General features: G+C 69.8%; 45 protein-coding genes, 1 tRNA gene and 3 pseudogenes. 25 read left to right on the top strand and 24 right to left on the bottom strand.

Annotated features, from left to right (window positions below):
• Positions 1 to 198 precede the first annotated feature (198 nt).
• Positions 199 to 963: pseudogene (locus tag D7Y11_RS09620) on the top strand (carbohydrate-binding protein); the annotation flags it as partial.
• A 248-nt stretch (positions 964 to 1,211) separates the two neighbouring features.
• Positions 1,212 to 2,843 carry a Rieske 2Fe-2S domain-containing protein gene (locus D7Y11_RS09615; RefSeq protein WP_121754904.1) on the top strand — a complete coding sequence of 544 codons (1,632 nt, stop codon included), beginning with the start codon at positions 1,212 to 1,214 and terminating at the stop codon, positions 2,841 to 2,843.
• 20 nt (positions 2,844 to 2,863) lie between these two features.
• Here D7Y11_RS09615 and uraH read toward each other — a convergent pair whose 3' ends face one another.
• The 10 genes from uraH to D7Y11_RS09565 form a co-directional block, all read right to left on the bottom strand.
• Positions 2,864 to 3,205: a hydroxyisourate hydrolase gene (gene uraH / locus D7Y11_RS09610; RefSeq protein ID WP_014397447.1), complete on the bottom strand. Its 342-nt coding sequence runs from the start codon at positions 3,203 to 3,205 to the stop codon at positions 2,864 to 2,866.
• On the bottom strand, positions 3,202 to 3,714 hold the full coding sequence (uraD, locus tag D7Y11_RS09605) for a 2-oxo-4-hydroxy-4-carboxy-5-ureidoimidazoline decarboxylase (RefSeq protein ID WP_126933534.1): 513 nt from the start codon (positions 3,712 to 3,714) through the stop codon (positions 3,202 to 3,204). The genes uraH and uraD overlap by 4 nt, the downstream gene beginning before the upstream one ends.
• On the bottom strand, positions 3,711 to 4,733 hold the full coding sequence (alc, locus tag D7Y11_RS09600) for an allantoicase (protein WP_120578865.1): 1,023 nt from the start codon (positions 4,731 to 4,733) through the stop codon (positions 3,711 to 3,713). The genes uraD and alc overlap by 4 nt, the downstream gene beginning before the upstream one ends.
• 27 nt (positions 4,734 to 4,760) lie before the next feature.
• Positions 4,761 to 6,107 (bottom strand): allantoinase AllB, encoded by a 1,347-nt coding sequence (gene allB / locus D7Y11_RS09595; RefSeq protein ID WP_126933533.1) that lies wholly within the window; start codon positions 6,105 to 6,107, stop codon positions 4,761 to 4,763.
• The gene (locus D7Y11_RS09590) at positions 6,104 to 7,546 is read right to left on the bottom strand and encodes an FAD/NAD(P)-binding protein (RefSeq protein ID WP_121754908.1); all 1,443 of its coding nucleotides are present in this window, start codon (positions 7,544 to 7,546) and stop codon (positions 6,104 to 6,106) included. The genes allB and D7Y11_RS09590 overlap by 4 nt, the downstream gene beginning before the upstream one ends.
• 89 nt (positions 7,547 to 7,635) lie before the next feature.
• A complete protein-coding gene (locus D7Y11_RS09585) occupies positions 7,636 to 8,421 on the bottom strand; it encodes a hypothetical protein (protein WP_233605164.1) in 786 nt (261 codons plus the stop codon).
• The gene (locus tag D7Y11_RS09580; protein ID WP_121754909.1) at positions 8,418 to 9,545 is read right to left on the bottom strand and encodes a hypothetical protein; all 1,128 of its coding nucleotides are present in this window, start codon (positions 9,543 to 9,545) and stop codon (positions 8,418 to 8,420) included. The genes D7Y11_RS09585 and D7Y11_RS09580 overlap by 4 nt, the downstream gene beginning before the upstream one ends.
• A gap of 32 nt (positions 9,546 to 9,577) precedes the next feature.
• Entirely contained in the window at positions 9,578 to 10,678 is a 1,101-nt protein-coding gene (locus D7Y11_RS09575) for a hypothetical protein (RefSeq protein WP_121754910.1), read from the bottom strand.
• Positions 10,675 to 11,928 (bottom strand): glycosyltransferase family 2 protein, encoded by a 1,254-nt coding sequence (locus D7Y11_RS09570; RefSeq protein ID WP_121754911.1) that lies wholly within the window; start codon positions 11,926 to 11,928, stop codon positions 10,675 to 10,677. Before D7Y11_RS09570 ends, D7Y11_RS09575 begins: the two co-directional genes overlap by 4 nt.
• Before the next feature lie 194 nt (positions 11,929 to 12,122).
• Positions 12,123 to 13,310, bottom strand: a complete 1,188-nt coding sequence (locus tag D7Y11_RS09565; protein WP_121754912.1) for a phosphatase domain-containing protein — start codon at positions 13,308 to 13,310, stop codon at positions 12,123 to 12,125.
• A gap of 104 nt (positions 13,311 to 13,414) precedes the next feature.
• Here D7Y11_RS09565 and D7Y11_RS09560 point away from each other — a divergent pair, with 104 nt between their 5' ends.
• Positions 13,415 to 14,197 carry a 4'-phosphopantetheinyl transferase superfamily protein gene (locus D7Y11_RS09560; protein WP_120578872.1) on the top strand — a complete coding sequence of 261 codons (783 nt, stop codon included), beginning with the start codon at positions 13,415 to 13,417 and terminating at the stop codon, positions 14,195 to 14,197.
• On the opposite strand, the gene D7Y11_RS09555 is transcribed toward D7Y11_RS09560, so the two are convergent.
• Positions 14,194 to 14,967, bottom strand: coding sequence for a thioesterase II family protein (locus tag D7Y11_RS09555; protein ID WP_120578873.1), 774 nt, complete (start codon positions 14,965 to 14,967; stop codon positions 14,194 to 14,196). The two genes, D7Y11_RS09560 and D7Y11_RS09555, sit on opposite strands and share 4 nt — an antisense overlap.
• 229 nt (positions 14,968 to 15,196) lie before the next feature.
• Here D7Y11_RS09555 and cysD point away from each other — a divergent pair, with 229 nt between their 5' ends.
• The 6 genes from cysD (at position 15,197) to D7Y11_RS09525 (ending at position 24,325) form a co-directional block, all read left to right on the top strand.
• A complete protein-coding gene (gene cysD / locus D7Y11_RS09550; protein WP_167548012.1) occupies positions 15,197 to 16,108 on the top strand; it encodes a sulfate adenylyltransferase subunit CysD in 912 nt (303 codons plus the stop codon).
• Entirely contained in the window at positions 16,108 to 17,373 is a 1,266-nt protein-coding gene (locus D7Y11_RS09545; RefSeq protein ID WP_120578875.1) for a sulfate adenylyltransferase subunit 1, read from the top strand. The genes cysD and D7Y11_RS09545 overlap by 1 nt, the downstream gene beginning before the upstream one ends.
• Positions 17,374 to 17,383: 10 nt before the next feature.
• Positions 17,384 to 17,944, top strand: a complete 561-nt coding sequence (cysC, locus tag D7Y11_RS09540; protein WP_120578876.1) for an adenylyl-sulfate kinase — start codon at positions 17,384 to 17,386, stop codon at positions 17,942 to 17,944.
• A 99-nt stretch (positions 17,945 to 18,043) separates the two neighbouring features.
• Positions 18,044 to 19,810 (top strand): FHA domain-containing protein, encoded by a 1,767-nt coding sequence (locus tag D7Y11_RS09535; RefSeq protein ID WP_121754913.1) that lies wholly within the window; start codon positions 18,044 to 18,046, stop codon positions 19,808 to 19,810.
• Between the two features lie 8 nt (positions 19,811 to 19,818).
• Positions 19,819 to 23,910, top strand: coding sequence for a TOMM system kinase/cyclase fusion protein (locus D7Y11_RS09530; RefSeq protein WP_233607249.1), 4,092 nt, complete (start codon positions 19,819 to 19,821; stop codon positions 23,908 to 23,910).
• Position 23,911: 1 nt separating this feature from the next.
• Positions 23,912 to 24,325, top strand: a complete 414-nt coding sequence (locus D7Y11_RS09525; protein WP_158620662.1) for a BMA_0021/BMA_0022 family TOMM bacteriocin — start codon at positions 23,912 to 23,914, stop codon at positions 24,323 to 24,325.
• Between the two features lie 16 nt (positions 24,326 to 24,341).
• Here D7Y11_RS09525 and D7Y11_RS09520 read toward each other — a convergent pair whose 3' ends face one another.
• From D7Y11_RS09520 to D7Y11_RS09505, 4 genes are read right to left on the bottom strand one after another with little or no spacing between them, the layout of a single operon-like run.
• Positions 24,342 to 25,739: a SagB family peptide dehydrogenase gene (locus D7Y11_RS09520; RefSeq protein WP_126933531.1), complete on the bottom strand. Its 1,398-nt coding sequence runs from the start codon at positions 25,737 to 25,739 to the stop codon at positions 24,342 to 24,344.
• A gap of 10 nt (positions 25,740 to 25,749) precedes the next feature.
• Complete coding sequence (locus D7Y11_RS09515; RefSeq protein WP_126933530.1) at positions 25,750 to 26,907, bottom strand: amidohydrolase family protein; 1,158 nt, start codon at positions 26,905 to 26,907, stop codon at positions 25,750 to 25,752.
• Positions 26,908 to 26,910: 3 nt separating this feature from the next.
• Positions 26,911 to 28,863, bottom strand: coding sequence for a radical SAM protein (locus D7Y11_RS09510; RefSeq protein ID WP_126933529.1), 1,953 nt, complete (start codon positions 28,861 to 28,863; stop codon positions 26,911 to 26,913).
• Positions 28,864 to 28,866: 3 nt separating this feature from the next.
• A complete protein-coding gene (locus D7Y11_RS09505; RefSeq protein ID WP_126933528.1) occupies positions 28,867 to 31,059 on the bottom strand; it encodes a TOMM precursor leader peptide-binding protein in 2,193 nt (730 codons plus the stop codon).
• Positions 31,060 to 31,154: 95 nt separating this feature from the next.
• Between D7Y11_RS09505 and D7Y11_RS09500 the strand changes: the two genes are divergently transcribed.
• On the top strand, positions 31,155 to 32,828 hold the full coding sequence (locus D7Y11_RS09500) for a protease pro-enzyme activation domain-containing protein (RefSeq protein ID WP_126933527.1): 1,674 nt from the start codon (positions 31,155 to 31,157) through the stop codon (positions 32,826 to 32,828).
• Positions 32,829 to 32,855: 27 nt separating this feature from the next.
• A complete protein-coding gene (locus D7Y11_RS09495) occupies positions 32,856 to 33,347 on the top strand; it encodes a DUF3592 domain-containing protein (protein WP_120580822.1) in 492 nt (163 codons plus the stop codon).
• A gap of 39 nt (positions 33,348 to 33,386) precedes the next feature.
• Here D7Y11_RS09495 and D7Y11_RS09490 read toward each other — a convergent pair whose 3' ends face one another.
• Together D7Y11_RS09490 and D7Y11_RS44940 are read right to left on the bottom strand one after the other, a co-directional pair.
• Positions 33,387 to 34,976, bottom strand: coding sequence for an MBL fold metallo-hydrolase (locus D7Y11_RS09490; protein WP_121755755.1), 1,590 nt, complete (start codon positions 34,974 to 34,976; stop codon positions 33,387 to 33,389).
• A gap of 165 nt (positions 34,977 to 35,141) precedes the next feature.
• Positions 35,142 to 35,264, bottom strand: coding sequence for a hypothetical protein (locus D7Y11_RS44940; protein WP_255424690.1), 123 nt, complete (start codon positions 35,262 to 35,264; stop codon positions 35,142 to 35,144).
• A gap of 244 nt (positions 35,265 to 35,508) precedes the next feature.
• Here D7Y11_RS44940 and D7Y11_RS43225 point away from each other — a divergent pair, with 244 nt between their 5' ends.
• The 7 genes from D7Y11_RS43225 to D7Y11_RS09460 all read left to right on the top strand — a co-directional run bounded on the left by D7Y11_RS43225 (position 35,509) and on the right by D7Y11_RS09460 (position 41,519).
• Positions 35,509 to 35,670 (top strand): hypothetical protein, encoded by a 162-nt coding sequence (locus D7Y11_RS43225; protein ID WP_158641914.1) that lies wholly within the window; start codon positions 35,509 to 35,511, stop codon positions 35,668 to 35,670.
• Positions 35,671 to 35,772: 102 nt separating this feature from the next.
• Entirely contained in the window at positions 35,773 to 36,822 is a 1,050-nt protein-coding gene (locus D7Y11_RS09485) for a hypothetical protein (protein WP_126933526.1), read from the top strand.
• Positions 36,804 to 38,078: a hypothetical protein gene (locus D7Y11_RS09480; protein WP_120581674.1), complete on the top strand. Its 1,275-nt coding sequence runs from the start codon at positions 36,804 to 36,806 to the stop codon at positions 38,076 to 38,078. Before D7Y11_RS09485 ends, D7Y11_RS09480 begins: the two co-directional genes overlap by 19 nt.
• Positions 38,075 to 38,686 (top strand): isoprenylcysteine carboxylmethyltransferase family protein, encoded by a 612-nt coding sequence (locus D7Y11_RS09475; RefSeq protein WP_120581675.1) that lies wholly within the window; start codon positions 38,075 to 38,077, stop codon positions 38,684 to 38,686. Before D7Y11_RS09480 ends, D7Y11_RS09475 begins: the two co-directional genes overlap by 4 nt.
• Before the next feature lie 6 nt (positions 38,687 to 38,692).
• A complete protein-coding gene (locus tag D7Y11_RS09470) occupies positions 38,693 to 39,673 on the top strand; it encodes a fatty acid desaturase (RefSeq protein ID WP_126933525.1) in 981 nt (326 codons plus the stop codon).
• Entirely contained in the window at positions 39,670 to 40,899 is a 1,230-nt protein-coding gene (locus D7Y11_RS09465) for a CapA family protein (RefSeq protein WP_120581258.1), read from the top strand. Before D7Y11_RS09470 ends, D7Y11_RS09465 begins: the two co-directional genes overlap by 4 nt.
• Positions 40,900 to 40,901: 2 nt before the next feature.
• Positions 40,902 to 41,519 (top strand): iron-containing redox enzyme family protein, encoded by a 618-nt coding sequence (locus D7Y11_RS09460; protein WP_120581257.1) that lies wholly within the window; start codon positions 40,902 to 40,904, stop codon positions 41,517 to 41,519.
• A gap of 57 nt (positions 41,520 to 41,576) precedes the next feature.
• Here D7Y11_RS09460 and D7Y11_RS09455 read toward each other — a convergent pair.
• From D7Y11_RS09455 to D7Y11_RS09440, 3 genes are all read right to left on the bottom strand, one after another.
• Positions 41,577 to 41,650 (bottom strand) — tRNA-Arg (locus tag D7Y11_RS09455).
• Between the two features lie 1,479 nt (positions 41,651 to 43,129).
• Positions 43,130 to 44,092 carry a hypothetical protein gene (locus D7Y11_RS09445; RefSeq protein WP_126933523.1) on the bottom strand — a complete coding sequence of 321 codons (963 nt, stop codon included), beginning with the start codon at positions 44,090 to 44,092 and terminating at the stop codon, positions 43,130 to 43,132.
• Between the two features lie 312 nt (positions 44,093 to 44,404).
• Positions 44,405 to 44,638, bottom strand: coding sequence for a hypothetical protein (locus tag D7Y11_RS09440; protein ID WP_121755783.1), 234 nt, complete (start codon positions 44,636 to 44,638; stop codon positions 44,405 to 44,407).
• A 170-nt stretch (positions 44,639 to 44,808) separates the two neighbouring features.
• Here D7Y11_RS09440 and D7Y11_RS09435 point away from each other — a divergent pair, with 170 nt between their 5' ends.
• Together D7Y11_RS09435 and D7Y11_RS09430 are read left to right on the top strand one after the other, a co-directional pair.
• Complete coding sequence (locus tag D7Y11_RS09435; RefSeq protein ID WP_158629194.1) at positions 44,809 to 45,330, top strand: GNAT family N-acetyltransferase; 522 nt, start codon at positions 44,809 to 44,811, stop codon at positions 45,328 to 45,330.
• A 14-nt stretch (positions 45,331 to 45,344) separates the two neighbouring features.
• Positions 45,345 to 47,201, top strand: a complete 1,857-nt coding sequence (locus D7Y11_RS09430) for a hypothetical protein (RefSeq protein WP_121755785.1) — start codon at positions 45,345 to 45,347, stop codon at positions 47,199 to 47,201.
• Between the two features lie 96 nt (positions 47,202 to 47,297).
• Here D7Y11_RS09430 and D7Y11_RS09425 read toward each other — a convergent pair whose 3' ends face one another.
• Positions 47,298 to 48,314: an MBL fold metallo-hydrolase gene (locus D7Y11_RS09425; protein WP_217276247.1), complete on the bottom strand. Its 1,017-nt coding sequence runs from the start codon at positions 48,312 to 48,314 to the stop codon at positions 47,298 to 47,300.
• 95 nt (positions 48,315 to 48,409) lie between these two features.
• On the opposite strand from D7Y11_RS09425, the gene D7Y11_RS09420 reads away from it, so the two are divergent.
• The 3 genes and pseudogenes from D7Y11_RS09420 to D7Y11_RS45320 form a co-directional block, all read left to right on the top strand.
• Positions 48,410 to 49,339: a LysR family transcriptional regulator gene (locus D7Y11_RS09420; RefSeq protein WP_121755786.1), complete on the top strand. Its 930-nt coding sequence runs from the start codon at positions 48,410 to 48,412 to the stop codon at positions 49,337 to 49,339.
• A gap of 45 nt (positions 49,340 to 49,384) precedes the next feature.
• Positions 49,385 to 50,205: pseudogene (locus D7Y11_RS09415) on the top strand (IS5 family transposase).
• Positions 50,206 to 50,357: 152 nt separating this feature from the next.
• Positions 50,358 to 51,079: pseudogene (locus D7Y11_RS45320) on the top strand (IS5 family transposase); the annotation flags it as partial.
• Positions 51,080 to 51,088: 9 nt separating this feature from the next.
• Here the strand turns inward: D7Y11_RS45320 and D7Y11_RS09400 are convergent.
• The gene (locus D7Y11_RS09400; protein WP_121753603.1) at positions 51,089 to 51,427 is read right to left on the bottom strand and encodes a UBP-type zinc finger domain-containing protein; all 339 of its coding nucleotides are present in this window, start codon (positions 51,425 to 51,427) and stop codon (positions 51,089 to 51,091) included.
• A 37-nt stretch (positions 51,428 to 51,464) separates the two neighbouring features.
• Positions 51,465 to 53,210 carry an FAD-dependent oxidoreductase gene (locus D7Y11_RS45150; RefSeq protein ID WP_121753602.1) on the bottom strand — a complete coding sequence of 582 codons (1,746 nt, stop codon included), beginning with the start codon at positions 53,208 to 53,210 and terminating at the stop codon, positions 51,465 to 51,467.
• A 432-nt stretch (positions 53,211 to 53,642) separates the two neighbouring features.
• Between D7Y11_RS45150 and D7Y11_RS09390 the strand changes: the two genes are divergently transcribed.
• Positions 53,643 to 54,647: a hypothetical protein gene (locus D7Y11_RS09390; protein WP_120581378.1), complete on the top strand. Its 1,005-nt coding sequence runs from the start codon at positions 53,643 to 53,645 to the stop codon at positions 54,645 to 54,647.
• A 109-nt stretch (positions 54,648 to 54,756) separates the two neighbouring features.
• The gene (locus D7Y11_RS09385) at positions 54,757 to 56,022 is read left to right on the top strand and encodes a DEAD/DEAH box helicase (RefSeq protein WP_126933522.1); all 1,266 of its coding nucleotides are present in this window, start codon (positions 54,757 to 54,759) and stop codon (positions 56,020 to 56,022) included.
• Positions 56,023 to 56,124: 102 nt separating this feature from the next.
• On the opposite strand, the gene D7Y11_RS09380 is transcribed toward D7Y11_RS09385, so the two are convergent.
• Positions 56,125 to 56,607 (bottom strand): APC family permease (locus tag D7Y11_RS09380; protein WP_120581380.1); only part of this gene is annotated, 483 nt, incomplete at its 5' end.

Below are 56,607 nucleotides of genomic sequence, written 5' to 3'. Positions count from 1 at the left end.
AGCCTTATCGTCGGCAGCGTCAGATGTGTATAAGAGCCAGCCCCTGGCGTCCCCGCGACGCCCACGCCGGCCCCCGAGCCGGAGGGCACTCCGGAGCCCGTCCCCTCGGAGACGGAGGCCCCGCAGGACCCCACGGCGCCCACGCCCACCGCACCGCCGGAGGACACACCAGCTCCTGCTCCGTCGGGCGTGGATGGCTTCGGCGTGACGATGCTGTACCCCTCACTGCCGGGCGGTGAGTCCTGGGCGCTCGCGGAGGATGCCACCGCGGACAAGCGCTTCGATCCGCAGGGCACCATCACGCGCAACGCGGACGGCTCCTGGAAGATGAAGAGCACGAAGGTGCGCATGAGCGCCTTCCCGGCCTCGGGCTACGACGCGAAGCAGATCGCCACGTATGACCGCGACGTGCTGGCGAGCCGCGGCTACATGCAGGCGCCGAACGATTGGAAGAACATCGAGATGACCGGCTTCGTGAAGGTCAACGCGGTGAACAACAACCAGGACAACTTCGCCTGGTACGCGCGCGGCGGGAAGCACAACGACAACAACTCCGGCTGCGAGGGCAGCAGCTACAAGGGCGGTCTGCACTACGACGGCCGCGTGCGCTGGGAGAAGGAGACCTGGCACGTGTCCTACGACCAGGCGCCGTACAAGCCGGCCGCCTCCGCGCTGAAGGGCCGCTGGGTGGGCTTCAAGGCCGTGATGCACAACGTGCCGGGTGCGAACGGCGCGGAAGCGGTGAAGCTGGAGCTGTACCTCAACGACAACGCCGACAAGGTCACCTGGACCAAGGTCTACGACATGACCGACGACGGCGGCTGGGGCGGGGATGCCCAGCACTGCGGCGGCTCCGTGGGCGCCATGCCGATTACCTGGGGCGGCCCCATCGCCACGTTCCGCTGGGACAACGCCTCGGACGTGGACTTCAAGTGGATGAGCGTCCGGGAAATCCAGCCCTAGTCAGTCCGCACGCCGCACGTCCTGAATGCAGCAAGAGAGGGGGGCCCACGTGGGCCTCCCTCTTTTTTTGTTCGCGGCCTGACGGGACGTGCGTGGGCTTTCCGACAGGAGGGGCGCGCCGGGGTGCCGCTGGAAAGAGACGCCCTAGCTTCGCAGCCTAGCTGACGCCGGGGCCATGGGCCGCGCGCACACAGCCACTCCAGGGCGCGGTCTTCCCGGCCGGGCCTTCCACACGAGGGACGACGTTCATGCGGATCACCTTCCTGGGTCATGCGGGCTTCGCGGTGGAGACCGCTGGAGCGCTCGTCGTCATGGACCCGTGGCTGACGCCCCAGGGGGCCTTCGACTCCGCGTGGATGCAGCTGCCGCGCAACCACCACCTGGCGCCGCGCGTGAAGGAGCTGCTGGAGACGCCGGGCAAGGAGCGCTTCCTCTACATCAGCCACGAGCACAAGGATCACTTCGACCCGGAGTTCCTGGCCACCATCGCGAAGCGGGACTTCACCGTGCTGGTGCCCAAGTTCCGCCGCTCGGAGCTGCGGGACATCTTCGAGAAGTACGGCTGCAAGCGCGTCATCGCGTGCGAGGACTCGCGCGAGATTCCCATCAAGGGCGGCTACATCAAGCTCTTCGTGTCGGAACAGGGCACCAACCGCGACTCCAGCGTGATGGTGCGCGGCGACGGGCAGTGCTTCCTCAACATCAACGACTGCAAGATGCACGACCGCCTGGTGCGCGTCATCGCGGAGGAGGGGCCCATCGACGTCTTCTCCGCCCAGTTCTCCGGCGCCATCTGGCACCCCACCTGCTACGAGTACCCGCAGGAGACGTACTCGGCCATCAGCCTGAAGAAGCGCGACAGCAAGTTCGAGGCGGTGGCGCGCGCGTTGGAAGTGGTGCAGCCCCGCGCGTACATCGCGGCGGCGGGCCCGGCGGCCTTCCTGGACCCGGCGCTCTTCAACCTGAACTTCCAGGACGTGAACATCTTCCCGCGCGCGTCCGTGCTCTTCTCCTACCTGGAGAAGCGCATGCCCACGCTGCCCACGCGCTACCTGGAGCCCATGCCCGGGGACGTGCTGGACGCGGGCTCGCTGGAGTTCGTGTCCCAGGTGCCGGAGCGCGTGACGACGGAGAACTTCAAGGAGTACCTCCACACGTACGCGAAGGACATGGCCTACGTCTTCCGCGAGCGCCGCCGCAACCTGATGCGCGAGGAGGTGGATGAAATCCACGCCCGCCTGCGCGTGGAGCTGCAGCGCAAGCTGGACCTGTTGGATCTGCACGACCGCGTGGGCATGCCGTTCTACGTGGAGCTGACGGAGGCGCCCACGCGGCTGCTGCGCGTGGACTTCAAGGGCCGCCGCGTGGATGAAGTGACGGAGATGCGCGACAAGAGCCGCTACGCGATGAAGGTGAGCGCGAGCGACATCGTGCGCGTGTTGGACCGGAAGCTGAACTGGGAGGACTTCCTCTTGTCCTTCCGTCTGCGGCTGTCCCGCAACCCGGACGTCTACGAGCCCGTGCTGCACGGCTTCCTGGGCGTGGAGGTGGAGGACATCCGCGAGTTCTGCGACGGCATCCGCGCCACGGAGGCCCAGAAGGAGCGCACCGTGGTGGAGGCCGGCGGCAAGCGCTTCACCATCCAGCGCTTCTGCCCGCACCAGGGCGCGGACCTGGCCGAAGGCTGGGTGGAGGAGGGCCGCTACGTGGTGTGCCCGCGTCACCGCTGGCAGTTCGACCTGCAGAACGGCGGCGCGTGCAAGTCCAACAACTCCTCGCTCTGCGCGGAGCCCGTCGCGGACAAGCCGGAGAAGGTGGAGCGCGGCGGCGACAAGGCGCCCGCCGTGGACAAGGCGCCCGTCGAACCGCCGCGCGTCTGACGCTTCAGCTGCCCCGGCCTTCAGCTTCCCCGGTAGGTGGAGAAGCCGAAGGGGCTCAGGAGCAGCGGGACGTGGTAGTGCTCGTCGGTCGCGGTGACCTCGAACACGACCTGCACATACGGGTAGAAGCCCCGCTGCCCCCGGGCCTGGAACCAGGCCCCGGTGTCGAAGGTGAGGCGGTACACGCCGGGCTGAAGCTTCGTGTTCGCGCCCGACAGGTCCTTCACCCGTCCATCCGCGTTGGTGACGCCCCGGGACAGCTCCCGGAAGTCTTCGCCCGAGCGGGCCTCCAACGTGAGGGAGAGCCCCTCCGCGGGACGGCCCGTGCTCGTGTCCAGGACATGCGTGCTGAGGGTGCTCATGACGCGAGGAGCTTCTCCAGTCGGATGCGGGTGATCTTCGCCTGCTCCCCGGCCGCGATCTTCAGCTCTTCATCCGGGGTGTGGTGCATGCGGTCCTGGAGCAGGTCCAGCATCTCCGAGGCGCTCTTGCCCGTGGCGCAGACGAGGAAGATGAAGCCGTAGCGGGACTCGTAGTCGCGGTTGCCCTGGGACAGTGCCTGCAGGACGCCTTCATCCGCGCTGGCCACGCCCTTCTGCTCCTGTGACGACCACTGCGCGGTGGAGGCGAACTTCTCCCGCAGCTTCGACACGTCGCCGATGCGCGGGTGGTGCGTGAAGGCCTCCCTCCAGTCCTCCGGCCCCGTGCGCGCCCAGGCGTCCACGGCCTCCGCGTACACGTGCTCCGCGTCGCGGAATGGGCGGACGGCCAGCATCCGCTGGACCCACTTCGTGCTGCCGCAGCAGCGGGTGAAGGCCTCGGTGGCCTCCTCCGTCGTGGCGGTGTTCAGGCGCTCCAGCGGCGTCGTCACGCCGGCTCCCCGAAGAGGCGCAGCCGGCTGACGCCGCCGTCCGGGAAGATGTTGAGGCGCACGTGGGTGATGGGGCCCACGTCCTTCAGCTCCTTCTCGAAGACGTGGCAGTGGTCCGCCTGGAGCTTCGACTGGGGCAACAGCTCCTTCCACGGGAGGTGCGTCGCGTTGGCGAAGTCCAGCAGCGGCTCCTCCAGGTGGATGCCCTCCAGCGAGCAGCGGTCCGGGAAGTTGCCCTTGAAGTAGTGGGTGTCCACCTCCGCGCGGCGCAGCGTGCCCGCCGTGGCCAGCTTCACGACGATCCAGTCGAAGCCCGGCACGCGCTTGCGGCGCGTCTCCCAGCCCTCGCCCATGTTCGCCGCGCGGCCCGGGAAGATGAGGTTGTCCTTCGTGCCGAAGAACTGATCGTTGCACGTGACGACGGAGCCGCCGTTGGCCGCCGCCGCCAGGTCCACCAGCCCGGCCTTCTTGAGGGCGTGCCAGTCCGGCAGCACCTGTCCGTGCACGCGCAGGCGAGCGACGCCGCCGTCCGGGTAGATGTTGAGGCGCACGTGCGTGAAGCGCCGCTCGTTCGCCACCGGGAAGAGGTTGCGCGAACCGCCGCGCAGGCGCTGCTTGGGGACCAGCTCCGTCCAGCGCGACACGTCCTCCGCCAGCGACTCCGCCGACGGGTCTCCGTCCACCTCGCACGCCTCCAGCGAGGCGTACTCGGGGAAGTTGCCGAGGAAGTGGTTGGTGTCCACGTCGATGCCGTGGATGGCGCCGGGCAGGCCCAGCTTCACGATGCACCAGTCATAGCCGGGCACGCGCTTGCGGCGCGTCTCCCAGCCGTCCATCCACTTGCCGCGCTCCGTGAACTTGTCCGCGATGAAGACGCCGCGCCCGGCCTCCAACATCGACTCCTTGGGCGCGAAGAACTCGTCGTTGGCCAGCAGGGCCTTGCCGCCCACCTTGCGTGCGGCGAGATCAATCAAGTCAGCGAAGGCGACGTGCATCGCCCCGGGTGCTTCGGCTTGCATCGGCATTCCTCTCCCGGACCGTCGGGGCTAGCCGCGCGGCAGCCATTGGCCGATGCGCGGGCCCGTCAGTCCCTCGGTGGCGTCGAAGATACGCTGGCCGCGCAGGTATGTCCTCATCACCCGGCCTTCCAGCTCGCGTCCGGCGTAGGGCGTCAGCCGGTGCCGGTGGCGGATGTCCTCGGGCGCCACCTTGAAGCGCGCCTCCGGGGCGAAGACGACGAAGTCCGCGTCCAGCCCGGGCTGGATGGCTCCTTTGCGCCCCGACAATCCGGCCAGCTTCGCGGTGCGGTGCGCCATGCGCTCCACCAGCGTGTCCAGGCCCAGGCCGTGCGCGCGCATGCCCGTCCACACCGCGGACACGCTGAGCTGCAAGCCGGCGATGCCGCCCCACGCGCCGGAGAAGTCTCCGGCCTCCAGCTTCTTGAGCGCCGGCGTGCAGGGCGAGTGGTCCGACACCACCAGATCGATGAGGCCGCTCTTCACCGCGTCCCACAGCCGCTCGCGGTTGGCCGCCTCGCGGATGGGCGGGGCGCACTTGAAGTGGGTGGCGCCGGCCTCAATCTCCTCCGAGGTGAAGGTGAGGTAGTGCGGGCACGTCTCCACCGTGAAGGGCAGCCCTTCCGCCTTCGCCTTCGCGATGTCGTCCAGCGCGTCCGCCGCGGACAGGTGGACGATGTGCACGGGGCCGCGGTGCTTGCGGCACAGGTCGATCATCATCCGGATGGCGTCCACCTCCCACGCGGCCGGACGGGACGCGAGGTAGCTGGCATACGCGCGCACGTCGCCCGCGAAGGGCGGTTCATGGTCCGTCAGCTCCGCGTGGACCAGCAGCGGCACGCCCGCCTTCGCGAGGATGGGCATGGCCGCGTCCAGCACCTCGCGCGTGGCGGCGGGGAACTCATCCACGCCCGAGTGCACGAGGAAGCACTTGAAGCCCGGCGCGCCCGCGTCGACCATCGCCTGGAGCTCGTGGGCGTTGCCGGGGATGACGCCGCCCCACAGGCCGTAGTCGATGGCGCACTGGCCGGACGCGGCCTCCGCCTTGGTGCGCAGCGCGGCCAGGGACGTGGTCGCGGGGATGGAGTTGAGCGGCATGTCCACCACGGTGGTGATGCCGCCCGCCGCCGCCGCCGCCGTCGCCGTGGCGAAGCCCTCCCAGTCCGTGCGGCCGGGCTCGTTGATGTGCGCGTGGCTGTCCACGATGCCGGGCAACAGCGCGTCCCGGCCCAGGTCCACCACCTGCGCGTCCTTCGGCACGTCCACCGTCGCGTGGATGCCTTCGATGCGCCCGTCGCGCACCACCACCGCCGCGGCGCGCGTGCCCTCGGGCGTCACCACGCGCTCGCTGCGAAACACGGTTACAGATGCACTCACGTCTCGAACTCCGTCGTCGCGTAGTCCGCGAGCGCGCGGAAGTGGCGCTCGCTGTCATCCAGGTAGAGCTGTTTCGTGATGCCGCCCACCAGGCGGGGCAGGCTGTACTTCATGCCGGAGATGCTGGCGCCGCCGAAGCCCAACGAGAGCAGGCACCCGAAGGTGTAGTTGAACACGCCGCCCAGCCATGGCGCGGTGCCGGGCTGCTTCTCCTGGAACTCGAAGGAGGGGCCCAGGTACGGGTGGCGCAGCAGGTCCGCGTTCCGTTCGTTCTCCGGCGGCGTGAAGCGGTCCTTCCACAGCGCGATGTGCGGGTGCAGCTCCGCCAGCTCCGGCCGCAGCGACAGGTCCGTGGTGAAGCCGGACGCGATGATGAGGAAGTCGAACGCGTGCGTCGCGTGCGGCGTGCGCACCACGGCCATGCCGTCCTGCGCCTTCACCTCCACCCAGGGACTCTCCGCGTGCAGGTGGAAGTGCGGGTGGCGGCGGGCGCGCTCGAAGGTGTCGCGCGGCGGCAGCTGGCCCATGTCGATGATCTGCCGGATGAAGCGCCAGCGCTGCGCGTCCGGCAGGTCGCCGTGGTGGCGCAGGAAGCCCGCGAACTCCGCCCAGCGGTAGGGGTTCACGTTGGGCAGCTTCTTGCGGCGGTAGAACAGGTCCACCTGGCCCACGCCCATCTCCAGCGCCACGGAGGCGTTGTCGAACGCGGAGGCCCCCGCGCCCAGCACTCCCACGCGCTTGCCCTTCAGCGCGGCGAAGTCGATGGGGTCATGCGTGTGTGCCCACAGCGCGCGCGGCAGCGGCTGCACCTCTGGCGGCGCCTCCCAGCGGCCGGAGCCGTCGATGCCGGTGGCCAGCACCACCTTGCGCGCGAGGAGGAACTCCGCCTCGTTGTTGTGCGCGGCGGGGACCTCGAAGCAGTCCAGGTCCGCGCGCCAGCGCAGCGCGCCCGCCTTGGTGCCGCACTTCACCGGGATGCCCAGCACGCGCCGGTACCAGAGGAGGTAGTCCGCCCACAGCTCCTTCGGGATGAGGGCCACCTGCTGGAAGCCCTCCGCGCCGTGCTGCGCTTCGTACCAGGCGCGGAAGGAGAGGTTGGGGATGTTGTAGTCCGCACCGGTGAGGTACTTGGGCGTGCGCAGGGTGATCATCCGCGCGAACGTCTTCCAGGGCCCGTGGAAGCCGTCCCTGCCGTCGTCCAGCACGAGCACGTTCGTCACGCGCTCGCGCATCAGCCCGAACGCGGCCCCCAGCCCGCTCTGGCCTCCGCCCACGACGAGCACGTCCAGGATGGGACGGCCGTCCGGAGTGGAGCGCGGCGGCACCCAGCCGCGGGCAGGGTAGGACAGGATGTCCAGGTCGCGGCGGAGGGCGTCTTCCAACGCCTCCAGGCCCTGCGGTGGACGATACGTCGAGGCCAGCGGATCGCGGTCGGGCATCGGTGCCTCAAGCAACCCACGCCCGGATCTTCCATGCAAGGGGGGCCCCCCAGCCATTCGCCCCGACGGGCGGGTTCCGGACGACCGCCTCAGAGGTGCGAGGTGGGGCCGGCCGCCTGGGGCACGAGCAGCTCGAAGCGCACGCGCGCGTTGTCCGTGCGCATCCCGGCGGGGCCTTCCAGGCCGAGCGCGTCGGGGGGCAGCAATCCCTCCCAGACGCGCACACCGTCCGCGTACACGGTCAGCACGTTCGCGTCGATGCGGGCGCGCAGCACGTGGGACTCACCGGGGGACAGCCGATCCAACGGCTCCATGAAGCGCGGCCGCACGGTGGTGTAGCCCGCGTTGCCGCACTCGCGGCTCTCGTGGTCGTCAGGGTTGGATTTGAACTGGACCACGATGCCCGCGGAGGGCGCGATGCGCCACATGGCGTAGATGACGTTGCAGCCGTCCCGCGCGCGCAGCTTGAGGCCCGCCTGTTCGCGCTGCTGGCCCGACGCCAGCGGAACCACCTCGCTGGTGGCGCCCAACCACGTGAAGCGCAGCTCCGCCTCGTCCCCCGTCGTTTCCGGAACGACCGCGCGCTGGCGCGGCCCCTCGATGGCGAACTGCGTCCCATCCTGTTCCTCTTCCTCCTGGAGGTTCTCGACCTGGCCTTCGGTGACGTGCAGCTGCCCCCGCGTGACGGGGGCCAGTCCGTTCTTCGTGGCCGGAGGGTCGGTGCGCAGCGCGCGCGTGCTGGAGGATGCGGGGGATTCCATGGGCTTCCTCGCGCTGTTGCAGGCGCCGTGGCTCAGGAGCAGTGCGCCCGCCCACAGCATCAACACGCCCGACGTCCCGAGCGCCACCCACCGCCGTTGCCTTGCGTCGCTCATGGGCCCGTTTCCCCCAGAAGCGTGCGGAGGGTCTTCAGATGCGCGCCCAGGTAGGCCTGCTCCGCCTGCAGTCGCGCCAGCTCCAGCAGCAGGTAGTCCCGGAAGCGGCGCACCTGCCGCGTCTGCAACTGCTCCACCTCGCGCAGCTGGCCCTGCAGGTCGGACACCAGCGCGGACACCTCGCCCAGGCGCTGCTGCTCGCTGCGCTCGGTGATGCGCAATTCGCCCAGGAGCTGGCGCACCCGCCGGGGCGCTCCATCCACCGCGTCGCGCGACTCCAGGCGGCGGCCCTCGCGAGCCTGGGCGTTGGCCCGGCCCTGCCACAGCTGGCCCAGGTTGTAGCCCAGCGTGAGCTGGCCGAAGAGGGGCGTGCTCTGGTCCACGTCGAAGACCTCGTCGTAGCCGCCGCGCACGCTCAGGCGCCACGCGCCCGCCGTGCGCAGGCCGCCGGACAGGACCTCGACTTGATCATCCGCGGCCTCGAAGGCGCTGATCAGCGCGCCCAGGGTCTGCCCTTCCGGCACCGCGGGTTCGAGCGCCAGCCGCTCGCGGGCCTGGGCGGTGTCGCGCGCGAGCGAGCGCAGATGATCCAACCGCACCTGCACCGCGTTGAGCTCCTCCAGCGTCGCGCCGCCGTCGCGCAGGTCGTCGCGCAGATGGGCCACCAGCTCCTCCGCGCGGGGCAGGGAGGTGGCCAGGGCCCGGGAGCGTGCGTCCAGCGCCGCCGCTTCCCCCAGCCGCGAGCCCTGATCCACGGCGCTCTGGAGCGCGGCGAGCGCCTGATAGCGGCGACACTCGGCCTCCGCGCGCGAGCGCAGCGTGTGGCCCCGGTAGAGGCCCACGAAGTCGTAGCCCAGCCCCGCGGTGACGCGCAGCTTGGGAGAGCCCAGGGGAAAGTCGTCCGAGCCTCCCGTGGCGTCGCCCGCGTTCACCGCGCCCACACTGGCGAACACCTCCGGCGCCAGCTCCAGCACGGCCTCCGCCTTCGCGGTGCCGCGCACGCGTTCGCAATAGCCCTTCGCGAGGTCTCCCTGGGCCCGCACCGTCCCCGCTTCTTCCGCCGGCGCCACGCCCGCCCACAACCCGAGCCCCAGCAGGGCTCCCCTCGCGAGGCTCGTCCGCATCCTCCGCTTCCTTTCCGATTTCACGACGGGGTTCACAGCATCAACGGGGGATGGCCCAGGTGAAGCAGCGGCTCGCGCGCGCTTGGCGCATCCCGAAGCTGGAGTTCCACCATCACGCCCCGCAAGTGGTACTGGCGGATGGGGTGCTGCTGGGAGATCTCACCCTCCAGCACGGGCCCCACGACGCCCACCTCGCGGCACCAGAAGATCTTGAGCGCGCAGGTGTAGAGCGGGGTGCCGGCCCGGGCGTTGGGCAGGTTCTCGTAGGGCACGAAGGCCACGTTGAGGTTCTGCTCCACCGCCTTCAGGTACGGCGAGCCATGCACCACCTGGAGCAGGTGGTCGAAGCGGCGGATGCGGTCGTCCAGCGCGCGCACGTCCGCCTCCAGGCTCTTGCGCTGCGCGTCCGCGCGGGCCAGCGCCAGCACCGACTGCGTGTATTCACGCTCCAGCAGCAGCGTGTCCGTCGTCAGGCCTTCGGAGGCGGTGTCGCGGCCCAGGCCGTTCTCCGCGGCGGTGAGCCCCTCACTCTCGCGCCGGAGCGTGTCCAGGCGCATGTCCAGGTCCACCGTCTCCTGCGCCAGGGACAGGTTGCTCTGCGCCATCTGCGCCAGGTGGTGGTTGGCGGTGAGCACGTCCTCCCGCTCCATCAGCTTCGCGCCGTAGAGCGCGTTCGTCCGCGTGCGGGACAGGCCGCTGAACGCGCGGTTGGACTCGGCGATCTCCTCACCCGTGCGCAGGTACTCCTGGCGCAGCGCGGACAGCCGCCTCGCCAGCCGGTCGCGGGAGCGCTTCTCCCCCTTGAGCGCCACCACGAAGCGCTGCTGGAAGGACCGCTCCGCGGCCACGGTCCGCTCGGCCTCCAGGAGCCGGTCCGACGCCTCTCGCCTTCGGGCCATCAACCCGTCCCGCTCCGACTCCTGCTGCGCCGCCTGCGCGTTGAGCGCCAGCACGTTGGGGTCGGTGGGAGACAGGATGGTGGGCGCCGCCCAGCTGTTGCTCGCCAGGAAGAAGCCCTGCACCACGAGGAACGACATCAGGCCCAGGAGGATCAGCGCCAGCAGCACCGAGCCCATGAACTTGTAGGCGGTCACCGCGATGGAGTTGAGCCGGTTGGCGACCTGCTGGTTCATGACGGGGTTCCTTCGCCTGCGGAGTTGGACGTGAGCTTCGCGGGGGCGGGAACGGGGGAGGGCGCCGGCGCCGTCGTGGGACTGCCGCGCGTCTCCCAGCTCCCGGAGTCGAGCGTCAGCAGCGCCAGCGGCGTGAAGAGCGCGTACGTCACCGGCATGAGCAGCGCCATGGGCAGGAAGCTCGCGGGGTGCACGCGCCGGTCCTCCGGCAGGTAGCGCGTCTCCATCCGGTAGATGAAGCCCAACAGGCCAATCACCAGGAAGTGGAACGCGAGGATGTCCCAGAACTCGCCGTTGAGCAGGTTGTGGACGATGACCACCGGGTACGCCAGCAGCAGCGCCAGCTGCGATACGTAGTGCACGGTGATGACCGGGTGCAGCCGCCACGCGTGCGACAGGCCGCAGATGAGGTCCACCAGGTTGGAGCGCCGCCAGCGCAGTTGCTGGCTGAAGTAGCCCGCGAGCGTGGAGGGCGCGGCGGTGAAGCAGTACGCGTCCAGCGTGTAGACCGTCTCGTAGTCGTGCTTGACGATCTGCCGCGTGAGGAAGCGGTCCTCGCCGTACTTGATGGGGATGCCCGCGATGGCGCGCGCCTCCAGGATGGGCTCCAGCTCCAGCAGCACGGAACGGCGATACGCCGTCAGGCAACCGGACAGGCACATCACCTGACGGAACGAGCGCTCCAGGTCCTTCAGCCACTTCTGGGCGAAGTGGAACTTGATTTCGATCATCCGCGTCAGCCAGTTCTGGTGACGGTTGATGACGAAGGTGCGCCCGCCCACCGCGGCGACATTCGGGTGCACGAAGCGGCGGATGAGCTGGCGCACGGCGCTCTTCTCCACCACCACGTCTGAGTCCACGGAGACGATGATCTCCGCGTCCACCGCGGCGCGGACGCCCCGGTTGATGCCCTTGCGCTTGCCCATGTTCTCCGGGTTGCGCATCACCCGGACGTTGGGGTGGCCCTCCGCGGCCTTGGTGGCCCACGCGACGCTGTCGTCGCGCGAGCAGTCATCCACGACGATGATCTCGGTGAGCTCGCTGGGATAGTCCTGGTCCAGCAGGGCCCGGACGGTGTGGAAGATGCCCTGGCCTTCGTTGAACAGGGGAACGACGATGGCGACCTTCGGACGGTAGGAGTCGTCCACCCGTTCGAACCGTCGCCCCTTCAGCCGCCGCAGGAAGGGGCCGAGGATGTAGCGGTTCATCAAGACGACGATGAACAGCAAATGGATGGGAAACAGTTCCATCGGTCCCGCGCGCCCCCTCACGCCCCGGAAGGGCCCCGGGAACCTCCCGGAGCCCTTCCTTCCGTCCCCAGACGGCCGCTTCACCCCTGTGAAGCGCCCGGAAGGTTGGGGTGCCTCGTACGTCCCGCCAACTGTCCGGGACCGGTGGGCTGCCCGGTGATGGAAACCGTGCGGCGCGGGCCTTCAGCGCGGGCTCAAAACGTCCGCAACAGGGCCAGATCGCGCTCCAGCTCCGCCTCCCGTGCCTGACGCAGGGCCGGGGAGGGGAATGCGATGGCCGCCAGTGATTCGGTCGCGGCGGCGGCGATGCGGTCCACGCCGTCGCGGGAGATGACGCCTGCGTGGAACGCGTCCACCGCCGCGCCCACGTACGTGTCGAAGAAGAAGACGTGCTTCGCGCGCCAGGCGTCCCGCTGCTCCGGCGGCGTCGCCACCACGTCGTGGATGAACACGGCGCGCACCGCCTGGGGCAGGGACTCGCGCATGCGGGCGCCGAACTCCACGTCGCCCTGGCCGCTGTCGCCCACGAAGACGAAGCCGTACTCGGGGAAGAGGCGCGCGTACTGTTCGAAGTTCTCGAACTTCTTCTGCGCGATGCGCGTGTTGCCCACGAGGTAGAAGAAGCTGCCGGAGAGCATCACCGCCAGCGGCACGCCGCGCTTGCTCAGCGAGTCCAGCGTCGCGTTCTCGATGAGGCCCAGCGGATCCTGCGGGCGCGCACTCACGAAGACGAGGTCGCCCGCGCGGCCCGGGATGATGCCCGGCCCCCGGTCCAGCTCCTGGTAGAACGCGAGCACGCCCGGGTACACCGTCTTCGGCGGGTAGCGCTGGTCCACCCAGTTGGCGAAGAACGTGTCGTCGATGTCGCTCAGGACCTTGTTCTCGCCGCTGGGAAAGGCCTGCGCCTCGCGCTGGAAGTGGGCGAGCAGTTCGGTGCGCACCACCATGTCGTCCACGTCGTCGAACACCAGCTTGTGCAGGTCGTGGTACTCGCCGCCCGCCTCCAGCAGGTTCTTGAACCCGGTCAGCTCGCGGCCCTTCAGTCCCAGGAACAGGTCGCGCAGCCGCGCTTCCGCCTGCGCGGGCGTGGCGCCCTTCTGGAGCGCGGTGGCCAGCGACGCGCGCACCGGCAGGGACAGCTCCGCCGCGCGGCGCGTGCACAGCAGGTCCAGGAGCGCCGTGTGGTTGTCCGGGCCCACCAGCCGGTCATCCAGGTCCGACAGCAGGCGCACCAGGTCCACGTTGGACAGGAGGAAGTTCAGCTCCTCGCTGGTGGCGCCCTCCAGCAGGTCCAGGATGCGGCGCTCGTCGTTCCGGTCCGTGTGGCCCGTCATGTCCCGGCGCAGCGCCTGGAGCTTCGTCGTCGCGGTGGTCAGGTCCATGCGTGTCTCTCCCCCTCAGCGTAGGGCGGTGAAGCCTACGCGCCCGCCGAGCGGCCGGACCAGCCCCCGTGACAGGCGCGGCGGTTCCTGATTGCCTGCACGACATGACGGTGTCCCTCTCTTCCACGCCCCTCGACCTGCGCCCCGACGAGGTCCACGTGTGGATCGTCGAACCCGAGCGCATCGACGACCCGCGCCTCCTGGAGGCCTACAAGGCCCTGTTGGACCCCAGCGAGCGCGAGCGGCAGCGGCGCTTCCACTTCGAGCGGCACCAGCGGCAGTACCTGGTGTCCCACGCGCTGGTGCGGCTGACCCTGTCGCGCTACGCGCCCGTCGCGCCGGAGGCCTGGCGCTTCGTCCCCAACGAGTACGGCCGTCCCGCCATCGTGGGTCCCGAGGGCCAGTGGCTGCGCTTCAACCTGAGCCACACGGATGGCATGGCCCTGGTCGCGGTGGGCCGGGACGTGGACCTGGGCGCGGACATCGAAGACGCGGAGCGGCCCGGCGAGACGGTGGAGATCGCCGACCACTACTTCGCGAAGACGGAGGTGCAGGCCCTGCGCTCGCTGCCCAAGGAGCGCCAGCGTGAGCGCTTCTTCGAGTACTGGACCCTGAAGGAGGCCTACATCAAGGCGCGCGGCGCGGGCCTTTCCTTGCCGTTGGATCAGTTCGGCTTCGATCTGGTGCCGGGACAGATGCCCGGCATCAGCTTCGACCCGCGGATGAACGACCTGCCGGACGTGTGGCAGTTCATGCAGCACAAGCCGTCCGCCCGGCACCAGGCGGCGTTGGCCTTCCGCAGGCCCCGGAGCGGGGCGCTCACGGTGCGCTGGCAGCACACCGTGCCGCTGGCCGGGGACATGGCCCCGGTCATCAAGACGGCCTAACCCTGCGTCGTCATCCAGCGCGTCAGGTCCTCGCGCACGGCCGCCAGCACCGGCGGCCCGTGCGTGCGGATGAAGAAGTGGCCTCCCTCGAAGTGGCGGAGGCGCACGTCGGCGGTGGACTCCGCGCGCCAGTGCTCCATCATGTCCAGGCCCACGTGCTTGTCCCCCTTGCCCGCGTACACGGACAGCGGGATGTCCAACGGGGCCGTGTCCTTGCCGTTCTCCGACCAGGCCAGCGCGAAGTCCGCTCGCAGCGTGGGGAGGATGAGCTCCAGCAGCTCCTTGTGCTGGAGGACCTCCTCCGGCGTGCCGTCGTACTCGCGCAGCTTCGCGATGAACCCCGCATCATCCAGCGTGTGGATGGGCTCCCGGTCGTTGTGCGACGGCGGGGGCGCCGCCGCGGCGATGAAGCCCAGCGGCTTCGGGCCGCCCTGGCGCTTCAGCGTCCGGGCCACCTCCAGGCCGATGCGCGCCCCCATGCTGTAGCCGAACAGCGCGAAGGGCCGGTCCATCAGCGGCGTCAGCGCCGGCATCAGCACGTCCATCAGCTCCGGCATGGACTTGAGCGCGGGCTCCATCAGGCGCCGCTCGCGCCCGGGCAGCTGCACCGCGCACAGCTCCACGCCCGTGGGCAGCGCCATGCCCCAGGACTGGTAGATGGCCGCGCTCCCGCCGGCGAACGGCAGGCAGAACAGGCGCAGGCGCGGCTCCGGGAGCGGCTTGCGGGACGGGAACCAACGGTCGAGGACGGGAGGGGTTGCGCTTGCCATGGCGCGGCCGTCTATACCATGCGCCCCCCTCACGGAAACCGCCTCCCGCACACCGCGTGGGGGCCCCGGGCACGCACCCGGAGTGGGGCCGTGAAACATCCATCCCAGCAGGTCCTCCGGCCATGTTTCATCGCCCCCTCCGGCATGTCGCATCCGGCGTGTCTCACACTCGCGGAAGCGGAAACCTTCACGGCCACGGTTGGGCGTGGGAAGGGTTGTGGTAGCTTGCCTGACCGTGAGCTACGAGCTTTCACATCTTGAGGCGCTGGAAGCCGAGTCCATCTTCATCATCCGGGAAGTCGCGGCGGAGCTGGACCGGCCGGTGCTGCTCTTCTCCGGTGGGAAGGACTCCGCGGTGATGTTGCACCTGGCGGTCAAGGCCTTCTGGCCCGCACCGCTGCCGTTTCCGCTGATGCACGTGGACACGGGGCACAACTTCCCGGAGGTCATCCAGTATCGCGATGAACGGGTGGCGGAACTGGGCGCGCGGCTCATCGTCGCGTCCGTGCAGGAGGCCATCGACGCGGGGAAGCTGACGGAGGAGAAGGGTCCTCGCGCGTCCCGCAACCGCCTGCAGACGCAGCCGCTGCTGGAGGCCATCGAGAAGAACGGCTTCAACGCCGTCTTCGGCGGAGCCCGGCGCGACGAGGAGAAGGCCCGCGCGAAGGAGCGCGTCTATTCCTTCCGCGACGAGTTCGGCCAGTGGGATCCGAAGAACCAGCGGCCGGAGCTGTGGTCGCTCTACAACGGCCGCCACCGCCGCGGTGAGCACCTGCGCGTGTTCCCCCTGTCCAACTGGACCGAGCTGGACATCTGGCAGTACATCGGCCGGGAGAACGTGGCGCTGCCGTCCATCTACTACACGCACCGGCGCGAGGTGTTCCGCCGGGACGGCATGCTGATGGCCTGGTCGCCCTTCATGTCCATGATTCCCGGCGAGACGGTGACGACGGAGACGGTGCGCTTCCGCACCGTGGGCGACATGACGTGCACCGCGTGCGTGCCGTCCACCGCGTCCACGGTGGCGCAGGTCATCGATGAGGTGACGGCCTCCCGCGTGACGGAGCGTGGCGCCAGCCGCGCGGACGACAAGTTCTCTGAGACGGCGATGGAAGACCGCAAGCGCGAGGGATACTTCTAGTGGAACTGCTGAGATTCGCGACCGCGGGCTCCGTGGATGACGGCAAGAGCACCCTCATCGGGCGGCTGTTGTACGACACGAAGTCCATCCTCGAGGACCAGCTCGCCGCTGTGGAGCGCACGAGCCAGGCCCGGGGCGACGAGTACGTCAACCTGGCGCTGCTCCTGGACGGCCTGAAGGCCGAGCGCGAGCAGGGCATCACCATCGACGTGGCGTACCGCTACTTCTCCACGGCGAAGCGCAAGTTCATCATCGCGGACACGCCCGGACACCTGCAGTACACGCGCAACATGGTGACGGGTGCGTCCACGGCGGACCTGGCGCTCATCCTGGTGGACGCGCGCAAGGGCGTGCTGGAGCAGACGCGGCGCCACGCGTTCATCGCGTCGCTGCTGCGCGTGCCGCACCTGGTGCTGTGCGTGAACAAGATGGACCTGGTGGACTACGACCAGGGCGTCTTCGACCGCATCCGGGAGGAGTTCCGCCAGTTCTCCATGAAGCTGGACGTGTCCGACCTGTCGTTCATCCCCATCTCCGCGCTGGGCGGGGACAACGTGGTGACGCGCTCGGAGAAGATGTCCTGGTACCAGGGCCCCACGCTCCTGCACCACCTGGAGAACGTGCACATCGCGTCCGACCGGGACCTCATCCACCTGCGCTTCCCCGTGCAGGGCGTCATCCGGCCCGCGTCCGCGAAGAAGTTCCACGACTACCGCGCGTACTCCGGGCAGCTCTTGGGCGGCGTGATGCGCCCGGGCGACGAGGTGATGGTGATGCCGTCCGGCTTCACCACGCGCATCAAGGCGCTGGAGCTGGCCGGCAAGCCGCTGACGGAGGCGTTCCCGCCCATGTCGGTGAACGTGTCGCTGGAGGAGGAGCTGGACATCAGCCGCGGCGACATGCTGTGCCGCCCGGGCAACCCGCCCACCGCGAGCCAGGACATCGACGCGATGGTGTGCTGGCTGTCGGACTCGACGCAGCTCAACAGCGGCTCGCGTCTGGCCATCAAGCACACCACCCGCATGGCGCGCGCCATGGTGAAGCAGCTGCACTACCGGCTGGACGTCAACACGCTGCACCGCGACGACCAGAGCCCCGGCCTGAAGCTCAACGAGGTGGGCCGGGTGACGCTGCGCACGACGGTGCCGCTCTTCTTCGACGAGTACCGGCGCAACCGCAGCACCGGCAGCTTCATCCTCGTGGACGAGGGCACCAACGCCACCGTGGGCGCGGGGATGATCAACGGTCCCGCGGTGGACAGGTAGGGGAGTGGCGATGCAACAGCGTCCGGGCTTCATCCTCTGGTTCACTGGCATGTCCGGCGCGGGCAAGAGCACGTTGTCCGCCGCGGTGGCACGGCAGCTGTCGCCCGTGCAGCGCGTGGAGCTGCTCGACGGGGACGAGGTGCGCACGTACCTCTCCCGCGGCCTGGGCTTCAGCCGCGCGGACCGCGAGGAGAACGTCCGGCGCATCGGCTACGTGGCGCGCGTGCTGGCGAAGCACGAGGTGGGCGTCATCACCGCCGCCATCTCGCCGTACAAGAACTCCCGGGACGAGGTGCGCGCCCTGGCCACCCAGGCCGGCATCCCGTTCCTGGAGTGCTACGTCCAGGCCAGCCTGGACGCGCTCATCGCCCGTGACGTGAAGGGGCTCTACAAGAAGGCCCTGGCCGGGGAGATTCCGCACTTCACCGGCGTGTCGGACCCGTACGAGCCGCCCGAGTCCCCGGAAATCACCGTCCGCTCCGACGCGGAGACGGTGGATGCGGGGCTGGAGCGCATCCTCGACACGCTGCGCGACCGGGGGCTCCTGGCTCCGGCCGCGAGCGCCGCTTAAGGCAAGGGCCCGCCGCTCCGGCTGAATCCGCCGGGGCGGTTCGCGCGCGTCCTTTTCGGCTAGGCTTGCGACCCTGGAGGGGGTCTGAAAGCCGTGCCGATGCTCGTCTACAACCCTGGGCAACCGGATGAGCTGTCCTACCCATTGGGGGACGTGCCCATCACCATTGGCCGCGCGGACGACCAGGGCATCTGCATTCCCCACCGCAGCCTGTCGCGCCAGCACGCCCGCATCGAGTCCTCCGACGGGCGCTTCTTCGTCACCGACCTGCAGAGCAAGAACGGCACGTTCGTCAACGGCGTGCAGATCCGCCGCAAGGAGCTGCGCCCCGGCGACACGCTGACGCTGGGTGACCTCATCTTCCTGCTGACCCACGAAGCACCACCGGCCGCACCCGCGGGCCCGCCCGACGAACCCCGTCCCCAGCTCACGCGCGCGCTCACCCGCGTGCCGCTGAAGACGCTGGTGAAGGCGGTGTCCGGCTCGGAGAAGTCCGCGGAGGAGGCCCCCGGCACGGCCACGCGCGCCCGCGAGCGGATGCGCATCCTCCAGGAGGTGGCGAAGCTCTTGTCCGTCACGGACGACCTGGAGGCGCTGCCCGGCAGGGTGCTGGACCTGGCGTTTCAAATCCTCCACGTGGAGCGGGGCGTCATCCTGCTCATGGACGAGGGCACGGGGAAGCTGGAGCCGCGCGTGACGAAGACGGCCGAGGGCACGGCCGTGCGCGGGCCCATCTACAGCCAGAACATCGTGGACTTCGTGTTGCGCAGGAGCGTGGCGGCGCTCTTCTCCGACGCGGTGAATGATCCGCGCCTGGGCGCCGCGGAGTCCGTCATCTTCAGCTCCATCCGCGCCTCCATGTGCGTGCCGCTCAAGCCCCGCGACGAGGTGCTGGGCGTGCTCTACGTGGACAACGTCTCCACGCCCAAGAGCTTCTCCGAGGACGACCTGGAGTTCCTCGTCGCGTTCGCGGGGCAGGCGGCGCTCGCGCTGGAGAACGCGAGGCTCTACCGCCGCATCGAGCAGGAGACGGTGCAGCGCATGCAGCTCATCATGGACGCGAAGCTGGCCTCGCTCGCGGCGCTGGTGGGCGGCATGGCGCACGAGCTGCGCAACCCGCTCAACTTCATCAGCAACTTCGCCGGCCTCTCCGTGGGCCTCACGGAGGACCTGGCCAGCGTGCTGGAGCCGCAGCGCGAACGGCTGACGGTGGGCTCCGCGAGCGACGTGGATGAAGCGCTCGCGTGCCTGCGCACCAACGTGCAGAAGATCAACGAGCACGGCCGCCGCGCGGACGCGCTCATCCAGAACATGCTCCAGCACGCGCGCCGCTCGCCCGGTCCGCGCGAGCTGGTGGAGCTGAACGCGCTGGTCGCGGAGAGCATCGCGCTGGGACAGGGCGGCATGCGCGGCGAACCGCTGACCGTCCACCTGGATGCCGAGTACGACCCGGACGTGGGACGGCTGGAGTTGAGTCGCGCGGACGTGGGCCGCGTCATCATCAACGTCGTGGACAACGCGCTCTACGCCATGCGTCAGAAGCGCCAGACGCAGGGGGCCACGTACGTGCCGGTGCTCAAGGTTCGCACCCTCGCGCGTCAGGAGCAGGTGGAGGTCCGGCTGCGCGACAACGGGCCGGGCATCCCCGTGGAGAGTGCGGGAAGAATCTTCGACCCCTTCTTCACCACGAAGCCACCAGGGCAGGGGACGGGGCTGGGGCTGTCGCTCAGCCATGACATCATCGTGCAGGGCCATCAGGGCACGTTCCGCATGGAGTCGGTGCCGGGTGAGTTCACGGAGTTCGTCATCACCCTGCCCAGGCGGGGGGGACGGTCATCAATGGAGCGAGGCTCGGGAACGCGATGAAGAACCCAATGGATCCCCAGCTGTTGGAAGCCTTCCAGGGCCGGTACGAACTCCTTTCGGAGCTGGGCGAGGGCGGCTTCGGCCGCGTCTACAAGGCCCGCCAGGTGACCACCGGCCAGAACGTGGCGGTGAAGCTCCTGCGCCTGACGGACGGCGCGACGCCAGAGTCCGTGGAGCGCCGCAGCGCGCGCTTCGAGCGCGAGATGAAGCTGTGCGCGCAGATGCACCACCCGAACATCGTGCGGCTCATCGATTCAGGCCGCGCGCAGGGCGGCGCCGTCTACTCCATCTTCGAGTTCGTGCCAGGGAAGAACCTGGCGCAGGTGCTCGCGGAGGAGGGCGTGTTGGATCCGGTGGAGACGCGCCACCTGATGCTCCAGCTGCTGGACGCGCTGGCGTGCGCGCACGCGCAGAACGTGGTGCACCGCGACCTGAAGCCCGCGAACATCATGGTCGTGCCCACCGGCGCCCGCCGCAACGCGCTGGTGCTGGACTTCGGCATCGGGTCGGTGACGGACGAGCTGACGCGCACGGAAGCGCAGCCGCGCATCACGTCCACCAATGAATCGCTGGGCACGCCGTCGTACGCGGCGCCGGAGCAGCTTCGCGGGCAGGCGCCCACGCCGCGCTCGGACCTGTACGCGTGGGGGCTGGTGTTCCTGGAGTGCCTCACCGGCCGCCGCATCTTCGAGGGCGCCACCGTCGCGGAGGTCATCTTCCAGCAGCTCTCCTCGGAGCCGGTGCCCATTCCGCCGGCCATCGCCGCGCACCCGCTGGGCAAGCTGCTCCAGCGCGTCACCTCGAAGGACCCGTCCCAGCGCACCGTGTCCGCGGAGGTGCTGCTGCGCCAGCTGGAGGCGGTGGACGTGTCCAACCTGCCGCGCCGGCCCTCGCCCGTGCGCATCCAGCCCGCGGCCCCCAACGCGGAGACGGCGACGGTGGAGCTGTCCAGCCGCACGCCCAACGCCGTGTCCACGCGCTCGCGCCGGTGGGCGGAGGGTGCGCGTCGGCAGCTGACGGTGGTGTGCTGCACGCTGTCCGCCACGCAGACGACGCCGGGGCCGGTGGACATCGAGGAGCTGGACCATGTGCTGGGCGCCCAGCAGGAGGTCTGCATCGAGATCGCCCGGCGCTACAACGGCCACATCGCCAGCGCGTTGGGCGACATCGTCCTCTTCTATTTTGGCTATCCGGCGGCGCGGGAGGACGACGCGCGGCGAGCGGCGCAGGCGGCGCTGGATATGGTGGCGGAGGTGAAGCGGCGCGGCCGTGCCATCGAGGCCGAGCGCGGCACGCGGGTGGAGATCCGCGTGGGCCTGCACACGGGCCTGGTGGTGTCGCGTGAGCAGCGGGATCCCACGCTCTCTGGCCTGGGCTTCGTGGTGGGCACCACGCCGAAGCTGGCCTTCCGGCTGTCCACGTCCGCGCCTTCGGGCGCCATCCTCGTCACGGGTGACACGCAGCAGTTGGTGCGCAAGCACTTCCCGTTGGACCCCGCGCCCGCGTCCCCGAACGAGCTGTTGCCCCCGGGCCTGGAGACGTTCGTGCTCCAGGGCGCGGACGCGACGTGGAGCGGCACCGACGACGCGCTCTCGCTGGTGGGCCGTTCACGCGAGCTGGACCTGGTGCTGTCGCGCTGGGAGCAGGCGCGCTCGGGGCAGGGGCAGGCGGTGCTCATCACCGGTGAGCCGGGCATCGGCAAGTCTCGCCTCATGCGCGAGCTGGGAGACCGGCTGGGCGCGGAGCCCCATACGTGGCTGGAGTCCCGCTGCACGGAGGACAGCTCCGGTCAGGCGTATGCCCCCGTGGTGGACCTGCTCACGCGGATGCTGGACCCGAACCGCGACCTGCCGCCGGAGGGCCGGCTGACGGGCCTGGAGGCGCTACTGTCCGGCTACAGCTTCGAGCTGCCGGAGACGCTGCCCCTGTTCGCGTCGCTGCTGTCCCTGCCGCTGCCGCCGGAGCGCTGGGCTCCGCTGGACGTGTCGCCATTGAAGCACCGGGAGCTCACGCGCAACGCGCTGCTCGCGTTCCTCGCCGCGATGGCGGAGCGCCAGCCCGTGGTGCTGGCGCTGGAGGACCTGCACTGGGCGGACCCGTCCACGCTGGAATTGCTCAAGGCGCTGGTGGAGGAGGTGTCCTCGTCGCGCCTGCTCGCCGTGTTCAGCTCGCGGCCGGAGCTGGAGCCGCCCTGGGCCGCGTCGGCGGTGACGCAGGTGCAGCTGGGCGCGCTGGCTCGCGGGGAGGTGGAGCGGCTGGCCACCGCCGCCGTGGGAGGCCCGCTCTCGCCGGAGGCGTTGGAGGAGATCGCCACGCGCACGGACGGCATCCCGCTGTTCGTGGAGGAGTTGGTGCGCACGCTGCGCGAGTCCGGCGCGCTGGTGGAGCGCGAGGGCCGCTTCGCGCTGGATGCCAGCAAGGCGGGCCCCGCGGTGCCGGGCACGCTGCGCGATCTGCTCGTCGCGCGCCTGGACCGGCTGGGCCGCGCCAAGGAGACCGCGCAGATCGCCTCCGTGCTGGGCCGTGAGCTGACGCATGAGCTGCTGCGCCACGTGAGCCCGCTGACGCCCGACGCGCTGGAGGCGGACCTGGAGCGGCTGGTGGGCTCGGGGCTGCTGCACCGCAAGCGCCGGCCGAAGGGGCCCGTGTACCTCTTCAAGCACGCGCTGGTGCGGGACGCGGCCTACGACTCCATGCTCAAGCGGTACCGCCAGCAGATGCACGCGAAGACGGCGGAGGCGATGGAGGCGCACTTCCAGGAACAGGTGGAGTCGCGGCCGGATCTGCTCGCGCACCACTGGGCCGCCGCGAACCTGAAGCGCAAGGCCATCATCTACGCGCAGAAGGCCGCGTTCGCCGCGCTGGTGCGCTCCGCCTACCTGGAGGCCATCCTCTTCGCCCGGCTGGGCCTGTCGTGGCTGGACGCCATCGACGACCCGGTGGAGCGCGCGCAGCTGGAGCTGAGCCTCAACGGTGTGCTCGCGCCGGCGCTGATGTCCACGCAGGGCTGGCGCTCGCAGGACCTGCGCAACGTGGCCGAGCGCTCACTGGAGCTGCTCTTCACGGTGGGAGAGAGCCCCTACGCGGCACCGACGCTGTGGGTCCTCTCCATCTTCTACCACCTGGGAGGTGACCAGCGCCGGGTGCGAGGATTGTTGGACCGGTTGGTCGCGCTCGCGCAGCGCACCGGAGACGCGGGCCAGGAGGCGGTGGCGCTCACCATCCTCTCCAACATCGAGCTGCTGGAAGGCCGCCTGGGCGAGGCGAAGGCGAAGGCGGACCGGTGCCTGGCGCTGTTCGACCCGGTCGCGCACCGGATGCACCGCATCCTCTACGGACAGGACACGCGCGTGGGCGGCGAGTCCGTGCTGTGCCGGGGGAAGTGGCTTTTGGGCTTCCCGGACCAGGCGAAGGCGCACGGCGAGGCCGCGGTGGCGTGGGGCCGCGAGCTGAACCACGGCACCAGCATTGGCCTGTCGTTCATCTACCTGCTGTTGATTGCCCAGGAGCACGGCGACCGGACGGAGGCGCTCCAGCTCATCTCCCAGCACACGGAGCTGTCCCACCGCTACGGCCTGCTGGAGCAGTCAGTCTACGTGGGCATCCTGCGCGCATGGGCCATGAAGGACCTGGAGGCGATGCGGCGCAGCATCGCGCTTCGCGAGGCGTTCGGTACGGAGATGGATCAGCCGGCGTACTACGCCATGCTCGCGGAGCTGGAGCTGGAGCTGGGCCATGTGGAGGCAGCGCTCGCCTCCGTGGAGCGCGGACGGCAGCGCGCGCAGGCCCTGGGCGAGGCGTACCACGAGTCCAAGATGCTTCACGTCAAGGGGCGCGTGCTGCTGCAGCGGGATGGAAACACTGCACTCTCCGCGGAGACGTGCTTCCGGCAGGCGGCGGAGGTGGCACACGCACAGGGCGCGCGGATGCGGGAGTTGCAGGCCGTCACCGCCCTGGCACGGGTGCTCCAGGCATCCGGGCGACAGGAAGAAGCCCGGCAACGCCTGCAAACGGTCTACAGTACCTTCTCCGAAGGATGGGGAACCCCGCCCGTCTCGGAGGCCCGCGCGCTGTTGGATGCGCTGGGAGGAGAAGGCTGACATGAGCAAGAAGAAGCCGGAGTCGAAGGCCGCGCCCGCACGGGCCCGTCCGGTGGCGCGCAAGCCCACGCGGGGTCCGGAGTCCAAGGCCTCGGTGAATGACTGGCAGGCCGTGTGGATGCGCGCCGTCGCGCTCGCGTGGAAGGAGCCCGAGTTCGAGGCGGCCCTCCAGAAGGATCCGCGCCAGGCCCTCAAGAAGCGCTTCGACTTCGACCTGCCCGCCAGCATCCACCTGAAGGTCGTCCCCTCCACCGCGAAGGACGCGGTGACGGACGGCACCTGGAAGGTGAACAACGCGGAGGTGGAGCTGCACCTGCCGAAGAAGCCGGCGGACGTGGCGGACCACGCCGTGGCGCTCTCCAGCCTCACCGACACCTACGGCCGCTCGCACTGCTGCGGCAGCCCCTGCTGCTGAACGGCGCACGGGGCGCTCAGCGGTCCGGAGAGTCTCCTCCCGACACCGCGAAGGCGCCCACGCTGGCCTCGCCGAAGCCGTCCACGCCCGCCACGCGCTGGAAGAAGTCCGGATCGCTCCGGCCCAGCGCGTAGGGCCGCAGTCCCTGCGCGGTGGACACCAGGTAGAGCGTCTGCACCAACGCTCCCGTGTCCTGCAGCACCAGCGAGTACGCCAGCGTCTCGTACTTCCACGCGAGCCGGGGCACGCGCGCGGCCACCACCATCAACACCTCCGGCCGATCGAAGGGCTCCACCGGTGCACGGGCTTCGTCCAGCAGCGCGTGGAACTCGGGCGTGGGGCCGCTCAGCTTCTCCAGCCGGTGGCCCAGCGGGTCGTAGTGGTAGGCGCCCGGGGCCAGGCCCTGGCACTCGCCCACCATGGGGTAGAGCTCCAGCGCGTACGCCGCGCCCGCGCCGGGGTAGGGCCGGTCGGTGACTTCACCGTCCTGCGTGGTGCGCACTTCGCGCACGCGCGCGGCGCGGTAGAGCAGCTCGCCCAGCTGCTTCACGGTGAGCGGTGAAGCGCCACGGCCTCGCAGGCTGCGGCGGTCCTCCAGCACCTCCGTGAAGGAGCGGTCGCCGCCAGCACGCAGCGCCTCCAGGTCCGGCCGGTACAGCTCCACGACCTCCTCGGTCACGGTGGGCTTGAGGGCGGGAGGGTTGGGCAGCTCTCCCCGGAAGCGGTAGGTGGCCCCGGCGCGCGTCTGGTGGCCCCAGCCGCGTGAGCGCAGGTGGAAGAGCAGGTCGTGCGGCTCCCACTGCTTGAGCGCCGTCTGCGTCTCCTCCGACGCCGGCACGTCCAGTCCGTTGGGGACCAGGATGCCTGTCTCGGCAAGCAGGCGCACCAGCTCGCGCAGCGTGAAGGACTCGATGCCGGTGTTGAACTGGTTCAGCCGCGCCAGCAGCGTGGGGCGGGCCATGTCGAAGAGCAGCGACACCACGCGCCGGTCATGCAGCGCAGCGGTGGCGTGCACCGTGGGGCAGTCCAGCACCGCGCGGCCCTCCGCCATGCGCGTATGAGCGAAGCGTGACAGCTGCAGCGGTTGGGCCGCGTCGAACGTCGCGCGGTGGCGCAGGAACGATGCGGACGCGGGCGTGAGCGTCAGGAGCAGGTTGCCGCGCTCCTCCACCGTCCACGACAGCAGGCCGCCATCTCCAGCCAGGTCCAGCCAGTACCACGCGAGCGTCGTGTCCGAGCCCGCGGCGGCCGGCACCTCCGTCTCGTGGATGCCTCCGTCCGCGAGCGACTCGAAGACGGCGCGCACACCGGGGGCCAGCGGGCCCAACCGCAGTGAGCGGCCAGGGCCCTCCACGCGCGCGTCCTCCGCGTCGGGGCAACGCAGCGCCACACCTTCGGCGAGCGACAATCTCATTCGTGATGCCTCACGGTTCCACACCGTAGAACCGAGTCGGGTTTTCCCAGAGAACCTTTCGTAGACGACTTTCGGTCATCACGTCACGCAAGGACAGCATCGCACCCAGTACATCCTCGCCGTGGTCGAGATGCGGGAAGTCGCTTCCGAAAACCAATCGGTCCTCCGGGAGGTGGCGCATCATGTCAGACAAGTACGGCTCGTCCGGTTCCATGGAAACGAAGCAGTGCTGGCGCAGGTAGGTTGAAGGGAGCTGTCGGATGGTGGCGGAGACCTCTGCACCCACAGCGCGATATTCCTCATCCAAACGCCACGCCCAGTACGGCAGCCAGCCGCAGCCCGCCTCCATGGCGCCAATGCGCAAGGCCGGGTGCCGCTCCAGCACGCCCCCCTGGAGGAGCGCGAGCAGCCCCATCATCAGCTCCATGGGGTGGGCGCACACGTGGTTGGCGAAGCGGGTGTCGAAGCGGTCCGCGCCCGCGGACGGCACGTAGACGTGGCCGCTGCCGTGGAGGACCACCGCGAGTGAGAGCTTCTCGCACTCGGACCAGAAGGGCTCATAGGCGGCGTCCGACAGGAGCCTGCCTCCGATGGGGTTGGGGCGCACCATGACGCCGCCCCAGCCGAAGCCCGCGACGCGGCGGACCTCCGCGACCATGGCCTCCGGCTGGTGCCGGCTGATGAGTCCCACGCCACGCAGGCGCTCCGGCTGGTGCGCGCAGAAGCCATGCAGCCAGGTGTTGTAGACGGACGCGAACGCGGTGGCGACGCGGGGCTCGAGCGGGGAGAAGCCCTCCAGGAGCAACGCATAGGTGGGGAAGAGGGCCGCCATGTCCACGCCGTCGCGATCCATCTGGGCCAGGTACACGTCCGGCCGCTGCAGCAACTCATTGCGCCCCAGCTGCGCGTAGGAGCGCGCGGAGAACTCCAGCCAGGCCTTCTCCGGCATGTGGTTCCACAGCGGCTTGCCGTCCACTTCCGGCAGGGGAAGCACGGGCAGCAGGCCCTGGGGGCCCAGCCGCGCCAGGCGCTCCTCCAGCGTTTCCTCTGGAAGGCGTCCCAGGCGGGGCGCGTGCCGGCGCAGGCCGGGCTCCAGCTGCTCCGCCCACAGGTTCAGCGGCTCCAGGACGTGCCGGTCCGCGTCGAAGATGTGAAAGCTGTCGCGCATCCGTCAGGGTCCCCAGCTCGCGAGCTCGTCGCGCACGTCCTTGAGCAGTGCTTCCAGCAGGCCGGTGCGGCGCGCCTGGGTGCGGAGGGCCTGCTCCTCCGAGACCTCCAGCGTACCCGGATGGCCACCGCGCGCCGCCACCTGCCGGTCGCACAGCTCGCGAAGGAATTCGTGGTGCTGCGGCTGGAGCGCCTGGAAGCCTTCGCCCCAGCGGGCGACGAAGTCCACCAGCACGTCGCGTGAAGCCTCCGGCACTTCTCGGCGGTCCGGCAGGTCGCGGCTCAGGCGCACGAAGAGGTCCGGGAACACGTCGCGCATCGCGGTGGCGAAGCCTGGCGGGACGTAGACGGGCTGCGTGTCCGGGACGAGGTCGCCCTGGCGCTCGGCGGCCAGCACCGCGTCGAAGTCCGTGAAGAGTCGCTCATGGCGGCGGCGCTCGTTCTGGTTGCGCGCGAGGAAGAACACCGCGCGTGGCAGCATCGCTGGGGCGGTGCGGCGCACCTGGGCGAGCGTGTCTCCCAGGGCATGGCGCTCGGATGGCGTCAGGGCCCAGGCGCCGGTGGCCTCGAGCAGGAAGCGGTCGGTGACGGCCTCCGGCCAGTGGGGCTCCTCCACCTGGGGCGGGCGCTGGATGCCGGCGATGAACCCCCGGATGCGCTCGCAGGCGGCGTCCCAGGTGGACAGCCGCTCCACCAGGTCGCGGAAGCCTTCGAGCAGCTGGGGCCGCGTCATGCCCAGGGGCATCACGTTGAGCACGATGGCGCCCCGGTCCTTCGCGTGCGCCTTGCGGGGCGTGGCGAGCCGGCCTTCCGCGCGCAGCCGCGTCCACAGCTTGGTGCCGCGCGGAGCCTGGAGCGGTGCCACCACCACCCAGGGCAGGTGCGTGCGCTGGATGTTCGCGTGCAGCGAATCGAAGACCGCGGGCGTGTCGTGGTCAAATCCGACGATGAAGCTGCCCCGGGGCCCGATGCCGTGCGCCTGGATGCGCAAGAGGTCGCCCACGAGGTCCGCGCGCACGTTCTGGTGCTTCTGTGCTTCCTTGAGCGCGCCGATGTCGAAGGACTCGATGCCCAGGACGATGGTGTAGAAGTTCGCGTCCGCCATGCCTTCCAGCAGCGCGGCGTCGCGGCTCAGGTTCATCGTCACCTGGGTGAAGAAGCGCAGCGGACGGGGTAGGGCGCGGTTGAGGGGCACGAGCCCCGCGAGCACCTCCTTCGCGTACGCCGCGTCGCCGATGAACTCGTCGTCCGCGAAGAAGACGCCTTCGGCTCCGAGCGCCGCGTGGGCGCGCACCTCGTCCAGCACTCGGTCCACCGGCTTGTGCCGCTGCTTGCGGCCGTACAGGTAGATGACGTCGCAGAAGGAGCAGTCGAACGGACAGCCGCGCGTGGTCTGCACGGATCCCCACGCATAGCGCGGGAGGTCCGCCGCGATGGCGTCCCAGCGGGGCAGGGGACTTTCGTTCAGCGAGGGCTTGTCGAGCTGCCGGTATTCGGGTGCGTACTCGCCCCCGAGCCAGTCCGCGAGGAAGCGCGGCCAGGTGCGCTCCGCCTCGTTGACGAAGAGGGCGTCGAAGAAGCCCCGGTAGTCCTCCGGCGCGGCGGAGATGGCGGGACCGCCCGCGACCACGGTGGCGCCCAGGTCGCGGAAGTGTCCGCCCAGGAAGCGCGCCTGGTAGGTGAGGGCGGAGTACATCACCGACACACCGACGATGTCGTAGTCCGGCAGCTCCGTGTCCGCGCGCAGCTGGCCGTGCAGTTCTTCGTCCCAGATGTCGACGGTGAAGGCGTCCGGCGTGAGCGCCGCGAGCGTCGCGCAGGCCAGCGGCGTCATCGTCGCGCGCTTCACCAGGCCGCGCTCGGGGTCGAAGTCCTCCGTCTCCCGGTCCACGTGCCGCCGGTCGGGGCCGCACTGGACGAGCAGGATGCGAGGCTTGGGTTCAGGAGGAGGCGCCATCGCTCAGAAGTAGAAGGGCACGGGGTTGAGCTGCGCTTCGGTCTTCGGGGCCTTCAGCCACCCCATCCTCACGGGGACGTCATACAGCCGTCCGGGGCCCAGCCGCGGCCAGAAGTGGCGCAGCCCCGGGACGATGACCTTCACGGCGGATACGCCCACGTCGGGCCGTGATTGCTCCACCACCAGCGTCTCCAGTCCCACGCTCGCGGCCCGCGCCACGCACTCGCGCACGTCGTCCCGCAGGTCGTCATGCCACACGCGCGGAAAATCGGCGCGGACGCGCGCGGGGACCAGGTCGTTGGGAAAGAGCCAGCTGACGTCGCCGTGCGCGCTGGCGTCCCAGGGTGACGGCGACAGGTCCTTCGGGTCGTAGCACTGGGCCACCTCCGTGAGCGCGCGCTGCACGGCGAGCTTCGCGTCGAAGTGGCAACCGCACCCGGCCCAGGCCCGGCCGCGCTCCGGCGACCACACGAGCGCGGCGAACACCGGGATGCCCAGGTCGTGCGTGAGGTCCAACACCGACAACTGGAGGCCGAGCGACTGGTAGTGCGCGCTCACGGACGCGAACCACGGCTCGTCGAAGGAGCGCAGGTCCACGCGCGGACGGCGCAGGCGGTTGTACCACCAGAGCGCCACCGCATCGCGCTCCACCAGCTCCAGGAAGCCCTGGAGGATGGCCTCCTCCACGCAGTTGCCCGCCGCGTTCCCGTTGGAGTTGAAGAAGCAGAACGGCCCGTCTCCGAGCGGGGGCGTGGGCGCGAAGAGGTACGCGAACGACGTGGGCACGTACTTGTGGACCCCGTGCGTGAGTGAATACGCGGGGCTCCAGTCCATGGGTTGATCCGCGTACGGATTGGGCACCGCGGTGCGCATGTCGCAGCTCGCGCTTTCGGGCCGGGCCTGGAACTGCGCGGCGCTGAAGTGCTGGAGCATGTCCGGGTGCACGGCCTGCGCACCCAGCTGGGACGCCGTGGCGTGGACGCGGGGCTCGTCGCCCTGGAACACCGCGCTGTAGCGCTCCAGTGCTTCACACAGCGCGCCCGCGCGGGCCTGGGCCTCCGTGCGGCCCTTGCCGCTGGCCACGCGATGGAAGTCGTCGGAGGCCGGCGCGTCCGTCCACGGGCACACGCGGAAGACGGCGGACTGGATGTGGCCCAGCGGTGCGTCGCCCGGGACCGCGCGCAGGTCGCTCACCACGCCCGTCACCGGACTGATGAGGTGGCGGTGGCGCTCCCAGGTCTGCTCGGGCGTGAGGATGCGGTGGCCGCCGTCGTCGGTGAAGCGCTTGGAGCGCGAGGCCAGTTCCAGGGGCTTCTTCGCACGCGCCTCCATCCAATGGGGGTCGCCGCAATCCGGGCACTGCGGACGCCTCGCCACGGCGTGCGATTCCAGCTGCCAGGTGGCGAAGTCCAGCGTCCACAGCCGCGTCTGTCCCGGGCCTCCAGGTCCGTCCACCACCCACCGGGCCACGAGCGTCGCCGCGAAGGACAGTCCCGCCTTCGCGGTGGTGGGCAGGCCCGTGCGCGGCGGGCGGATGGCGCGCGGCGGGGTGCCCTTGCGCGCGAGGTACTTCTCGATGGGGCGGTTGTCCAACAGCCGCGCCGTGAGGCACGTCCAGCAGGCGCGCTCGCCGGTGCCCACCACCGGGCCCGCATGGCACGCGGTGCCGGACACCTTCAGCGGGAGGAACGCGGCGCCCGCGCTCCGGGCCTCCCGGGCCAGCGCGAGCGCTTCGGTCGACAGGTAGTCGTCCACCAACAGCACGCGGCGGTCGGCGTCCTCGCGCACGTCCAGGCCGGTGTCGCGCAGTGCCTCCTCCAGCCCCTCGCCATCCTCGCCGTCCACCGCGTGCACGGAGACGGACACGTCCAACAGCCGCCCGGCCGCGGTGGCCGCGCCCACGCCCAGCGACTCCCAGAAGCCGGCGACGCTGGCGTCGAAGACGTCGTGTGCCTCCTCCACGTGTCCGCGCTCCTCCAGGAGCGACAGCGCGTAGAGCACCTCCGGCGCGGAGGCCCGTCCCGCCAGCGCGGCGATGACGTTCGCCACGGTGCGCTCGCCATCCAGCAGGGGCACGATGCTCGCGTGCAGCTCCCCCTCCAGCAGGAACTGGGCGCGCTCCCCGACGAGGAACACGCGCCGCGCGTCGAGCACCTCGGCGCGCAGGTGGGGCTTGATGCGGAGGACTCGGTCCATGGGCAGGCGGGCGAGCCTAACCGGGGCCCGCGCTCGTGGATACGACCTGGCCCGGCCTTCCGGGGGCCTGGACTCCGCGTGGTAGAACGCCGCGCATGGCCCGCATCCCATTGACGCAGAGCGCGCGTGTGTCCCCGGCGTCCCTCCACCCCCCGCTCCGGAGCCGCGCCGCCACAGGCAAGGTGGAGGTCACGCTGCTGTTGCGTCACGGGACGCCGCTGCCCACGGTGGAGGAGCTGTGCGCGAACCCGCCGCGCCGCCCGCTCACCCACGACGAGTTCGAGGCGAAGTACGGCACGAACCCGAAGCACCTGGCCGCCGTGCGGCGCTTCGCGAAGAGCTATGGCCTCACCATCACCTCCGAGCGGCGCGACCGGAGCTACGTCGTGCTCCAGGGGTCCACGGCCGCGATTCGCAAGGCCTTCGCGGTGGACCTGCGGCGCTACACCTACGGGAAGACCTCCTACCTGACCCACACGAAGCCGGTGTGCCTGCCGCGCGCGCTGCAAGGCGTGGCGGAGTGGGTCCTGGGCCTGGACACGCGGCCGCTCGTCACCCACAACGCGGCAGCGCTACCCATCCCCGCGGAGATGGCGAAGCAGGCTGGGCTGCGCACGTACACGGCGCCCCATGTGGCCAGCCTCTACCGCTACCCCCGCAACCAGGGGGAAGGCCAGTGCGTGGGCATCATCGAACTGGCGGGCGGCTACAAACAGTCGGACCTGGATGCGTACCTGAAGTCCGTGGGGGTGGAGCGCACGGCGCCGGTGGTGAACGTGGGGCCGAACAAGGCGGGGCTCCTCAACACCGCCTCCAACTCGGAGGTCACCATGGACGTGGAGTTGGTGACCTCGGTGTGTCCGGCCGCGCGCGTCGTCGTCTACAACGCGGGGTCGAAGGACTACTCGCTGCGCGACTACCACCGCGTCCTCGCGGAGGCCATCAGCGACCGGGAGAACCGGCCGTCGGTGCTGACCACCAGCTGGTCCTTCTACGAAGGGTCGCTCATCCAGCAGGGCGAGGAGCTGGCCTTCGAGCGGCTCTTCATCGAGGCGGCGCTCCTGGGCATCACCGTGTGCGCCGCGTCCGGAGACCTGGGCTCGCAGGTGCCGGTGAATGCCCGCTCACCCACGGGCGCCATCACCCTGGCGGCGACGAGCTACCCCGCGGCGAGCGCGCTGGTGCTGGGCTGCGGCGGCACCACGCTGGAGGCGGTGGGCGACGTCCTCCACCACGAGCGCGTGTGGAACCGCCTGGGCGAGGCGATGTCCATGGGCCCCAGCGCCACGGCCGCGGGCGCGAGCAGCGGCGGCGTCAGCACCATGAACGCGCTGCCGCTGTACCAGCAGGGCATGGGCGTGCCGGACCTCGTGAAGTCGTCGTGGAAGAACGGCGTGTTCGAGGTCTCCCGCAGCACCGGCCGAGGCGTGCCGGACGTCGCGGCGAACGCGGACCTGCACACCGGTTATCAAATCGTCTTCAAGGGCCAGCAGGGCGTGGCCGCGGGCACGAGCGCCGCGGCGCCGATGTGGGCCGCGCTCATCGTCCGCCTCAACGAGGCGCTGGGTGAGCGCGTGGGCTTCCTCCACCCCCGGCTGTACGCGCTCGTCACCGAGGGACAGCCTGTCATCCGGCGCATCACCCACGGAGGCAACGGCGCGTACTTCGCCAGCGACGCGACGCTGTGGAACGCGTGCACGGGCCTGGGCACGCCGGACGGCGAAGCGCTGCTCGCGGGCCTGCGCAGGCTCCAGCGTCGCAAGCACTGACGGCCTACACCGCGAGGACTCCTGGTCATGGGGCTGCGCGCCAACCTGAAAGCACTCGTGATGAGCGGAACAGCTTTCAGCCTGATGTTTGGGTACTTTGCCTGGAGCCTTCACGGCACGGAGCAGGCACTGCTGGCCCGGCCGACGGTGCCGGGGCGCATGCTCGCGATCTCGGTGGAACTCGGGGTCGGGAAATCCAGAGACTACTGGAGCGTGAAGCCGCGCTACGCCTATGAGATCAAGGGCCGCTCGTATGTCGGCGAGGACCTGTCCAATTCGCCTCCGAGGGAGTACCGGCTCTGGAACCCCCAGCCGAGCCCGGAGCTGACGCAGTATCTGGCGCGCTACCCGGTGGGCGCCACGGTGCCCGTGCACTACGACCCAAGGATCCCAGGGCGCAGCGTGCTGGAGGTGAACACGGGCGCCGCACTCGGCTTCACGCTGGCCTCGGCGGTGGCGGGCCTGGGCGCGGTGCTGCTGTTCTTGTGGTCCCGACGCGCCGGTTCGCACGCGCGCTGAAGGCCCGGCGTCATCCGCCGGGCCGTGTCGCGTCCCGGATTACTCCAGGATCTGCTCCATGCTCAGGAAGGGCCGGGCGGCGGGGATGTTGCGGCCCTTGCAGACCTCGATGAACTTGTTGGATTCGATCATCTGGGGCGCGGTCTCGTCGTACTGGAGCACCATCACGTGGCGCAGCCAGGGCTCCTGGCCCATGGCGTAGATGAAGACCTCTTTCGGATTGAGGTGATTGAGGATCTCCGTGGCGCGGGCGCTGTCGGAGCCGTTGAGCCGCCGCGACTGATCCATCTTGCGAGGCAGGGGCTGGCTGAGCAGCGGGCCGTACATCCAGCTCATCGGGCCGCCTTCGCACTCCATGCCCAGGTAGAGCGCGTCCAGCGGGCCCACCAGCTTCGACAGGTGCTGGTACATGCGCGGCTCCAGCGCGTTGGAGTCCGCGGCCATCAGCATGGAGCGGCCGGCCAGCCGCACCAGGTGCGCCGTCTTCGCCTGCACCGCCAGGTCGCTGTGCTCGCCGATGAAGGGGATGCCCATCAGCGACCCGCCGGGGATTTTAATCTCCTGCAGGTCGTCGATCTCGATGACGTTCTTGAAGCCCGTCTGCTCCAGCACCAGTCGCAGCGAGGGGTCCGCCAGCGAGTACGCGTTCGAGCGCGGCACCACGATGGTCCCGATGCGGTGACGCAGCTGCAGCAGCGTCTCCATCATCAGGTGGTCCGCGTGGCCGTGGGTGATGAGGACGTAGTCGATTTTCTCCGGCAGGTCCGCGTGGGTGAAGCGCCGCTGGTCCGTGGGGAACTCGTAGCTGATGACGGGGTCGGTGAGGACGGACACCTCACGCGTCTCCATCAGCACGCACGCGTGGCCGAAGTAGCGCACACGCACGCCGGAGCCGGTGTACGGCTCGGGCTTGCGAGGGGCGGTCTCCGTGAAGAGGTCCGCGAAGGCCTCCGAGGCGGTGGACGGCACGCCCAGCATCTCCGCCACCTGCCCGGGACTGCCCGGCGTGTGGCGCATGCGGAAGAGGGCGTCGATGCCCTCGTGCTTGTAGGGCACCTGGAGCCACAGGGGCGAATCGCCCTCCAGGCGCGGGGTGCTGAAGACGTACTTGCGCGCGTCACCGGCCACGCGCATCAGCGAGATGCTCTGCGCGGATTCCTTGTAGAGGCTGCTGCGGTAGAGCAGGGGCTCCATGATGCGGGCGTTGGCGCGGTGGGCCAGGTCGTAGTGCAGCTCCACGAAGCCGCGGAGCATGTCCGGCACCTTGGCGTAGAGCGGCTCCAGGGACTCGCCCTTGGAGCTGGCCAAGAGCTGCTCCAGGTCCGACACGGCCTTGGTGTAGGCCAGCATGTCCGCCTGCTCGCGGGTGGTGCGGTCGAGCAGGGCCTTCACCTCGTTCACGCGCGACACGGGGTGGTTGATGAAGGGGCCGCCCATCAGCGCCGGGTTCTGCAGCGCGGCCACGTGCACGTCCGGGTTCGCGACGAACGACTGCATCAGCTTCAGGTGCAGGCGGGAGACGAACAGCGGCGCCGTGGCGGGCGAGATGAGGTACCACCAGACGTACCACTGGTTGAACAGCGGCTCGATGGCGACATCGGGCTTCAGGTACATCGGGCGGTCGAGCATGGAGGTCTCGCGAAGGTGGGTGCGCAGGCCCCGGGCAGGCCCGGGAGCACGCAGGCCCGCCAATGTCGATGATTCCCGCCCTGACTTCAAGGTGCCGACTTCCGGGCCAGACCTGGAAGGCGGCGGTGGGGCGCGTGGAGACGACGGCGCGGCGGAGTGCGCGGTTCATCGCGTCTCCTTCGCGTGGCGCTTGGCGAGTTGCTGCTCCAGTTCTTGGCGAAGCCGTTCCGCGCGCTGGGGTTCAGGAGGCTGGTAGGAGGTGGCCAGGAAGGACATGAGCGTGTCCATGTCCGAGGGCGCCAGCAGGCGGGTGTCGCAGCCGGTGTCGGGCTTCAGGCGCGATGTCTCAGTTCATGACGCCGAGAAGAACTGGGAGCCACGGGCCCTGCCTGTGCTGAGCGCCGAAGAGGTGCAGGGCGACGTCGGCAGTCTCGGGGAGCGCTGCACGTATCGGGGCGGACGCCTCGTGCATCCGGGCTCCGTCTCACGCAAGGACCCGCCCTGCCAGCCGCGGGTTTCGAGAGCGCGCTGAATGGGATGTCAGAAGCAGGGCGAACCTGGCGTCGAGCGCCGTCCCATGCTGCTCGAATTGGCGGTGGGTGATGCCTATGGCGCGGGCTTCGAATTCGCGCCGGGGATGCACGGCCGGGCAGGGGCTTGCCGCCTGTGCAGCCGAGTGCTCCACCCCGTGTAGCGGGCTGCACACCCGGCGGGGGCGCGGGGCGGCGGCCGGGCCCAACCCCTCGGAAGGAGGGGGGCTTCCCGGCTGGCCCTGTTGGTGCACTGCTAACGCTCCATGTGCCGGGAACGCGCAGCCCCCCCTTTTGACGGCCTTCGCGCCGCCCAGCCCAGCGAGCACACCCGCTGGCTGGCGGAGCCCGATGAGCCCGCGCTGCGCGAGCTGCTCCACGCGCGCTACGCCGGGAGCTACTCCTACCGCTTCCTCCATGAGCCTGGAGGGGCCTCGCGGCTCTGGAGGGCCGGCGCGCTGCTCAGCCTGGGTGAGTTCGACGCCCAGGGCACGCTCCTCTGGCACACGGGGCTGTGGTGCAAGCCGGGGCGGGACTCCCTGGATTCGGGGCTCTCCATGGCCCTGCCTGGCCGGCGCACCGCCATGGACCGCTCCGAGCACGAGCGGCTGTGGAGCCACCTCCTGGAGCTGCTCAAGGCGCGCGTGGGCTTCCTGCACCAGCAGACGTCCACGTTGCACCTCATGGCGCAGCGCTACGCGTCGCGCTTCATGCGGGCCGTGCCGGTGGGCCTCATCGTCGACTACACCGAGGGGGAGACGCTGGTGGGGGTGGAGGGCTCGGGCCTGCCGATGCAGGCGCTGGCGATGACGACGGTGCTCGCGCCGCTGCCTCCGCGCCGGCGCTTCCTGCCCGCGGGGCCGTGGGGGGAGTGGCTCGCGTCCATCCTCGCCGCCTCGGGCCTGCCGGGGACGGTGGAGCTGACGCCGCTGGAGCGCCGCCCTCGCGCCGGGGGCTTCGTGCTGCGCCCGCTCGACTGGAACGAGTCCCTGCGGCTCGAACGGCGGGAGCTGATGGGGCCTGCCGGGGAAGGGCAGGGGGCCACGGCGCTCCCGTCCTCGCGGGCGCGCGTGGACCTCGTCCACCTGTCCATGGGCGAGCCCCAGCGGGTGGCCGAGGCCACGCCCGTGCTCCTCGCGGCGGGCTACCTGCCGACGGGCCTCCGCCAGCGCCTGGACGCGCCCGACGACATCGTCTTCCAGCACCTGCCGGCGCCGGAGCGGGCGCGTGAGGCGGTGGGGCGGGCGCGGCTGGACGGCGAGGCGGCCCGGGCCCTGTGGAGCGGATGGGTGGAGCGATGCGCGCGAACTTCGTAGACACGCTCCTCGCGCGGCTGGACGGCGAGGTGGCCACCATCTGGGCCACGGTGTTGCTGCGCATCGACGCGCGGCCCGACGTGGCGCGGCTGCGCGGGGCCTTGCGCGCCCTGGTGCGCGAGAGCGAGCGCCTCAACGTGGCCTGGGACGACGCGCACGGTGCGTGGGTGCCCGCGCCGCGCACGGACGAGGCGGTGGACGCGGCCCTGCTGGAAGGCGCCGAGCCGCTGGACGAGCCCGAGGCGGTGACGCGGGTCATCAACACCCGGGTGGACCTCGCGAGGGACGTGCCGCTGCGGCTGCACCTCCACCCCCTGGCCGATGGCGCGCCGGGCCCGTGGCTGCTCGCCATCCAGCTCCACCACGCGATTGGGGACGCCAAGGCGCTCGCCCACCTGCTGGAGCGGCTCTGGCTGCACTGCGCGGGGCGCGCGTCGGAGTCGCCCCCGCTGGGCCCCTCGACGCTGACGGATGGCAAGGTGCTGCTCGCGGCGCTGCGCGGGCCGGGCCGGGTGCTGGGCCTCGCGAGCCCCCGCCGCCGGCTCCTCGCGCAGCGGGGCCTGGGCCTGCGCCGCAGTGGAGACACCGCGGGCCGCTCGTTGATGGCGACGGCGCGCCTGACACTCCCGGCTGGCCGCACGGACGTCCAGGCCTCGGAGGTCTTCTTCGCCGCGCTGCTGGCGGGCGTCGCGCTGCGCGAGCCCACGAAGGACGGGCTCATCCGCCTGCGGGTGCCGGTGGACCTGCGGCGCATGCTGGGGCTGGGGCGGATGCTGGGCAACGGCTGCTCGACGGTGCCGCTGGAGCTTCCCCTGCGGGAGGTCCGCGCCCGGCTGGAGGACGCGCCCGCCCTGGCGGCGCTGATGCGCGAGGCGCTGCGGCGCGTGCTCGACGAGGGCGTGCACTGGACGACGGCGCTGGAGTGCATGGCGGTGGCGCGGCTCGCCCCGGGGCCCGTGCTGCGGCGCAACGCGCGCCCCGGGCTGGTGGCCGAGCCCCGCACCAACACGCTGGTGGCGACCTACCTGGGGCAGCTCGACAAGCACTTCGTGGACGCGCCCTTCCGCATCCACTCCCTGCGCAGCCACACGGCCACCTGGGGCGCGACGGGCCTGGGCTTTGGCGACACGCTCAACATCAACACGGCGACGTTCGAGGGACTGTGGACCCGGGGCGAGCTGCGCGACTTCACCGATCAGCTCGCGGGCTGGGCGTCCTCGGGCTTCGGGCTTCCGGCGGAGGTGGTGGGACCATGAAGGGGCTTCGCGACGCGCCCGCGCTCTACCTGGGTTTCATCTCGCTGCACCTGCTGCTGGGGCACCTGGGCTCCAGCCTCGTCTACCGCCTGCGCTTCGGCCGCAGCCCGCTGGCCTACCGGAGCACCGGGGCCGACTCCGCCCACACGGGCCTCACGCGGCGGATCAGCGGCGCCTCGCTGGTGTGGGTCGGCTCGGTGGCGGCGGCGGCGCTCTGGCCGCGCTGGTCCGAGCGGCCCTGGGGACGGCCCCTGCTGGCCCTTCCGCCGGAGGTGGGCTGGGCGCTGGGCGTGCTCGGGCTGGTGGGCATGCTGGCGGCGCAGTACGGCATGGGCGCAAGGTTCCGCATCGGCGTGGACGCGGGGGAGGCCCCGCCCGTGCTGCACGAGAGAGGACTCCACCGCTACTCGCGCAACCCCATCTACGTCTTCTCCTACCTGTACCTCGTGGGCGCCTCGTTCTGGGCTCCGTCGCTGGTGACGCTCGGGGCGTGCGCGGTGCTGGGGGGGCTGTTCCACGGGCTGGTGCTCCAGGAGGAGCGCTACCTCTCCGCCCGCCTCGGCGAGGCCTACGCGCGCTACCGCCAGCGCGTCTCCCGCTACCTCTGAGGCCCCATGCAGCCCGCCCTCGCCCCCGTCTCCGCTTCACCCGCTGCCCCCGTCGGGCCAGGCCCCTCCCGCGACGAGCTGGTGGAGCTGCTGCGCATCCGCCCCGCGCGGGCTCTGGGCATGGCGGCCCTCCACCTGGGCGTGTGGGGGCTGGCCGGCGTGGGGCTCGCGCACGTCAGCGGCTTCTGGCTGAAGCTGCCCCTGTGGCTGCTGGCGGCCCAGGGCGTCATGGGGCTCATCCAGCTTGACCACGACGCGTGGCACGACACCCTCTTCCCGAGGCCCTGGCAGAACCGCCTCTTCGGCAACGGGCTCAGCCTGCTCGTGGGCATCGCCTACGAGCCGATGCGGCACGACCACCTCGCGCACCACCGCTGGAACCGCACCGAGAAGGACCCTGACGCCTACAACGCGGGCCGCCGCTCGCCCGGGCTGTGGGCACTCTTCTACGCCACCGTGCTGCTGGGCCTGCCGCTCAGCCTCGTCTACTTCAACGTCCTCTACCCGGTGCAGCACTTCGACGCCGCCCGCTTGCGCCGCCATGCGCTGGTGCTGCTCGGCTACGGGGCCTTCTACGCGCTGCTCTTCTGGCTCCTGGCGGGCCACGGGCTCCTCGGGGGCGCGGTGGAGTGCTGGCTGCTGCCGGTGCTCTTCGCCAGCCCCCTCAACGGGCTCAAGTCCATCTCCGACCACCACGCCAACGTCTGGCGCGGCGACCGCTTCCACACCGCGACGACGGTGCGCAGCACCCGGCTCGTCACCTTCCTGTGGAACGGCCTCAACCACCACCTGGACCACCACCTCTACCCGCGGGTGCCCGGCTACAACCTCGCGCGGCTGCACGCGCGCCTGCGCGCCGAGCTGCTCGCGCGCGGGGCCCCCGTCTTCGACAGCTACCTCCACGTCATGTGGCGGGCCCTCCTGGCCGGCCCCATGGTGGTGGAGGAGGACGTGCGACTCGTCACCCTGGAGCGAAAGCGCCCATGAACGCCCTGCGCCGGCTGTACGCGGACATCCGCTACGAGGACGGCCGCTGGCCGCTGTCCCGGTGGGACCTCAACCTGCGCTACATCACCAAGAGCCTCCTGCACCTGCCGGAGCCGCGCTCGGCCGAAACCGGGGAGCACTTCGCGCGAGTCGCCCGGCACCTCGCCTCGGGGAGCTGGCGGCACGCGGGCGCGCCGGAGCTCCGGCTGAGCGCCGTGGGCGACATGATGTGGATTCGCAGCGGCTTCCACCGCGCCCTCTCTCCCGGCGTCCGTGAGGTGATGGCGGGGGACGCGGTGGCCTTCGCCAACCTGGAGACGCCGGTGGACCCGGCGCGGCCCGTGCCCCGGCGCGTCTACGAGACGCTCCACTACAACGCCCCGCCGGACTACCTCGCGGCCTGGGAAGGCACGGCGCGCCACCGCGTCTTCTCCCTCTGCAACAACCACGCGCTCGACCAGGGCGCCGAAGGGCTGGAGCGGACCCGGGGGACGGTGCTGGCCTCCTCCCAGCACCGCTGCGTGGGAGGCCCCCGGCCGGAGGACGCGGTGGCCGCCCTGGAGGTGGACGGGGTGCGGATGGGCATCGCCGCCGTGACGTATGACATCAACCACCTCGTGGGGGCGCCGCCCGACGGGGTGCCGGTGACGCGGCTGGGCAGCCCTCTCCACGCGCCGGACTGGGAGCGGCTGGGCGCGCTCATCGACGCCGCTCGCGCGGTGGGGCCGGACCTGGTGGTGCTGATGCCGCACTGGGGCTTTGAGTACGAGTACTGGCCCGAGGCCCTCCAGCGCGAGCACGCCTGCCGGCTCATCGAGCGTGGGGCGGACCTCCTCCTGGGCTCCTCGCCGCATGTCCTCCAGCCGGTGGAGTGGGTGTCCATCGACGGCGCGGACGCCACCTGCCCCACGCAGGTGCGCCGGGGCGGGCCCGAGCGGATGGGGCTCATCGCGTACTCGCTGGGCAACTTCCTGAGCATCATGCCCACGCTGGCGTGCCAGACGGGGGCCGTGCTGAAGCTCGCGCTCGCCCGGGACGCGCGGGGCGTGCTCCAGCCGGTGGATTTGCGCGCGGTGCCCACCGCCTGTGGACGGGGACTCGGTGGGGAGGGGTTCCTCGACGCGGGCGTGGTGCGCCTGGACGAGCTGCCCCCCCAGCGGGCGGCGCCGCACCTCGCGCATGCCCGGCGGACGTTGGGCGCGCTGCTTTCGGACCGGAGGGACTGAGGATGTCGTCGATTGATGAGCAGTTGGAGGCGCTCGCCGTCGGGATGGCGCGGCAGGTCGCGAGCTGGCTGCCGGCGGTGACGCCAGAGCGCTACGTGGCGTTCCTCGACATGATGTACCACTACACGCGGCGCAGCGGAGACCGGCTGCGGCTCGCGGCCGAGCGCGCGACGCTCCCCGAGCTGAAGGCCTTTTTCGCGGAGCTGGCGGGGGACGAGCAGTCGCACTACCTGCTGGCCAAGGCGGACCTCGCGGCCTTCGGGCGCGAGCCCTCGTCCGACACGCCTCGCGAGGTGGCCGACTTCCACGCCTTCTGGGAGGGAATCGGGCCGGAGCGGCAGCTCGCCTTCCTGGGCGCGCTGCGCGTGCTGGAGGGCGTGGCGCGGCACCTGGGAGGCGAGGCCCGCCAGGGACTGGGGCGGCTCGGGCTGGAGCGGACGAAGGCGCGCTTCATCCTCGTCCACCTCGACGTGGACCTGGAGCACGGCGCGCGGGCCCAGGCGCTCTGCGCGGCGCTGGGGGCCGGGCACCCGGAGCCGCTGCTCGAAGGGGCCCGGCGGGCCGCCGACTTCTGGGTGGCCATCCACCGCGCGGCGCTGGCCGGCGAGTCGCGGCCCTGAGCGGGCGCCTCAGCGCAAAAAAACGCCCTGCTTCCAAGAGGTTGGCAAGCAGGGCGATGACCCCGACAGGAATCGAACCTGTGGCCTGCGGTTTAGGAAACCGCCGCTCTATCCAACTGAGCTACGGGGTCGAAAGGTCGCGGGCGTTATAGCAGGCGATCCGAGGCACGCAACGGGTCTGATGCCCCCCTGGCGCGCTCTGTCCACTCCTACGTCTCCTGCCGCTTCACGTCGAGCGGGGGCTGCTTGCACTGAACCGCCCCAGGGCCGGATGAGCGCTCGCCATCCGGCCAGGGAAGAGGCGGTAGCAGGACTCAGCAATTGAGGATGCAGATCTCGTAGCGATTGCGACAACCCTGCATACATGCCGAGCTGGTGGGGGAGCACTCAGAGATGCATTTGTTGCGTTGGTTCTGACACTTCTGCGGGCAGGTGACAGCGGCTGCGTGGGTGTCATTCATGCCGGGCGCTTCCTCGGCCTGCATCTCACTGGACGGTGCTGTGTCGAGGGGTTGCTCGGATTCCAAGGGCCCGCAGCCCGCCGCGAACATCAGACTGCCAAGCGCGACCAACCACTTCATACGGCTCATCATGGCGCTACCTCCGAGTGTGGAGTGGGTGAGCGGATGATAATTCCGAATTTTGAGTAAACCATTGGGGAAAAGGCGGAAAAGTGTGGATGGGTTTTGTTGGAGGCGGAAACGTTTGTTGGCGGTGTTTGGATTGCTGTTGTGTATGTGACGCCCCCCGCGGCAACGACGCATGGTGGGGCGACACGCCGTGCCTTCGCAGGTCCTCGGCTGGGGCGGGCCCGCGGCCGGGATCACGGCGGCGCCTTACGCGGCCACTCTTCAGGAGCACCTCCACGGAAGCCCGTGGGAGCCCCTCCTTGAGGTTCCGCGGCATCTTCGCCAATCCCTGGGTGTGCCCGCACCCCAGGCCGGCATGCCCTTGCACCAGAGGCCAGACCCGCAGGGCCACCCATATTGCTTGCCATTTATTGTGGGGCCTTGAAGAATGGCAATTACCTCAAACCGATCTTCCAAGGAAAGACACCCGATGAATAGACAAGCAACGCTCGCGGCCCTCGCAGTCCTCTGCCTCACGGCCTGTGGCGGCGCCATGGATGAGCAGACGGACCTGTCGGCCCAGAAGGCGGCCGTCCTCTCCTCGACGGATCCGTTGGTGGGGAAGTGGTGCCACGCGAGCTGGCCTGGCTGCTTCACCATTGACAGCAGTGGCTCCGGAATCATGTCGAACAACGGAGATGGCTGCTGGCGGACGAGTGATGTGAAGTTCTCGGGACTGACCCCGGGCTCCACTGCCGGGACCTACACTGGGACGCGCAACCACCGTGGGTCAGGAGTCTGCGCAAGTCCTGCGCCGTATCCTCTGCCGACTCCTACGACCATCACGATGACGGGGCCCGATTCCTTCACGGAAGTCTCCGGGAGCTTCACGGCGAGCTGGTTCCGCTCGCCCTGAGCCTCAACGGGGCCGGATGGGCTCTGGCCCATCCGGCCCCTGGGGGCAGGCCTATCTCGGCCCCCTGACTTCGTCTGAGAAATCAACGTCCACGTTGCGGGCGTCCCGCAGGCCGATGAAGCGGACTACAGCAAGAGAGTGGAGTCGCCATCGTCGCGCGGCCCCCGGCGGGTCGCCAGCGCTCGGCGCAGCATGGTTTCCGTCCATTCGAGTTCTTCTCGGGACAGCCCCGCCCCCATCCGCACGAAGCCCTTCTTGTGCTCGATGACGACGGTCAAGCTCCGGAAGAGCTTTTCCTCCGTCTCACGCAGGTCGATGTCCTCGATTTGCGACGCTGGGAGTCGTGTGGCTTCTCGCGGCTTCCCGCCCCCGGTGCGTGAATGCTCAATCCCCCGTGAGGACGCGGCGAGAGACCAACCCATATTGACCTCCCGAATGACACTCCACAAAAGGAGTCCTCCCAGGCAAAGGAAGACGGCGAGGGCCATCAGCGGCTCCGCGGAGGTGAGTTGTCGGAGGCCGTACGTGCGCACCCAGGCCAGCCCGAAGACGGTGGGCCCACCTACCGCGATGACAAGCGCGATGCCCGCCTTCACTACGAACAGGGGCCTCCAGCCGCAGCCTGGCAGCTGCAACACCAGACCCTGCGCACTCTGCCGGACCCGGATACGACTGCCTGGGGGGAGTGACGGTAGCGCCTGCTCGCGTTCAAGTGGCGCTGCTTCGAGACGGGCGTCCGCGGGGCGCGCATGTCCGCCGTCCACACTCAAATCAACGCCCAGGAAACGAGAGAGGGCTTGGGCGAGCTCCAGCGCCTCTTCCCGGTCGTTACTCCCCGACACCGCCACGGTTCGTGTCGGGGACTTCAACTCCACCGAGTAGAATCCCCAGTCGCTGGAGCCTCCCCCAGCCGCCTTGCCGCGGGGAAAGAGGGCCACGGACGTAAAAGACTCGAGCGGATGCGTGTTCGCGGAGAAGAACACGCCGACACCGGACCGCAGCTTCAAGAGCTGTGTTTCCTTGTTGAGCAGCACCTTCCAGTCGGACGTCAGTTGGTGGGCGGCCCACCCGCAGGCGAGGAGCGCCATGGCCCATGCCTGCCATGCGTTCCAGAGGGAGGGCACGAGGAGAGCAACGACGGGGAAGGAGAGGGCCGCGACCAGCGCAACCCTGCACGCCTCTCTCACGAAGCGAGGTACGTCATGCTCAATGGTCAGGTGAGGGCCGAAAGCAGCCCACCGATGGGATCCGCATCGCATCTGGACGAGGCTAGGCGAGGGAGGCTCGCTGGGAGAAGGACAGGTTCCTTCGATGAGAGCCCACGGGCGGCTCCCTGCGGCGCTTCCACGGGGTGATGCTGGTGCACTCCCGGAGCTGGGCCGGGCCGGTGTACTTCAACGTCAGTAGCCGGTGCCGCCGCAGTGATTGTTCATGCCGTCCTCGGTGCCGTACGGGATGCCGTCCTCGCAGATCTGGCGGCTGGGCGCGTAGATGTCCTGCCAGATCATGCCTCCGGGGGAGGGGACCAGGGTGAAGGCGGAGCCGGCGAAGTTTGACGTCCAGAAGCCCATGACGTCAGGGCTGCCCTGCACGGTCTCGAGCAACTCGGAGATGTTCCTGCGCGTGTAATGCATGGCGGGGTTCCTTGAGAAGAGGGGAGGCGGCGAAGGTCGAAATCCTAGGAAGCGGCGGGGAAGGGAGCAATCCGGGGGGCTGGAGCTGGCTTCGGATGGATGCGGCAGCGCCACCTCCGGTATTCTCCGCGCCCTCCGTAATGCCCGCCCATGCCCCCCTTGTGCGGCTCGTGCTGCTCACGCAGCGCCACGCCGAAGACCTTCAGCGACTGGTCAGCGACCCGGAGGTCGCGTTTCCCGCGGGCCTCCCGATGCCAGCGCCGGAGAACTTCGGCAGCCACTTCATCGAGGTCCGCTCGCGGGCCCACCGGGCCGGGACAGCCCATTCGTTCGCGGTCCACCCGGAGGACTCCGAACAACTGCTGGGCGTGTGCAGCCTGTTCCATGTCGAGGCGTCACGGCGCCACGCCGAGCTCGCCTTCTTCATCGACCGCGCTTGGTGGAGCCGGGGCTACGGACGGGCGGCGGTCGAGGAGGCCGTGCGCCGGGCCTTTGAGGGCCTGGAGCTGAGCAGGCTGTACGCTCGCTGTCAGCACGACAATGAGCGGGCGCTCCGACTCCTGAAGGGCCGCGGCTTCCGGCCCACCCTGGATTGCGATCTTCCTCTCGGGAACGGGCGAAGGGAAGCAGCGACGATGCTCTGCCTGGACCGCGACCACCGCGCGGCGGAGCCGACACTAGGAACGAGGTGAGACATGGAAGAGGCATGGGGCGAGGACGTCGTTTCGAAGCAGTCGTTCCGGGCGCAGCTTTCAGGATCATCCGCCAGGCCGCCGAGGACGAGGACCTCTGCACCAACACACTGCTGGGAACCCTGGTGGACCTCTGGCTGACGGACATCATGGATGGCAACAGCCTGGACCAGATGGAGTGGTGGGCCGAGCTGGAGTCCTGGGGCACCCGGAGAGATGCGCGCCGCCAGATCGCGAGCGACTTCGTGCGCGACCTGCTCCGCATCTTCGAGCTCAAGCTCGAGGAGCACGACACCGATTCGTTCCTGTCCCGGATGCTGGCGCAGTTCGAAGAGGACTCGGACCTGCGGTTCCGGGCGATCGAGGGCTACTACCGGTTCATCCAGGACGTCCAGCACACCATCTGGGCCCAACTGCCGGTGACGTGCGTCATTGGAGGACACGCCAGCGGCGACATGTTCGGCATCGGGGCCAGCGCGCTCCTCAAGCGGAACATGAACGTCGTCGTCCACTTCAAGGACGACAAGCCGGAGCAGGACCACAGCGCGGGGATGTACAGCTTCTTCAGCGAGCTGCTGGGCAGGGAGCGGGTCCGGCTCGCCGAGACCGCCAGGGGATGCTTCGACCGGACGGCCTTCAGCAACAGCGGCTATGAGCTCATGAGGAGCCAGCGGCTCTTCTGCTGGCTCGCGCCCTACAACATGGGCACCTACTTCCTGAGCGACCGGTTCCAGAAGGAAGGAGGAACGAACAGCTCCGAATCGGACAACCGCGACACCATCCGCCGGGGGTTTGCCGTCGAGAAGCTCCGCAAGCAGGGCGCCATCCTCGACTTCCTGCACCGCCGGGTGGGCTCGCTCGACTCCCTGAAGAAGCGCAGGGTGCTGATCCTCTGGAGCCGCTTCACCGGGAAGAAGGGGGAGTACCACCCCGAGCACGACACGAGCTTCAAGGGAATGGCGCAGATGGCGTGGCTGGCCGCGGAGCTGGGCTTTTGCGTCATCATCGCGGGCGACAAACCCATCCTGCATGAAGGCGTCAAGGACACGTTCAGCCGCAAGTATCAATACGGTGATATCTGCCGCAGCCTGGAGTCCTACTACGGGGAGCCGCGCTGCTTCGACCTGACCGAGTTCTGGACGGAGCCTGCCTGGAAGGAGCTCTCCGGCGGGAAGCGCGTGGCGCAATACCAGCTCTACGAGCTGCTTCATCGCGTGTGCGACGTCCGGCACCTGGGGATGCGGAGCGGAAACATGGAGGCGCTGGCGTTGCTCGGCTACTTCGTGCGGTACATGGAGGAGGACCGCAGCTACGGCGGCGAGCGCATGGTGGCCTGGCACGAGACCGGCATCGGCTATGAGCGCATCCTCCTCATCGAGCCGCCGACGCGCGTGGGGAAGTACATCCATTACGACCGGAAGCTGAAGGTGGGCGTCAGCCAGGCCTCCATGCCTCCCTACATCACGGCCCGCAACAACGGCTTCCCCAATACGGCCTCACGCAACAAACCCAGGTTCTCCGAACAGCTCCAGCAATTCCAGGCCCGGCAAACCGAAACCTTCAACAGCATGCACGCCATGGATTCGAGAAGGGCCACCTTCCAGTTGGATACGCAGCAAGAGCTCACGAGGCTCACGCAGGAGCTGAAGGAGAAAATGACCAAGCCGTCCGATGTCTCGAAATACGAGAGCGGCTTCACTCCCGAGGACCTGCTTCAAATCTGCGAGTTCCTTTGCCTGACGAACCCGCGCGCCGAGCACCCGCTGGAGGAGCCGCCCACGCCCAACCCGGTGGAAGGCTGGCTGGCCAAGCTGAACCTCCGGCAGTACAAGATCCTGAGCGCCATCAGGACCCTGCTCCAGCGCAAGTAGCGTCCCCCTCATCACGCCGTGGCATGGATTCCACCGGACAAGCCCAGTCACCCCAGCGGGTGGCTGGGCTTGTCCTTGCCTCGTTACGGAACCCGCTCACTCCGCACTGACCTTCGCGCCCTCCCAGCGCTGGCCGGAGCTGTAGTTGAGCGGGATCCACCGGTAGCCCTTGCCCTCCGCACTCAGCCGGCCCAGACCCGGAAAGGGCATGTGCGCCAGGCCGATCAGATCGCCGCGCTTCGCCGCTTCCGTGAACGCACGCGCCCTCTGTGCCGCGGCTGCGCGCTCATCGACGTCGTAGGAGACCGTCACCGAAGGCTCGCGCAACTGCACCGAGCCGAAGTGCATCAGGTCGCCCCCCAGGAGCAACCGCGCTCCACGGCTCTCCACGACGTAGCCGCTGTGCCCCGGCGTATGTCCCGGGGTGGGGATGGCCCGGATGCCTGGAACGATGGCGTCCCCATCTCCGAACGTCTTCAGCTTCCCCGCGTCCTGGTACGGCCCCACCATCGCCCGTGCCTCCTCGAAGAACTTCGGGTCCACCGCTCCCTTCGCCCGGTCATCGCGACCCAGCCAGAAGCCCACCTCTCGCGCGTGCGCCCGGAGGATGGCGTTGGGGAACGCCCGGCTCGTCTTGGACATGAGCCCACCCGAATGGTCGGAATGGATGTGCGTCAGCAACACCACGTCAATCTGCTCAGGGCGGTAGCCCGCCGCCTGGAGGCTTTGCTGGAGCTGGCCTCCCACGCCAGGGCCGAAGAAGCTCCCCACGCCCGTCTCCACGAGCACCAACGTGGTGCCGGTGTTGATGAGGAAGGCGTTGATGGACAACTCGACCGGATCCTCCAGGTGGTCGCGCGAGAGCAGCTCCTTCACCCGCCCTGGCGTCGTGCCCGTCGCCACCTCTCTCACGGTCTGGGGAACGGTGCCGTCGGACAGCGCGGTGACCTCGAAGTCGCCGAGCATCATCCGATGGAACCCGGGGGCCTGGGTCCGGACCTGGGGCGCGGCGGCGTGGACGGCGGACGGAAGCAGGGGAGCACCACTCAGCACCAGCAGGGTGAGGGCGCGAGAGACAGCGAGGAAGGCACCGCGAGCAAGGGGAGTTGTCATGCGCGATGAGATACGCCCCGCCTCCGCTGGGATAAACGGGAGCACTTCGCACACTGCGTTTCACCGCTGAAACAATCCGGAGCGGGAGGTGGAAGATGGACACGTTCACGGCGATGGAAGCCTTCGTCCGCGTGGTGGAGACCGGCACCTTCACCAAGGCAGCCGACGCGTTGGGCCGCCCGAAGGCGGCGGTGACCCGGCTGATCCAACAGCTGGAGGCGCACCTGCGCGTGAAGCTGCTGCACCGCACCACGCGCCGCGTGACGGTCACCCCGGAAGGCATGACCTACTACCAGCAGGCCCTGCGCCTGTTGGGCGAGGTGCGGGAACTCGAAGCCACGCTGTCCCAGTCACGGCGCGGTCCCCGGGGGCGCCTGCGGGTGGAGTCGAGTGGGACGATCTCCCGGCTGCTGCTCATCCCCGCGCTGCCGTCGTTCTACGCGCGCTACCCCCAGATTCACATCGAGCTGGGCGTGAGCGATCGCGTCGTGGACCTCCTCGCGGACAACGTCGACTGCGCCATTCGCGGAGGACCGGTGAAGGACGAGTCCCTGGTGGCACGACACCTGGGCGACCTCTGCTATTGGCTGTGCGCATCCCCCCGCTACCTGGAGCGCCACGGCGCGCCCCTCCACCCGCAGGAGCTGGCGGGCCCGGTGCACGCGGTGGTCAGCTACTTCTCGTCGCTGAGCGGCAAGGAGCTTCCCCTCGTCTTCGTTCGCGAGGGCGAGCGGCTGGAGGTCCAGGGTCGAAGCCTGCTCACGCTCAACGAAACCAATGCGTACCTGGCCGCGGGACTCGCCGGCCTGGGCGTCATGTTCGCTCCGCGTTTCGTGTTGGAGCCATACCTCGCGTCAGGAGAGCTGGTGCGGGTGCTGGACGGCTGGCGGCCCGAACCCCGGCCCCTCTTCCTGGTCTACCCACCTACACGTCAGCTGGGCGCCGGAGCGCGGGTCTTCATCGACTGGTTGACGGAGCTGTTCGCGAGCCGGCCCAACCTGTGGCGCGATGAGGGAGGTGCCTAGGACGTGTCCGCAAATAGTTCGAGTGGAGCCGGGTGTTAGGAGGGCATGAGCCGAGGAGAGCTGACGGACGCCCAATGGGAGCGGCTGGCAGGACTGCTGCCGCCCCAGAAACCCGCGCGGGGCCGACCGAACAAGGACCACCGCGAAGTGCTCGACGGAATCCTCTGGGTGCTGCGCACCGGAGCGCCCTGGCGCGACGTGCCTCGGGAGCAGTTCGGCAGTTGGAAGACGCTCAGCAGCCGATTCTACCGCTGGCAGGAGGCAGGCATCTGGGCGCGGGTGCTGCGGCAGTTGCAGGCCGAAGCGCACGAGGATGAGCACCTGGACTGGACGCTGCACTTCCTGGACGCCAGCGTCATCCGCGCCCACCAGCACGCAGCCGGCGCACGCGGCACGCCGGTAAAAGGGGGGAGGCTGAAGCGCTGGGTCGCAGCCAGGGAGGCTTCTCGACCAAGCTGCATGTCCGGGCGGAGGGCCAGGGGCGGCCGCTCGTCTTCGAGCTGACGGCAGGCCAACGCCATGAGACGCAGGCCTTCAAGGCGCTGATGGCGGGTGGCAGCGTGCCGCGCGCGCACTCACCGGGGGCGCCACGCCGCTTGCCCGACGCCCTCGCGGCGGACAAAGGCTACAGCTACCCCAGCCTCCGCGCCTGGTGCCGCGAACATGGGGTGCACGCCATCATCCCCACTCGCTCGGACCAGCCCCGGCAGCGCACCTTCCGGCGCGCGGCCTACCGCAAACGCTGCCGGGTGGAGTGTCTCTTCAATCGCTTGAAGCAGAACCGGCGGGTGGCGACGCGCTATGAGAAGCGCGCCGCCAACTACCTGGCGATGGTCCATATCGCCTCCATCCGCCTCTGGCTCTAATTTGCGGACACGCCCTAGGGGGTGTCCCTAATTATCTGAAGAAAGGTGCTGGAGGCCGAGCGGCCGCCAGCCCCGTGGGCAGGGTTGAGCTTGCAGGGAAAGGAAGAGCTGAGCACCCCTGGTGAGTGCACCGACATGAGCTGACGGACGAGCAGTGGAAGCAGCTTGAGCCACTCATCCCTGCCCGACGAGGGCCGCGCACCAAGAAAGGTGACCGGCAGTTCGTCAATGCAGTGCTCTGGCGGGTGAAGACGGGCGCACCCTGGCGTGACTTGCCAGAGCGTTACGGGCCCTGGAAGACGGTCTACAACCGCTTCGGGCGCTGGGCGACCCGAGGAGTATGGGAGGGGCTCTTCAAGGCGCTGCAGTTGCAAGTGGATGATGTCGGCTCGCTGCTGGACGCCACCATCATCCGGGCGCATCAGGACGCCTCAGGCGCAAAAGGGGGGGCCGATGCAATGCTCTGGGCCGTTCTCGAGGAGGCTTTTCTTCCAAGGTCCACGCCCTGTGCACCACCCAGGGCCAACCGCTCGAAGTGACGCTGACGCCTGGGCAGCGCGGCGACGTCACTGAAGCCGAGCACCTCATTCAGTATGCGCACGGCAAGGCGCTCATCGCCGACGCCGGCTATGACGCCGACCACCTCGTGCAGGCCGTCCGGGAGCGCGGAATGAGGCCCGTCATCGCGATGAATCCAACGCGCAAGCACCACCGGCGCCGCAACAGTCGCGCCCTCTACCGGCTGCGCATCCAGGTGGAGTGCATGTTCCACCGCCTCAAGCGCTTCCGCGCCGTGGCCACCCGCTACGAGAAGACCGCCACCAACTACCTGGCGGTCCTCCACCTGGCCTGCATGATGCTTTGGCTTAATTAGGGACACCCCCTAGGGCGCGCTCATGGGGGCTGAGTAGTGCACCGGCGGTGACTCGCCTGGGAAGGTGGGGATCCGGTCGAGGAACTGCTCGTCCACGAAGCACCAGGCCCAGTTCTCTCCAGGCTCGAAGGATTTGATGACCGGATGGGCGCTGGCGTGGAAGTGCTGGGTCGCGTGGCGTGACGGCGAGTCGTCGCAGCAGCCCACGTGCCCACAGGTCAGGCACATCCGGAGATGGACCCAGTCCCCTCCGTCCTTCAGGCACTCCATGCATCCGTGGCCGCTGGGGTGGACGGGAGCCGTCCGGTGGTGCTGGGTGTCTTCCAGGTGGGGACATGCCTTCTTCATGGCTCGCGCTCCGTGTTGGGGCCTCCGACCGATGGCCTCATGGTGTCGAACATGGGGATGTGAGGGGGGCTGTCGCAACGCGCGTGGCGGCGGAGGCCAGGCAGGCATGCAGCTGCGCCACCACGGCCGCACCCTCTCCAATCGCCGCGCCCACCCGCTTGACGGAGTCCGAGCGCGCATCGCCGATGGCGAACACTCCTGGCAGGCTCGTCTCGAAGCCCAACGGCGCCCGCCCGGCGGCCTCCCAGGCTTCCGCCTGGAGCGGCTCCTCTCCGAGCACCGCGCCCGTGCACACGAATCCCTTCGCGTCCAGTGCCACACCGCAGCCCGTGAGCCACTCCGTGGCCGGATCCGCCCCGATGAAGAGGAAGAGGTGACGCACGTCGTCCGCTTCCTCCCGCCCGCTGGGTCGGTGCCGCCAGCGCACGCGCCGCAGGCCGCGCTCGTCCGAGCCCGCCAGCTCCACCACCTCCGTCTCCATCACCAGCTCGATGCGAGGGGACGCGGCCAGGCGCTCGACGAGGTAGCTGGACATGCTCGCCGCGAGCTCCCGGCCACGCACGAGCACGCGGACCCGACGCGCGTGGCCCGCGAGGAACACGGCCGCCTGGCCCGCGGAGTTGCCACCGCCGACGAGCATGACCTCCTCGTCGGCGCACATGCGCGCCTCGATGGGGCTGGCCCAGTAGAAGACCCCACGGCCCTCGAACTGGCCGAGGTTCGCGAGCGCGGGACGGCGGTAGCGCGCGCCACTGGCAACCACCACGGTCCGCGTGCGCACCTTGCGCCCGTCGGTCAGAGCGAGCGTGAGCGGCGCGCCAGGGGCGGCGCAGCGCAGGGAGGCGACCTCTGCTGGGATGGCCATCTCCACGCCGAACTTCTGCGCCTGCACGTAGGCGCGCGCGGTGAGCGCCTGGCCGGTGATGCCCGTGGGGAACCCCAGATAGTTCTCGATGCGCGCGCTCGCGCCCGCCTGCCCTCCGAAGGCCCGCTGATCCAGGACGAGCACTCGCAGCCCCTCGGAGGCCGCGTACACGGCGGTGGCGAGCCCCGCGGGCCCCGCGCCCACCACGGCGACGTCATAGTGCGTCTCGAAGGCCCCCTCCGGCAGCAGGCCGAGCGCTCGGGCAAGGGTGCTCTCGGAGGGATTCTTCAGGACCGAGCCATCCGGACACACCACGAGCGGGAGTTCCTCCGCGTGTGGCGAGTAGCGCTCGAACAGCGAAGCCGCCTCCGCGCCCCGCGCCGGGTCCATCGCGAGATACGGGTGGCCATTGCGCGAGAGGAAGCCCTCCAGACGAACCCTGCCCGCGCCCTCGGGAGGGCCCACCAGGACGGGCCCTCCGGCGCCTGTCTCGAGCAGGCCCACGCGGCGCAAGATGAGGGCGCGCATGATGCGCTCGCCGAGGTCCGCCTCCGCCACGAGCAGCGCACGCAGCCGGTGCGGGGGAATGACCAGCGCCTCCACTTCCCCTACCGCGTGAGCGTCGACAAGCGAGGGGCGTCCGGAGAGCTGGGCCACTTCACCGAGGAACTGGCCCGGGCCCTCCTCCACGATGGGAATCGAGTGTCCCAGGCCATCGCGCCGGGAGAGGGCCACTCGGCCCTGGGCGAGCACGAGCATCCCAGGGCTCGGTTGCCCGGCCGCGAAGAGGCACTCCCCATCACGAAAGTGCCGGACCTCACCGAAGCGCTGCATGCGCTCGATGTCCCGGGCGTCCAGGACGGGGAACATCTGGGGACGGCGCGACTCGAGGTTCGGAGGCAAGGGAGGGGGAGGCATGACCGTGCTCAATGCATGGGCACGGGACGCGCGGGCGACAGCGCACGGGCAGGGTGCTCCACCGGCCGCCTGCCGTGCCCGTGTCAAAACGGAGGCAGGGGCAGGAGGTCTCGGTGCACCCATTCCCGTGACACGTGCCTGCGGACAGACTGCGCGCTTTCGACGCTCGTTCACCCTTCGAGGACGCAGGCCATGTGTGCATTCTGTGATCTGGGGATCTGCCACGACCCGGCGCATCGAAGTGGAGCGCTGATCGGTGAGTGGGTTCGCGACACGTGTCGTTTCTGCTCGCTCGGCATCTGCGCGGAGCACGGTCCCCAGGGGCCGAGCGTGGGTGAGACTCCCGTTCGGCTGTTCGATATCCGGAGGTCCCGCCCGTCCGCGAGCCTCACGCCCGCGCCCTTGTTGGAGGTCCCTCGAGGCCTCTTCGCCATGCCCCGTGCTTCGACCACCGGGCAGGTGCACCTGCATCCCAGTCAGGCCCAGGAGGCGCTGATCATCTCGGGGATCCTCGGCTCCCCGATGGGGACGACGCACGCCATCCCGAAGAACATCCATCGTTTCTGGACCGGCGGACCCATGAGTCCCGCGGTGGTCGAAGAGCTGATCGCCGATGGGATCCGGGCGAAGCGGGCGGGCTGGACGTGTCACCTCTGGTATTCCGACGAGGTCGAGCGGGTGCTGGACTCGCACCTCGAAGGGGCGATCGCGAAGACGAAGGGCGTCTTCATCTTCTCCAAGCGCCCTCAAGCGCCCCAGGACAAGCGGCCCCTGCGCGCCACCCAACGGCGCAGGCTGGAGCAGGCGGGCTTTCGGGTCCTCGCCATCGAGCGGCTCGACAGCGGTGGCTGGTTGACGGAGCTGGCGAGCCGGGCCGGCAAATCCGCGCTGGCTGGCATCTGGGATGACGTCAAATACTTCTCGGACCTGGCGCGACTGCTCTATCTCTACTTCGTCGGGGGCATCCACATGGATGTCGACATCTCGCTGGGCGACATGGACCTGACGCAGCAGTATTTCCACAACGACCCGGCCGGACAGGTCCCGCTCATGGGCAGCCTGCTGCGTGACCAGCGCGACGCGTTGATTCCGAAGCTCCGCTACCTCAAGCGGATCCGTCAGCAGAGCGTGCTCACGCAAGAGGAGTACGACGAGTACAGGGATGCGCTGAGGGCGGCGGTGACCAAGGGCGTGAACGCCGCGGGCATGTTGAACGCGTTGATCGCCTCGCGCGGTGGCACCACCCACCTCAAGGACGCCATCGCCGAGTACCGACGGCGCACCGACGGCACCGGGGACTTCATCACGGGAATGGGGCTCGCCCCCATCCTGCTCCTCGGAAGCGCAAGGGCGGGCAACCTGGACCAGGCCCTGAAGTGGACCGTCCCGCCGTACCTCGTGCGCCTGGATCCGGACACCGAGGAAAGCAACCTCTGATGGATCACGCCACCCAAGGCCATCGTGGCCCCGCCGCGCGTGAAGCCGCCGCCCCCCGCGCCAGGTAGGATAGGGTTCGACGCGTCGTGCTACCCAGGGTTCTCTTCCCATGACCTTCGCTTCACTTGGCCTGTCGGACGCGCTCGTCCGCGCCGTGGCCGAACTTGGATACGACGAACCCACGCCGGTGCAGCGCGCGGCCATCCCCGTGGTGCTGCGCGGCGGCGACGTCCAGGCTTCGGCGAAGACGGGCTCGGGGAAGACCGCGGCGTTCCTGCTGCCCCTCCTGGAGGCCTTGCGCGCCCGGCCGGGTGGGACGGTCCGGCCGGTGCGGGCCTTCATCCTGGTCCCCACGCGGGAGCTCGCCGCCCAGATCGTCGACTCCCTCCAGCGGTATGGCCGTCACCTGAAGAAGCCGCTGAAGACCTGCCTCGCGGTCGGCGGCGTCTCCGCGAACCCGCAGATGCTGGCGCTCCGGGGCGGCGCGGACGTCGTCGTGGCCACACCGGGCCGCGCGCTGGACCTCGTGGATCAGAACGCGCTCCGGCTGGGGGAGGTGGAGACGCTGGTGCTCGACGAGGCCGACCGGCTGTTTTCCCTGGGCTTCGCTGACGAGCTCAACCGCCTGCTCACGCTCCTGCCCGCGCGCCGCCAGAACCTGCTGTTCTCCGCCACGTTCCCGCCCGCCGTGCGTACGTTCGCGGAGCGACTGCTGCACGAGCCCACGCGCATCGACGTCGATGACGGCGAGTTGCCCTCCGCGGACCTCATCCTCCAGCGGGCCATCCAGGTGGATGCGCCCCGGCGCACGATGCTCCTGCGGCAGTTGCTGGAAACCCACGCGTGGTCCCACGTCCTCACGTTCGTCGCCAGCCGCTACGCGGCGGACCATGTCGCGCTGAAGCTCAACCGCGCCGGCATCCCCGCGACGTCGCTGCACGGAGACCTCAGTCAGGGGGCGCGCACGCAGGCGCTCGCGGACTTCAAGGCGAAGCGGGTGCGAGTCCTCGTCGCCACCGACGTCGCCGCGCGCGGCCTGGACATCGCGGGCCTGCCCGCGGTCGTGAACTACGACCTGCCGCGTTCGACCGTGGACTACGTGCACCGCATCGGCCGCACGGGGCGTGCGGGCGACCAGGGCGTGGCGATCAGCTTCGTCAGCGCGGACACCGAAGCCCACTTCCGCCTCATCGAGAAGCGCAACAACCTGTCCGTCGCGCGAGAGCAGGTGGCGGGCTTTGAGCCGACGCAGACGGCCGTGTCCGCCGCACCGCCGCTGGATCCGAACGGCGGCGTGAAGGGCCGGCGCAAGAGCAAGAAGGACAAGTTGCGCGAAGCCGCCGCCGCCGTCCCTCCCCCGAAGCGCAAGCCGTAGCGCCCTTCATTTCCGCGAACGCGGTGAATGGGCCGGGGGGCTTGGGGCTGTCAGCTGCTGAAGGCAAAGGCCCTGATGAGGGGGCTTCAGCGACATCCCGCGCTATCCGAGCGCCGCCTTTCCGTCCGGCTTTCGCTGGAACCGGTAGAGCACGAAGCCCACCGCGAGCGCGATGGCCCCGGCGACGAGGTTCTCTCGCTCCGCACTCAGCGCGAAGACGACGCACAGTGCTGCGGCGGCGAGGGGAATCACGGGCCCACCCGGGATGCGGAACGCGTTCGGGGGCGCCTGGAGCTTGCGGCGCAGCACGGGCACCGCCAGGGCCGTGCCGAAGTACGTGGCGAGCCGGGCCACCACGGAGAGCGTGGCGAGCACCTCGAACGAGCCGGAGAACGCCAGGGGCAGGGCGATGGCCGTCTGCGTGAGGATGGCGACCGTCGGCGTGCGGTAGCGCGGATGGAGCGTGGCGAGCGCGGCGGGGCCAAAGCCGTCCTGGGCCAGCGCGTACAGGTAGCGCGGCCCGGCGAGCACGGTGTTGCTGTTGGTCCCCAGGATGGACAGCACCCCGCCCACGGTCATGAGGAG

The sequence above is a fragment of the Corallococcus sp. AB018 genome (genome assembly GCF_003986945.1).
In the GTDB taxonomy this organism is placed as follows: Bacteria; Myxococcota; Myxococcia; order Myxococcales; family Myxococcaceae; genus Corallococcus; species Corallococcus exiguus.
This window is presented reverse-complemented; position numbering and strand designations above follow the sequence as displayed.

Coding starts and splice junctions, on each gene's coding strand:
- D7Y11_RS09555 (WP_120578873.1), bottom strand. CDS start 14,967: ATGGCAAGCGCAACCCCTCCCGTCCTCGACCGTTGGTTCCCGTCCCGC.
- D7Y11_RS09525 (WP_158620662.1), top strand. CDS start 23,912: ATGAGCAAGAAGAAGCCGGAGTCGAAGGCCGCGCCCGCACGGGCCCGT.
- D7Y11_RS09615 (WP_121754904.1), top strand. CDS start 1,212: ATGCGGATCACCTTCCTGGGTCATGCGGGCTTCGCGGTGGAGACCGCT.
- D7Y11_RS09425 (WP_217276247.1), bottom strand. CDS start 48,314: ATGACAACTCCCCTTGCTCGCGGTGCCTTCCTCGCTGTCTCTCGCGCC.
- D7Y11_RS44940 (WP_255424690.1), bottom strand. CDS start 35,264: ATGGACACGCTCATGTCCTTCCTGGCCACCTCCTACCAGCCTCCTGAA.
- D7Y11_RS09470 (WP_126933525.1), top strand. CDS start 38,693: ATGCAGCCCGCCCTCGCCCCCGTCTCCGCTTCACCCGCTGCCCCCGTC.
- D7Y11_RS45150 (WP_121753602.1), bottom strand. CDS start 53,210: ATGCCTCCCCCTCCCTTGCCTCCGAACCTCGAGTCGCGCCGTCCCCAG.
- D7Y11_RS09580 (WP_121754909.1), bottom strand. CDS start 9,545: ATGCGGACGAGCCTCGCGAGGGGAGCCCTGCTGGGGCTCGGGTTGTGG.
- D7Y11_RS09585 (WP_233605164.1), bottom strand. CDS start 8,421: ATGAGCGACGCAAGGCAACGGCGGTGGGTGGCGCTCGGGACGTCGGGC.
- D7Y11_RS09485 (WP_126933526.1), top strand. CDS start 35,773: ATGTGCCGGGAACGCGCAGCCCCCCCTTTTGACGGCCTTCGCGCCGCC.
- alc (WP_120578865.1), bottom strand. CDS start 4,733: ATGCAAGCCGAAGCACCCGGGGCGATGCACGTCGCCTTCGCTGACTTG.
- D7Y11_RS09420 (WP_121755786.1), top strand. CDS start 48,410: ATGGACACGTTCACGGCGATGGAAGCCTTCGTCCGCGTGGTGGAGACC.
- D7Y11_RS09505 (WP_126933528.1), bottom strand. CDS start 31,059: ATGGACCGAGTCCTCCGCATCAAGCCCCACCTGCGCGCCGAGGTGCTC.
- D7Y11_RS09400 (WP_121753603.1), bottom strand. CDS start 51,427: ATGAAGAAGGCATGTCCCCACCTGGAAGACACCCAGCACCACCGGACG.
- D7Y11_RS09575 (WP_121754910.1), bottom strand. CDS start 10,678: ATGAACCAGCAGGTCGCCAACCGGCTCAACTCCATCGCGGTGACCGCC.
- D7Y11_RS43225 (WP_158641914.1), top strand. CDS start 35,509: ATGGGATGTCAGAAGCAGGGCGAACCTGGCGTCGAGCGCCGTCCCATG.
- D7Y11_RS09460 (WP_120581257.1), top strand. CDS start 40,902: ATGTCGTCGATTGATGAGCAGTTGGAGGCGCTCGCCGTCGGGATGGCG.
- D7Y11_RS09390 (WP_120581378.1), top strand. CDS start 53,643: ATGCCCCGTGCTTCGACCACCGGGCAGGTGCACCTGCATCCCAGTCAG.
- D7Y11_RS09520 (WP_126933531.1), bottom strand. CDS start 25,739: ATGAGATTGTCGCTCGCCGAAGGTGTGGCGCTGCGTTGCCCCGACGCG.
- D7Y11_RS09535 (WP_121754913.1), top strand. CDS start 18,044: ATGCTCGTCTACAACCCTGGGCAACCGGATGAGCTGTCCTACCCATTG.
- D7Y11_RS09385 (WP_126933522.1), top strand. CDS start 54,757: ATGACCTTCGCTTCACTTGGCCTGTCGGACGCGCTCGTCCGCGCCGTG.
- D7Y11_RS09510 (WP_126933529.1), bottom strand. CDS start 28,863: ATGGCGCCTCCTCCTGAACCCAAGCCTCGCATCCTGCTCGTCCAGTGC.
- D7Y11_RS09570 (WP_121754911.1), bottom strand. CDS start 11,928: ATGGAACTGTTTCCCATCCATTTGCTGTTCATCGTCGTCTTGATGAAC.
- D7Y11_RS09440 (WP_121755783.1), bottom strand. CDS start 44,638: ATGCATTACACGCGCAGGAACATCTCCGAGTTGCTCGAGACCGTGCAG.
- cysC (WP_120578876.1), top strand. CDS start 17,384: ATGCAACAGCGTCCGGGCTTCATCCTCTGGTTCACTGGCATGTCCGGC.
- D7Y11_RS09490 (WP_121755755.1), bottom strand. CDS start 34,976: ATGCTCGACCGCCCGATGTACCTGAAGCCCGATGTCGCCATCGAGCCG.
- uraH (WP_014397447.1), bottom strand. CDS start 3,205: ATGAGCACCCTCAGCACGCATGTCCTGGACACGAGCACGGGCCGTCCC.
- D7Y11_RS09565 (WP_121754912.1), bottom strand. CDS start 13,310: ATGGACCTGACCACCGCGACGACGAAGCTCCAGGCGCTGCGCCGGGAC.
- D7Y11_RS09430 (WP_121755785.1), top strand. CDS start 45,345: ATGGGGCGAGGACGTCGTTTCGAAGCAGTCGTTCCGGGCGCAGCTTTC.
- D7Y11_RS09465 (WP_120581258.1), top strand. CDS start 39,670: ATGAACGCCCTGCGCCGGCTGTACGCGGACATCCGCTACGAGGACGGC.
- D7Y11_RS09560 (WP_120578872.1), top strand. CDS start 13,415: ATGACGGTGTCCCTCTCTTCCACGCCCCTCGACCTGCGCCCCGACGAG.
- D7Y11_RS09480 (WP_120581674.1), top strand. CDS start 36,804: ATGCGCGCGAACTTCGTAGACACGCTCCTCGCGCGGCTGGACGGCGAG.
- D7Y11_RS09515 (WP_126933530.1), bottom strand. CDS start 26,907: ATGCGCGACAGCTTTCACATCTTCGACGCGGACCGGCACGTCCTGGAG.
- D7Y11_RS09500 (WP_126933527.1), top strand. CDS start 31,155: ATGGCCCGCATCCCATTGACGCAGAGCGCGCGTGTGTCCCCGGCGTCC.
- D7Y11_RS09530 (WP_233607249.1), top strand. CDS start 19,819: ATGGATCCCCAGCTGTTGGAAGCCTTCCAGGGCCGGTACGAACTCCTT.
- D7Y11_RS09495 (WP_120580822.1), top strand. CDS start 32,856: ATGGGGCTGCGCGCCAACCTGAAAGCACTCGTGATGAGCGGAACAGCT.
- D7Y11_RS09590 (WP_121754908.1), bottom strand. CDS start 7,546: ATGCCCGACCGCGATCCGCTGGCCTCGACGTATCGTCCACCGCAGGGC.
- D7Y11_RS09445 (WP_126933523.1), bottom strand. CDS start 44,092: ATGGCGCTCCTCGCCTGCGGGTGGGCCGCCCACCAACTGACGTCCGAC.
- D7Y11_RS09475 (WP_120581675.1), top strand. CDS start 38,075: ATGAAGGGGCTTCGCGACGCGCCCGCGCTCTACCTGGGTTTCATCTCG.